Genomic DNA, 54,352 nt, shown 5'->3' on the forward strand with positions numbered 1-54,352 from the left:
GCCGGACTGCGTGGAGACGCTGGCGCCCGGCTGCCCGCGCACGTTCGTCACCTGGGCGTCGAGCGGGGCGCGCAGGCCGAGCACGCGCAGGCGCTGGCCCAGCTCGACCTGCGCGCCTACCAGCGCCAGCTGCGCCGGCGCGGTGTCCAGCTGCGCCAGCGGCTGGCCGCGCTTGACGTGCTCGCCCTCGCGCACGTCGAGTCGCGCCAGCGTGCCGTCGCGCGGCGCGGCGAGGTTGAGCAGGCCGCCTTCGACGTCGATGCGGCCGCGCGCCACCGCGGCATAGCCGGCCGCGGGCGCCGCCGCCGGCGCCTGGGCCTGCGCAGGCTTGCCGTGCGAGCAGCCGGCGAGCAGCAGCGGCCCCAGCAGCATGCCCGCGGCGAGCGGAAGGAAACGGCGCGGACGTGCGGTCATGGCGAGGGTTCCTCGGCCGTGGCGCCGGCCGGTGTGTTGCGTTGATCGTCGAGGATACGACCGTCCTCCATGCGCAGCACGCGGTCGGCGTGGTGGATCACGCGCGGGTCGTGGCTGACGCAGAGCACGGTGGTGCCGTGGCTGCGGGCGATGCGGTGCAGGATGTCGATCACGGTCTGGCCGTTGGCGGCATCGAGCGCACTGGTCGGCTCGTCGGCGAACAGCAGGTCCGGCTGCTTGGCCAGCGCGCGGGCGATCGCCACGCGCTGTTTTTCGCCGCCGGAGAGTTCGGCCGGGCGCAGGTGCATGCGCGGGGCCAGCCCCACTTCTTCCAGCGACTGCACGGCGCGCTCGCGCACCTGGGTCTTGGAAAGGCCGAGGTAGTGCAGCGGCAGCTCCACCTGCTCGCGCGCGGTGAGCGCGGGGAACAGGTTGAAGCCCTGGAACACGAAGCCGGTGTGGTGCAGGCGAAAGCGCTCCAGCGCGCGGGCGTCGAGCTGGCCGAGGTCGTGGCCGAGCGCGAGCACGCGGCCGCTGTCCACGCCCAGCAGCCCGCTCAGGATCGCCAGCAGCGTACTCTTGCCGCAGCCGGAGGGGCCGGCGATCAGGGTGAGCTCGCCCGGCTCCACCGCGATCGACAGGTCGTCCAGTATCCGGCTGCGCAGCTTGCCGGACACGAAGGCCTTGCCGATCGACTCGGCGCGCAGCGTGGGCGGGGGCGGGCTGTGGTGCATCGGCGCGTTCATCGCAGCAGGGTCGCGGGGTCGGCACGGCGCAGCCCGCGCACGGCGGCCACGCCGGAGACCGCGGCCAGGCCCAGGGTGAGCGCCGCGCAGGCCAGCGCCACCGGCGGGTTGAGCATCGCGGGCACGTCCTGGTTGCGCGCCAGCGCCAGCAGCGCGGCACCCAGCACGGCGGCGCCGAGCAGGCCCACGCCGCCCACCCACAGCGCCTGCTCCAGCACTACCCAGCGCAGGTCGGCCACGCTCACGCCGAGCGCGTTGAGAGTGGCGTATTCGCGCAGCGAGCCGGCCACCGCGGCCACCAGGGTCTGGCTGGTGATCACCGCGCCGACCAGGAACACGATGGCGGCGAGGAACAGCACGCCGGCGCCGGCGCCGGTGTCGAGGATCCAGTACAGCATCGAGCGGCGCGCGAAGGCCCTGGCCGTCCATACCTCATACGGGCCGAAGGCGGCGTCGGCGCGCAGGCGCCCGGCGGCGGCCTCGACGGCGGCGCGGGCGTGGTCGTGCAGCTGGGCGACCAGGTAGGTGGGGCGGCCGCCGTCGGCGGGGTCGTTGTCCAGCTGCCGCGCGGTGTCCAGCGAGGCCACCACGTTGACGCCGCCGAGCGCGCGCAGGCCGCTGGCGACGCCGGCCACGCGCACGCGGCGGCCGTTGATGGTGGCGCTGTCGCCGATGCCGACGCCGAGCTGGCCGAGGTCGGCGCGGTCCACCACCACCGCGTCCGGCTCGTTCAGCAGCGCACGCAGGGCGGGCGGCAGCGCGCGGGCGAACAGCATGCCGTCGGCGCGCGGGTCGATGCCGGAGACGAACACCGACACGCCGCCGGTGCCGCCGCCGCTGTGCCAGTCCGCGTCCAGCCAGATGAATGGCTCCACCCGGGCCACCGCAGGGTCCATCAGCAGGCGCGCCTCCACGTTGGGGTCGATCGGCCGGCCGAGGTTCACGCTCTGCGTGCCGGGGTAGCCCACCCACAGATCCGCCGAGGAGCCGGTGATGTACACGCTGGCGCTGCCGAAGATGCCCAGCACCAGCGCCGCCTGCAGCAGCTGCAGCAGGCCAGCGAAGCCGACCGCCAGCACCGCCGGCAGGAAGCGCCGCCATTCGTGCACCAGGGTCTTGCGGGCGAGGGCGACCATCGCTCAGCGCCTCGCTTCGTCGGTGTTCGGCAGCGGCGCGCCGCCGAGCGCCTTGAACAGCGCCACGTAGTCCAGGTCGCGCGCGGTGTCCGCCGCGAGGCGGGCGGCGTCGGCCTGGGCGCAGGCGAGCAGGCTGTCCTGGCGGTCGAGCGGGCTGGCCAGGCGCAGCGCCACGCGCTGCGCCACGGCCTCGTCGGCGCGCCGCAGCGCCGCGGCGGCCAGGCCGGCCTGCTGCTGGACTTCGCGCTGGCGCTCCAGCCGGCCCAGCGCGGTCTCCACCTCGGCCACGCCTTCCAGCACCGCCTGCCGGTAGGCGTAGACGGCGGCCTGCAGCTCGTGCTGCTTGGCGTGGGATTGGGACACGCGCAGGCCCCAGTCGAACAGCGGGATGTCGATCAGCGGGCCGAACGAGGGGATGGCGTTGGTATGCGTGCGGCGGTGGCTGGCGATGTTGTTGGACCACATGATCGAACCGCCGAGCGCGAGGCTGGGGTAGAGCGCCGCGTGGGCCAGCCCGGCCTCGCCGGCGGCGCGCAGCACCCTGGCCTCGGCCTGGGCGATCTCGGGGCGGGTGCGCAGCAGGTCGGCCGGGGTCGTGGTGAGCCGCCAGTCGCCCAGTGCCGGCGGCGGGCCGGGTTGCAGCCAGGCCGGGTCCGGCGCGTTGCGGCCGAGCAGCACGGCCAGCCGCTCGGCGGCGCCGTCGATCGCCTGCTGCGGTTCGGCCAGCGCCGCCGTGGCGTCGGCCAGCGCGGCCTGCGCGCGCGCCACCGCGTCGGCGGGCGCCAGCTGCAGGCGTTGGCGGGTTTCGAGCAGGTCGAGCTGCCGCTGCCTCGCCTCGCGCACCTGCGTCAGCAGTTGCACCTGCTGCTGCGCCGACCGCAGCGTGATCCATTGCCGCACGACCTCGCCGGTCAGCGATACCCGCACCGCGGCGAGGTCGGCCGCGGCGCCGTCCAGTTCGCCCCGGGCCAGGCGCTCGCTGGAGTCGGCCCGGCCGAACAGGCCGAGCTCCCACACCGAATCGAAACCGATCAGGAAGAACGAGGCACTGGCGTCCGGCGCGATCGCCTGGTCGGTGCGCACCCGCAGGCGCGGCAGGTAGTTGGCGCCCACATGCGAATGCAGCGCGCGGGCGGCCAGCAGGTGCTCGCGCGCCTGGGCCACATCGAGGTTGCCGGCCAGGGCGCGGTCCACCAGCGCATCCAGCTGCGGATCGTTGAAGGCGTGCCACCAGCCGCGCAGGTCGGGCGCCGCGGCGCCGTCGCCGCCGGGATGCCGCCAGGCGGCCGGCGCCGGCGGATCGAGCCGCGGCAGGTCGGCGGCGCAGCCGGCGAGCAGCGCCGCGGCGGCGAGCACGGCCGTACCCGCCAGCCGGCACATCGCCGCCGCACCGGGCATGCGGAGCAGCCAGGGCATCAGGCGTGGTGCGGCAGGCGGACGGGGGCGGTGGGGAACCGCGGCGAAGAGAACCGGAAGCGGCATGGCCGTAGTCTCGTGCGGCTCGGTTTCATGAAGTTTTCGGCGGCGCAGGAAATTTCAGCGCCACCCGCAGCCCGCCTTCGCTGCCGCGCCCGTAGTGCACCTCGGCGCCGTGCCCGGCAGCGATCTCGTGCACGATGGCGAGGCCGAGCCCGGTGCCGTCCTCGCGGTTGCCCGGCGCGCGGAAGAAGCGCTCGCCCAGCCGCGACAGCAGTTCCTCGGGCACGCCCGGCCCGTTGTCCTCCACGTATAGCTCCACGCCGTCCTCGGCGGCCACCAGGCCCACGGTGACGGTGCTGCCGCGGCCGGCGTAGCGCAGCGCGTTGTCGATCAGGTTGTCCAGCAGCTCCTGCAGGGCCGCCGCATCGCCCATCACGTGCAGCGGCTGCTCGGGCCCGATGTAGCCGAGGTCGATGCCGGCGCGCAGCGCCTCGTGCACGCGCAGGCCCACCGCCTCGGGCACCAGCCGGCTCAGCTCCAGCGGGACGTGGTTGTCCGGCGTCTTGTGCGGCGACTGCGCCCGCGTCAGCGCCAGCAGCTGGGTGGACGTGCGGGTGACGCGCTGGGTGAGCTGGCGGATGTAGTCCAGCGCTTCCTTCTGGGTGTCGGCGTCCTTGGCGGCCAGCGCGCGCTCGGTGTGCAGGCGCAGCCCGGCGAGCGGCGTGCGCAGCTGGTGCGCGGCGTCGGCGATGAAGCGCTCCTGCAGCGTGAGCACGCCGCGCAGGCGGGCGAACAGCGCGTCGATGGTGCGGGTCAGCGGCAGGATCTCGCGCGGCACGTCGGCGGCGGTGATCGGGGCAAGCTCATGCTCGCGCGCGGCCAGGCGGCGGGTGAGCGGCCGCAGCACCAGCAGGCCGTGGTTGACGCCGAACCACACCAGCGCCAGCACGCTCAGGATCAGCAGGGTCTGCAGCGGAACGGTCAGCAGCAGGATCTCGCGGGCGCGCTGGTGGCGGTCCTGCAGCGTTTCGGCGACGGTCACGGTGATGGTGTCGCCGGGCTCGCGCGGCGAGTCGAAGCTGACCGTGGCGGCACGCACGGGGCGGCGGCCGTGGAAGGTGTCGTAGAGCACCGGCGGCGCGTTCGGCGCCAGCGTGGACAGCCCGCGCAGCCTGGAGTGCCCGCTGAGCAGGCCATGCATGCGGCTGACGATGGCGAAGTAGTTGGGCCCGTCGGGATCGTATTCGAGCAGGAAGCGTGCCTGGGCGCTGAGCGGGCCGCCGGGGTCGGTGCGCAGCATCTCCGCCAGGGTCTGGGCGTCGTCGCTGAGGTCGTTGTCGTGCACCCGGTTGGAATAGCTGAGCGCCACGCCGTAGGTGAGCAGCGCGTCGAGCAGCAGCAGCGCCAGCATCGGCACCAGCAGGAAGATCAGCAGGCGCCGGCGCAGGCTCGGGTGGCGTTCGCCGGCGATGGGCGCGGGCTCACTCACCGTCGCCGCCTTCTTCCTGCAGCGTGTAGCCGAGCCCGCGGATGGTGCGGATGCCGGCGCCGCTGCCGCGCAGCTTGCGGCGCAGGCGATGGATGGCGATGTCCAGGCCGTTGTCGGTCAGCTCCTCGTCCCAGCTGCACAGCGCTTCCACCAGCTGGGCGCGGCTGGTGACGCGGTCGGGCCGTACCGCCAGCGCGGCGAGCAGGCCGAACTCGCGGGCGGTGAGTTCCAGCGCGGCGTCGTCGGCCCAGGCGCGGTGGCCGGTGAGGTCCAGCCGCAGGCGGCCGAGCTTGAGCTCCGGCGTGCCGTTGCTCGTCGCCCGGCGCAGGATGGCGCGCACGCGGGCCTCGAACTCGGCCAGGGCGAAGGGCTTGATCAGGATGTCGTCGGCGCCGAGGTCGAGCACGCGCACGCGCTCGTTGAGCCCTTCGCGCGCGGTGACCACCAGCACCGGCATGCCTTCGCCGCGCCGGCGCAGGCGGTTCAGCACCTCGCTGCCGTCCAGCGCGGGCAGGCCGAGGTCGAGCACGAGCAGGTCGTAGGGCGTGTCGCGCACGGCGGTGTCGGCGCTCACGCCGTCGGTGACGTGGTCCACCGCATGGCCCTGCTGGCGCAGGGCGGCGCGGATGCCGGCCGCGATGGCCGGATCGTCTTCGGCGATCAGAATGCGCATGGGTGGTTCCTCCTTGTTGGTATTGGCAGGCCTTCGATGGCCGGCTCGGAGTTGGTAATGATTCTCATTTTATGCCATGCTCCCGAGGCCTTCGTCCAGGCAGTCCGTGTCCTTATGTCGCCGGCTGCCGACTGCACGGACAACCCGGTGGCCCGGCAAGTTCATGGCAGATGCCGACGCGGCGATGGCAGGCCTCACGTGGAACCGGGTATTGGCAATGGTGGAAAAAAACGGGGGGCCGGATCGCGCATTCTGGCTCAAGCAACTGCATCGCTGGCACTGGATCAGCTCCGCGCTGTGCCTGGTGGGCATGCTGCTGTTCGCTTTCACCGGCCTCACTCTCAACCACGCCGGCCGCATCGAGGCCAAGCCGCAGACACAGCATCGCACGGCCGCGCTGCCGGCGCCGCTGCGGCACGCGCTGGCCACAGCCGCGCCGCGCAAGGACGCCCCGCTGCCCGCCGCGGTCAGCGACTGGCTCGGCGACGCGCTGAAGGTGGACCTCGCCGGCCGCGGCGCCGACTGGTCCGACGACGAGGTGCTGGTGTCGATGCCGCGCCCCGGCGGCGACGCCTGGGTCAGCATCGACCGCGAAACCGGCGCGGTCGAATACGAGCGCACCGACCGCGGCTGGATCGCCTGGCTCAACGACCTGCACAAGGGGCGCCACGCCGGCCCGGCCTGGGGCTGGTTCATCGACCTGTTCGCGCTGTCCTGCCTGGTGTTTGCGCTGAGCGGGCTGCTGCTGCTCAAGATGCACGCCGCGCAGCGCGGCGCCACCTGGCCGCTGGTGGCCTTCGGCGTGCTGCTGCCGCTGCTGTTGATCGTGTTGTTCGTCCACTGACCGTCATCCCTTAAGGAGCACCCATGCGACGCCTGCTGTTCTCCACCCCCGCGCTGCTGCTCGCCACGCCTGCGCTGGCGGCCGATCTCGACGTGACCGTGCAGATCCCCCAGCTGGACGTGGCCGAATACCACCGCCCCTACACCGCCGTGTGGATCGAGCGCGAAGACCACGGCGTCGCCGCCCAGCTGGCGCTGTGGTACGCGCAGAAGGAGTCGAAGGAGGGCGCCGGCACCAAGTGGCTGCCGGAGCTGCGCCAGTGGTGGCGGCGCGGCGGCCGCGACCTGCAGCTGCCGGTGGACGGGGTCTCCGGTGCGACCCGCCCGGCCGGCGAGCAGCACCTGAAGTTCGTCCAGGGCAAGGCGCCGCTGGGCGCGCTCGCGCCCGGCAAGTACACGCTGGTGGTGGAGGCCGCGCGCGAGGCCGGCGGCCGCGAGGTGGTGCGCGTGCCCTTCGAGTGGCCGACCACCGCCCACCGCGAACTCGCCGCCCAGGGCAGCACCGAACTGGGCGCGGTCAAGCTCGACCTCGCGCCCTGATCCCATTCCCGCCACGGAGCACGACATGATCCTGCGTACCCTGACTCGCGGCGCCTTCGCGCTGGTCCTGGCGTTGCCGCTGGCCGCGCCGGCGCACAAGCTGTGGATGCTGCCCTCGGCCACCAACGTCGCCGGCCCCGACCCGTGGGTGACGGTGGACGCGGCCGCCTCCGACGGCCTGTTCTACCCCGACCACGTGCCGGCCCGCCTCGACTGGCTGACCGTCACCGCGCCGGACGGCCAGACGGCCAAACCGGAGAACGCGCTCACCGGCAAATACCGCAGCACCTTCGACCTGCACCTCACCCAGCCGGGCACCTACAAGCTGGCGCTGGTCAACCAGGGCGTGTTCGCCGGCTACGAATGGAACGGCGAGAAGAAGCGCTGGCGCGGCGACGCCGCGGCGCTGGCCGGGGCGATTCCAGCCGGGGCGCAGCACGTGGAGGTCAGCGAGATGCTCAACCGCGTGGAGACCTTCGTCACCAACGGCAAGCCCAGCGACGGCGCGTTCAAGCCCAGCGGCAAGGGGCTCGAGCTGGTGCCGGTGACGCGGCCGACCGACCTGGTCGCCGGCGAGGCGGCCAGCTTCCGGCTGCTGCTCGACGGCAAGCCGGCGGCCGGGCTCAAGGTCATCGCCATCGCCGGCGCCACGCGCTACCGCAACGCGCCGGAGCAGCAGGAGGCCACCACCGGCGCGGACGGCCAGTTCAGCCTCACCTGGGCGCACCCTGGCATGTACTGGATCAGCGCCAGCACCCAGGACGGCAAGACCAGCGTGAAGCAGGCCAGGCAGCGCCGCCTGTCCTACGCCGCCACGCTGGAAGTGCTGCCGGAATGAGCGTGCCGCGGAGCGCTCGCTGATGGAGACGCCCGCCATGCCGCCGGCCGCGCCGCCGGTGCTGCGCAACCTGCACGGCCTGACCATGGGCACCACCTGGTCGGTGCGCCTGGTCGCGCCGCCGGCGCTGTCGATGGAGGCGGCGCAGCGCGGCGTGCAGGTGGAACTCGACCTGGTCGACGGGCAGATGAGCACCTACAAGCCGGCCTCGGCGCTGTCGCAGTACAACACCGCGCCGGCGGGAACCTGGCAGAGCCTGCCGGCGGAACTGTTCGCAGTGTTCGAGCGCGCGCTGGCACTGGCGCGCGACACCGGCGGCGCCTACGACCCGACGGTGGGGCCGCTGGTCGAGCTGTGGGGCTTCGGCCCGGGCGGAGCCCGGCGCGAGCCGCCGCCGCCCGCGGCGATCGCCGCCGCGCGATCGCGCGCCGGCTGGTGGCGCATCGGCCTCGACGCGGCCACGCGCCTGGCCTACCAGCCGGGCGGGATCTATGTGGACCTGTCTTCCATCGCCAAGGGCTACGCCGTGGACCGCGTCGGGCGCTGGCTCGATGCGGCGGGCGCCACCGCGTGGCTGGTGGAGGTGGGCGGGGAGCTCAAGGCGCGCGGCGCGAAGCCGGACGGCACGCCGTGGCGGGTCGGCATCGAGCGGCCGGACGCCGCGGCCGGCGAGGTCGAGCGCGCCGACCAGCTCACCCGCGTGGTGACCCTGCGCGATCGCGCCATCGCCACCTCGGGCGACTACCGGCGCCGCTTCACCGACGGCGGGCAGGCCTACGCGCACCACATCGACCCGCGCAGCGGCCATCCGGTGCCGCACGCGGTGGCCTCGGTGAGCGTGCTGGCCGGGGAGGCGATCCAGGCCGACCCGCTCGGCACCACCCTGACCGTGCTCGGCCCCGAGCGCGGCCTGGCCTATGCGGAAGAGCACGGCCTCGCCGTGCTGTTCCTGCTGCGCGGCGATCGCGGCTTCGAGGAACGCATGTCGTCGGCCTTCGCGGCGGCCCTGGAACCATGAAGCCGCGCACGCTGACGATGACGCCGACGCTGCTCGGCAACGCACTGCTGTTGGCGGTGCTGGCCGCGATGGCAGCCTGGCTGGCCACGCAGCAGGCCGGCGCCTGGGCGTGGCGCGCGCCATCGCCCGCGCAAGGGCTGGGTGCCGGCGCGGCGGTGCTCGCCTGGCTGCTGCTCGCGTTCGGCATCACCGGCCAGCGGCGGCGCCCGCGCCTCGCCGCCACCGACGATGCATCCACCGGCGAGGGTGCCTGGGGAAGCGAGGCCTTCCTCGTCGCCTACGCCAGCCAGACCGGCACCGCCGAGCGCCTCGCGCGGCAGACCGTGCAGAGCCTGGCGTCGACGGGGCAGGGCGCGAAGGCGCTGCCGCTCGGCGAGCTCGACCTGGCCGCCGTGCCCGCCGCCACGCGCGTGCTGTTCGTGGTCAGCACGACCGGCGAGGGCGATGCGCCGGACGCCGCGGCGGCGTTCTGCCGGCAGTGGATGCGCGCGCCGCTGGCGCTGCCCGGGTTCGGCTACGGCCTGCTGGCGCTGGGCGACCGCGACTATGCGAATTTCTGCGGCTTCGGCCGCCGCCTGCGGCAGTGGTTGCAGGCGAGCGGCGCGCAGCCGCTGTTCGATCCGGTGGAGGTCGACAACGGCGAAGCGGGCGCGCTGCGCCACTGGCAGCACCACCTCGCACTGCTGGCCGGCGCGAGCGAGCTGCCGGACTGGCAGCGCCCGCAGTACGGGCGCTGGACCCTGGCCGAGCGGCGCCTGCTCAATCCCGGCAGCCTGGGCGAGGCCTGTTTCCATCTCGCGCTGCGCCCGTGCGACGGCGCGCTCGACTGGCAGGCCGGCGACGTGGCCGAGGTCGGCCCGCGGCATGGGGCGGACGAGGTGGCCGCGTGGTTGGCGCAGAGCGGCTTCGACGGCGAGGAGACCGTCGCGGCGGACGGCCGCCGCCAGGCGCTGGCCGTGCTGCTGGCCGGCAGCCACCTGCCGGAGCCGGCCTCGGTGCAGGGCCGGCCGGTAGCGTCATGGGCGGCCGCCCTGGCGCCGCTGCCGCATCGCGAATACTCGATCGCCTCGCTGCCCGCGGATGGCGCGCTGCACCTGCTGGTGCGCCAGATGCGCCGCGCGGATGGCCGCCTCGGCCTCGGTTCGGGCTGGCTCACCCAGGCGGCGCCGGTGGGCGCGCAGATCGCCCTGCGCGTGCGCCGCAACGCCAACTTCCACGCGCCGCCGGACGGGCGCCCGCTGGTGCTGATCGGCAACGGCACCGGCCTGGCCGGGCTGCGCGCCCTGCTCAAGGCGCGCATCGCCGCCGGGCACGCGGGCAACTGGTTGCTGTTCGGCGAGCGCCAGGCCGCCTGCGATTTCCATTACCGCGACGAGATCGAAGCCTGGCGGCGCGAGGGCTGGCTGGCGCGGCTCGACCTGGCCTGGTCGCGCGAGGGCGATCGCGCCTACGTGCAGCAGCGCCTGCTCGACGCGGCCGGGACGCTGCGCCAGTGGGTGGACGAAGGCGCCGCGATCTACGTCTGCGGCAGCCTGGCCGGCATGGCGCCCGGCGTGGACGCGGCGCTGCGCGAGGTGCTCGGCGAGGCCACGCTCGATGCCTTGCGCAGCGGGGAGCGCTACCGGCGCGACGTGTATTGAGCGGCGCTTGCCGCAGCCCGCTTTCCCGGGCTGCGGACCGGGCAAGTTCGAGTTTCCGGAGGGCCCGCTGCGCATGCTGTCCGGCAGCGCCACGCTATTCAAACCCGGAATGGCCCCGATTCCATTTATTCATTTGTGCCATAACCCACCCCTTCCTAGGATGGCGCGCAGCAGGTCGCTCGCGGCAACGCCAGGGCACCCCGCAGCGTGAAGCAGACGGCAGTCGCCGCGGTGGTGGCTGGAGTTTCCCTCGAGCGTTGGATCATGGACATGGTCGAAGCAGAAACATCGGGCCGCGGGCTGGCGCTGCGCGACCTGTTCCGGGTACTTCTCGCGCTGCTCGTCCTGATCGTCGCCCTGGCCCTGGCCGTCGGCGGCTTCGCGCTGCTCAGGCTCGGCGGGTCGGCCTATTACTTCGTCGCCGGGCTGGCCTATGCAGTGCTGGCGGTGCTGGTCTTCCGCCGGCATCGCCGTGCGGCGGTGGCCTCCGTCGCGATCTTCCTCGCGACCTGTGTCTGGGCGCTGTTCGACGCGCCGCGGTTCGGCTACTGGGAGCTGCTGCCGCGGCTGGTGGTGCCGGCGCTCATCCTGATGCTCAGCCTGTGGCTGTGCGCGGGCTTTCCCGGCGTGCGCCCGGGTGCGCGGCGCCGGCGCAACGCCGGCGCGCTCGCCGTCTTCCTCGCCCTGCTGGCGACGCTGGTGGCGGCCTTTTTCCCGCACGGTGCCATCGTCGATCCCGCGGCGCCCGCCCACGATGGCGGCGCAGCCCGGGCCGGCCCGGACAATCCGGACGACTGGGCGTTCTACGGCCGCAACGCCGCCGGCACGCGCTTCGCGCCGTACGGGCAGATCACGCCGGCGAACGTCGGCCGGCTGCAGGTCGCCTGGACCTACCGCACCGGCCGCCGCACGACGGGCGCCGGGGCCGGCGTCGACGAGAACACGCCGCTGCAGATCGGCGCCACGCTGTATTCGTGCACGCCCGAGAACCGGGTGGCCGCGATCGACGGCGACACCGGCAAGCCGGTCTGGACGTTCGACCCCGGGGCGCACACCGCCGAGCACGTCAGCTGCCGCGGCGTCGGCTACTACGACATCGACCGGGATGCCAGCCTCGATGCCGCGCAGAAGGCCGCCTACACGGCGCAGGCCTGCCGCCAGCGCATCCTGGTGTCGAGCGTGGATGCGCGCCTGTTCGCGCTCGACGCCCACACCGGCGCGCTGTGCCCGGGCTTCGGCGAGAACGGCTATGTGGATCTCAAGCCGCACATGGGGCCGACCGAGCAGAGCAAGCGCTACCACCCGACCTCGCTGCCGGTGGTGATGGGGCACCTGGCGGTGATCGGCGGCTGGGTGCGCGACATCGTCGACGGTGAGCCTTCCGGTGTGGTGCGCGCCTTCGACGTGCGCGACGGCTCGCTCGCCTGGGCCTGGGACGTGGGCAAGCCGGAGGGCCTCGCGCAGCCCGGCGAGGATTTCACGCTGGCCACGCCCAACGTGTGGACCATCCCCACTTACGACCACGAGCTCAACCTGGTCTACCTGCCGACCGGCAACGGCCCGCCGGACTACTGGGGCGGCGACCGCAGCGCGGCCAAGGAGAAATACGGCTCGGCCGTGGTCGCGCTGGACGCCGCCACGGGCAAGCTGCGCTGGGCGTACCAGACGGTGCACCACGATGTGTGGGACTACGACCTGCCGTCGCAGCCGGTGCTCTACGACATCGCCAACGCGCAGGGCGAGAAGATCCCCGCGCTGATCCAGACCACCAAGACCGGCAACATCTTCGTGCTCGACCGCCGCACCGGCCAGCCCGTGACCGCGGTCGAGGAGCGGCCGGTGCCGACCGTGCCGGCGGCGCAGGGCGAGCGCCTGTCGCCGACGCAGCCGTTCTCGGTGGGCATGCCGGTCATCGGCGCCGAGCCGCTGAGCGAGCGCGCGATGTGGGGCATCACGCCCTTCGATCAGCTCTACTGCCGCATCAAGTTCAAGGACTCCCACTACCAGGGCGCCTTCACGCCGCCCACCGAGCGGCCCTACATCGAGTGGCCCAGCCTGCTCGGCGGCATGAACTGGGGCGGCGTTTCCATCGACGAGTCGCGCGGCCTGATGTTCGTCAACGACATGCGCATGGCGCTGCGGATGTCGCTGGTGACGCGCGAGGAGGCCAAGCGGTTCAAGGTTTCCACCGACGAGGTACCCGGCTTCATGGGCACTCTCCGGCCGCAGCTCGCCGGCCCCTACGGCGGCGTGAGGATCGACATCCTGCAGTCGCCGCTCGGCGTGCCCTGCGTCACGCCGCCGTTCGGCACCATGAGCGCGATCGACCTGAAGACCAGGAAGCTGGTCTGGCAGGTGCCGCTGGGCACGGTGCAGGACACCGGCCCGCTCGGCATCAAGACCCACCTGCCGCTGCCCATCGGCATGCCAACGCTCGGCGGGCCGACCTCCACCGCCTCCGGCCTGGTGTTCTTCGCCGGCACGCAGGACTACTACCTGCGCGCACTGGACGCGGCCACCGGGCGGGAAGTGTGGAAGGCCCGGCTGCCGGTCGGCGCGGTGGCCGCGCCGCTGGTCTACCGCTCGCCGAAGACCGGCAAGGAATACGTGGTGATCTCGGCGGGCGGCACCAGCCATTCGCCGGACGTGGGCGATTACGTGATTGCCTACGCGCTGCCCGACGGTGCGGGCCGATAGCGGGCGGGCTTCCGGGCCTGGGGCGCCGCTCCGGGGGGAAGGCGGCCGGGGGCGGCGCTCGGCCTTCCCAATCCGCTGGGTCTGTCGCGGCGCCGGCGCGGCCTCGCGCTCCGCGACGTTTTTTGCAATCCATGGATGCCCGTTCGCGCCGCGCCGGCGCGGCAGGTAGTCATGGCGCGAAAAGCTTCACCAGTACGAGCTCGCCGCCGCCGTCGACAAGCAGGCGCTGGCCCGGCCGGGGATCGAGCCACAGGCTCTCGTCCGGTTGCAAGGCGCGGGTTTCTCCGTCGGCGTGCACCTCGGCGTGGCCGGCCAGCAGGTGCACGAACCAGCGCCAGCCCGGCGTGGCCGGCAGCAGCATGAGGCCGTGCAGCGGGCGGGCGATCAGCTCGCCCTGCGCGGCGCCGCGCAACATGAGGTTGACGACGCGGGTGGGGCCTTCGGGCAGCCCGGCCTGCGGGGCGTCGGCGCCATCGAAGGCGAACGTGGCGAGGCGCGGCAGCCGGTGTTCGCGCCCGCCGGCGAAGGCGAGCGTGAGCGGCGCATCGAGCGGCGCCAGCAGGCGGCGCGTATCGGGGTAGGGCGAGAATGGGCCGTCCGCGTCGACCTGCGCCACGCTGAGGCGCCAGCGCCAGTCCTCGCCGGCGGAATCGCGGTCCAGTTCCAGTGTGCTGCCCCGACCGTTCGCCCAGCGTTGCGCGCGGCGCGCGCCGGGGGCGAGCGGGCGCAGGACGCTCATGCCCAGGCGCGGCGCGGCTCGCGTTGCGGCGGGTAGTAGGCGAACACGTGGTTCTGCGTGCCGTAGAAGGTCATGTCGTCGATGTGCTCGCCGCCCAGGCGGTCGGCGACGCGGTCGGAGGCCTCGTTGCCGATGCGCACCAGGCTGATCACGCGCGGAGCGTGCAGCCGGCTCCAGGCGAAGTCGAGGGCGGCCTGGCCGGCCTCGGTGGCGTAGCCGTGGTGGCGGTGCTGGGGCTTGAGCATCCAGCCGAGCTCCAGGTCGGGCCAGCCTTCCGGGTTCATCAGGCCGGCGCGGCCCACGAACTCGCCGGTGCTCTTCAGTTCCAGCGCCCACATGCCGCAGCCGCGCAGTTGCCAATGGCCGAGCAGGAAGGCCAGCGAACGCCAGGCGGCGGCGCGGTCCAGCGGTTCGCCGTCGCCGATCCAGCGGGTGCTTTCGGGGTCGGCCAGCATGGCGGCGTAGTCGTCGAAGTGGCGTCCGGCGAGGGTGGTCAGGCGCAGGCGCGCCGTCTCGATGGTGGGAATCTCGAACATTTACGGCTCGGCGAGTCGGAAACCACGACCCAGCAATCGGCCCAGTTCCCGGGTACTTGAGGCAAGGCTTTCGGCCCAGTCGAAGCCGATGATCTTCTCACCAGTGGCCGTGTCGATAAAGTCCTCGGCCTGGCCGGGCGGCAGCAGGTGGCGGTAGTCGACGGTCAGCTCGGTGCCGCTGGGCAGGTCGTGGCGGGCGAACACGAAGCCCAGGTGCCACAGCCCGGTGGGCTCGAAGCTGTGGTTGATGTAGCACTCGTCCGGCCAGTCGGGCGAGAGGGTGTAGCGGTCCTCGAACCAGCGCGCGCTGGCGTAGGCGAGGTCCGGCCGGGCCTGCACTTCGTCCAGGCGGTAGGTTTCGCCGATCGCGTCGGGGGCGGTCAGCACGCTGCCGGCGCGCACCGCCTGGTCGAGGAACAAGCCTTGCCCGGCACCCCCGATGGTGGATGCGGCAATGCGGTAACGCGGAAGGATCATGGCGATAGGGCGTCGACCTCGAGCGCCGCGAGTGTAAGCGCAAGCGGCGCGGCCCGCCATGGGCCGCGCCGTCCGGCGAACGGTGGCGCTCGATGGCGCCTCAGCCGCCCGCGTCGGCCGCCGGCTTGGCTTTGCCGTGGCGCGAGCCCTTGGCCGAGGCCTTGGCGGGCGCGGCCGCGGAGGCCGGGGCCGCGCCGGCGTCGGCCAGCAGGATGGCGTCGCGGTTGCGCTCCAGCGTGGACTGGCCGATGCCCTTGACCTGGCCGAGCTCGTCCACGCTCTTGAACGGCCCGTGCTCCTGCCGGTAGGCCACGATGGCTTCGGCCTTGGCCTGGCCGATGCCGTCCAGGGCATCGGCGATGGCGGCGGCGTCGGCCTTGTTGACGTTGACCGGGGTGGCGGCGAAGGCGGGCAGGGCGAGTGCCAGCGCGAAGGCGGCGGCGGTGGCGAATCTGGCGAGCATGGCGGTTTCTCCTTGGGGTTCGGGTAGCGCGGCGTTCCGTGGGCCGCGGCGGCACTTTGGCCCGCCGGGCCCGGCGGGCGCAGTCGGTGCGCGGCCTGCCGACGCGGCGCGCGCGACGCGCGGCGATGTCGGTGGGGGATGAGCGCCCTGTCGGCCGCGGTCGGGCGGGGCTGTACAATTCGCGCCTTTCCCGATGTTTCCCCAAGGAAGTGCCATGGATACCTCCCGCCTCGCCGGCTTCGTCAGCGGGCTCTGGGACGATGAGATCGTGCCCCAGCTGGTCGAGTACATCCGCATTCCCAACAAGTCGCCGATGTTCGACAGGGACTGGACCGCGCACGGCCACATGGACCGCGCGGTGGCGCTGATGGCGGACTGGGCGCGCGGCAAGCTCGCCGCCTGGCCGGGCGCCACGCTGGAGGTGGTGCGGCTGGAAGGGCGCACGCCGCTGATCTACCTCGAGATCCCCGCCCAGGGCACGGACAGCGACGACGCCGTGCTGCTCTACGGCCACCTCGACAAGCAGCCGGAGATGACCGGCTGGGCCGAGGGCCTGGGCCCGTGGACGCCGGTGCTCAAGGGCGACAAGCTCTACGGCCGTGGCGGCGCCGACGACGGCTACGCCATCTTCGGCTCGCTGGCCGCGCTGCTGGCGCTGCACGAGCAGGGCGTGCCGCATGCGCGTTGCGTGATCCTGATCGAGGCCTGCGAGGAGTCGGGCAGCTACGACCTGCCGTACTACGTGGACCACCTGGCCCCGCGCATCGGCCAGCCCTCGCTGGTGGTGTGCCTGGATTCGGGCTGCGGCAACTACGACCAGCTGTGGCTCACCACTTCGCTGCGCGGCATGACCGGCGGCGAGCTGACCGTGCAGGTGCTGGAGGAGGGCGTGCATTCGGGCGACGCCTCCGGCGTGGTGCCTTCCAGCTTCCGCATCCTGCGCGAGCTGCTGTCGCGGTTGGAGGACCCCGGGACCGGCGCGATCAAGCCGCCGGAGCTGTACGCGGAAATCCCGCCGCAGCGCATCGAGCAGGCCCGCAAGTCGGCCGAGGTGCTGGGCACGGCGCTGTACGACAAGTTCCCCTTCGTCGAGGGCATGCAGCCGGTGACCGGGGACCTCACCGAGCTGGTGCTCAACCGCACCTGGCGCCCGCAGCTGGCGGTGACCGGCGCCGAGGGCCTGCCGCCGCTGGAGAGCGCCGGCAACGTGCTGCGCCCGAAGACCGCGGTGAAGCTCAGCCTGCGCGTGCCGCCCACGCTGAGCGGTGCCAAGGCCGGCCAGTTCGTCAAGGCGCTGCTGGAGCAGGACCCGCCCTACGGCGCCAAGGTCAGCTTCAAGCTGGAGAAGGACGGCAGCGGCTGGAACGCGCCGCCGCTCTCGCCGTGGCTGGAGCAGGCGGTGGCGGAGGCGTCGGAGCATTATTTCGGCAAGCCGGCGGCGTACATGGGCGAGGGCGGCTCGATCCCGTTCATGGGTATGCTGGGCGAGAAGTTCCCGCAGGCGCAGTTCCTCATCACCGGCGTGCTGGGGCCGCACTCCAACGCGCACGGCCCCAACGAGTTCCTGCACATCCCCACCGGCAAGAAGGTGTCGATGGTGGTGGCCGAGGTGGTGGCGCGGCATCACGCGCAGGCGGTCGGCGGCTGAGACCTGCCGCCGGCTCGAAGCACGGCGCCCATTGATGACGAGTCACCGCGAACCATGTCCACGCCTTCCGACGATCACAGCTACCTCGCCGCCAACTGGGCGGCGGCCCGCGCGCGGGTGGACGAGGCCTGCCGCGCGGCCGGGCGCGATCCGGCCGGGGTGGCGATCCTGCCGGTGAGCAAGACCTTCGGGCCCGAGCTGGTCCGCGCCGCGGCGGCGCTCGGCCTGCGCCGCTTCGGCGAGAACAAGGTGCAGGAGCTGCGCGAGAAGGCCGGCGCGCTGGCCGACCTTGGCCTCGAATGGGTGGTGATCGGCCACCTGCAGACCAACAAGGCCAAGGACGTGGCGCGGCTGGCCAGTGAAGTGCAGTCGCTGGACCGGCTGGAACTGGCCGAGGCGTTGCAGCGCCGGCTGGAGGTCGAGGGCCGCGCGCTGGACGTGCTGGTGCAGGTGAAGACCTCGCCGGAGGAGAGCAAGCACGGCCTGGCGCCGGAGGCGCTGCCGGCGCTGCTGGACCGGCTGCGCGAGTGGCCCGCGCTGCGCGTGCGCGGCTTGATGACGGTGGCGGTGAACAGCGAGGACCCAGCGGCGGTGCGTGCCTGCTTCCGCCGTCTGCGCGAGCTGCGCGAGGAAAACGTGGCGCGCGGCCACGCGCTGCCGCGGCTGTCGATGGGCATGAGCGGGGATTTCCCGCTCGCCATCGCCGAGGGCGCCACCGAGGTGCGCCTGGGCACCGCGATCTTCGGCCGGCGGAGCTATCCGGCGGCGCCGTGATCGGCTGATTGCCCGCCAAGCACTCGGCTCGCCTGTAAGGAGCGCGCCTTGCGCGCGACCGCGGAGCCACGATGCCCCCGCTGCGTAGGCTTGTCGCGCGCGAGCGCGCTCCTACAATTGCCGGGGCACCGCCGGGGTCGACGGGTATTCCCGCTGCAACACCGCCAGGTAATCGCGATAGGCCGTTGCGTAGGCGTCCACCTGTTCCGCCCGCGGGCGCGTCACCGTGTCGGCATGCAGGTCGACGGCCTCGGCGCACAGTTCGGACAGGGGGCGTCCTTCGCCCTGCAGGTGGCTTTCGCACCAGGCCGCCTGCAACGCCGCGCCCAGTGCGGCCGCCTCACCGACCTGCGGGCAGGCCAGTTCGGCGTTCATCACGTCGGCCACGATCTGCCGCCAGACCGGGCTCTTCGCGCCGCCGCCGGTGAGGCGGATGCCGCGCGGGACGATGCCGAGCCCGCCCAGCAGGTCCAGCCCGTAGCGCAGGCCGAAGGTGGCGCCCTCGACCACGGCCCGGCACAGGTTCTCCGGGCGCAGGTTGTGGCCGTCCAGGCCGTGGAAGCTGCCGCGGGCCTCCGGCAGCGCGGGCACGCGCTCGCCGCTGAAGAAGGGCAGCGCCACGACGCCGCCCGCGCCGACCGGCGCGCGTGCCACGGCCTCGTTGAACGCGGCCACGTCCAGGCCGAACAGCTGCCGCACCTGGGTGGTGGCCGAGGTCACGTTCATGGTGCACACCAGCGGCAGCCAGCCGCCGTGGCTGGCGCAGAAATTGGCCACCAGCCCGTTGCCGGAGACGGCCGGCCGGTCGGTGCAGGCGTACAGCGTGCCGGAGGTGCCCAGGCTCAGCGTGAGCGTGCCCGGCTCGATGTTGCCGGTGCCGATGGCGCCCATCATGTTGTCGCCGCCGCCGGCGGCCACCACCACGTCGGGCCCCAACCCGAGCCGTGCGGCGACCTCGGCGCGCACGCGGCCGACGGGTTCGTGCGGGGCGATAAGGCGGGGCAGCACGCGGGCCGGGTCGAGTTCCGGCGCGACCAGCGCGAACACGTCCTCGCGCCAGGCCCGGCGGCGGGTGTCGAAATAGCCGGTGCCGGAGGCGTCGCCCGCTTCGGCGCAGCGTTCGCCGGTGAGATGGAAGTTCAGGTAATCGTGCGGCAGCAGGATGGTGGCGATGCGTGCGTAGGCCTCGCGATGGTGCTTGCGCAGCCATGCCACCTTGGAGGCGGTGTAGCCGGGCTGCAACAGCAGGCCGAGCTTGTCGAGGCAGCCGGCGGGGCCGCCCAGGGCCTCGATCAGGGCCGTGTTTTCCGCCGCCGATTCGGTGTCGTTCCAGAGCTTGCCCGGGTACACCGGCACGCCCTGCGCATCGAGCGCCACCATGCCGTGCTGCTGGCCGGAGACGCCGATGGCGCGGATCGCGCCGGCGGCGATGCCGGCCTGCGCCACCGCTGCGGCGAAAGCCTGTTCGAAGGCGTCGATCCACCACTGCGGCGGCTGCTCGCGACGCCCGTGCGGGCCGCTGATCAGTTCATGGGCGCTGCTCGCTTCGCCGACGATGCGCAGCCGCTCGTCGACGACCACGACCTTGGTGCTCTGCGTGCCGCAATCCACGCCTACGTACATGCCTCATGCTCCTGTTGCGTAGGGATGCCGGGAGTCGTCGCCATCGCCGAGAGCCTACCCGGTATTTTCATCCGCGATGGTCCTGTAGGAGCGCGCCTTGCGCGCGACAAGCCTACGCAGCGGTGACGCCGCAACTCTGCGGTCGCGCGCAAGGCGCGCTCCTACAGGCGGATGGGGACGCTCGCGATTGTGCTTCAGCGCAGGGCTTCGAGCGTGGCGCGGGCGCCGCGCTCGTGCAGCGAGGCGAGCGTGTGCGTGTAGGCCTCGACGAAGCGGGGGTTGTCCACCAGGTCGCCGAAGATGTCCCGGTCCTCGACGAAGGCCAGCGGCTGCGCGCGGTTCCTGCGGGCGGCGGCCTGCAGCTTCTCCTTCAAGCGGTCGACCACGAGGATCGGCTGGCCCTGCTCGTCCACGCCCTCGGCGTAGCGCGCCCAGCTCGCCACCACCGCCACCGCGCGCCGGATCTCGCCGCCGCGTTCGAGCTGCTCGCGGATCACCGGCAGCAGCCATTTCGGGATGCGGTCGCTGCTCTCCGCGCACAGCCGCGCCAGCGTGTCGCGGATCTGCGGGTTGGCGAAGCGGCGGATCAGCGTGTGCTTGTAGTCGGTGAGGTCCACACCCGGCACCGGCGCCAGGGTCGGCGTGGCCTCCTCGTTCATGTAGCCCAGCAGGAACCCGACGAACAGCGGGTCCTGGCAGACCTCGTGCGCGTAGCGGTAGCCGGCCAGGTAGCCGAAGTAGGTCAGTGCCTGGTGGCTGGCGTTGAGCAGGCGCAGCTTCATCAGCTCGTAGGGGCGCACGTCCTCGACCAGCTGCACGCCGACCTCCTCGAACGGCGGCCGGCCCTGGTCGAAGTGATCCTCCAGCACCCACTGCACGAACGGCTCGCACACTACCGGCCAGCGGTCGTCCAGGCCGAAGCGCTCGCGCACTGCCTCGCGGTCGGCGTCGGTGGTGACCGGCGTGATGCGGTCCACCATGGCGTTGGGGAAGGGGACGTGCTCGTCCATCCAGGCGCCCAGCTCGGGGCTCTTGCGGCGGGCGAAGGCGGTGAACATGCGCCGCGCCACGTCTCCGTTGCCCTCGATGTTGTCGCACGACATCAGGGTGAACGGCGGCACGCCCTGCCGGCGCCGGCGCGCCAGCGCCTCGGTGATCAGGCCGAAGGTGGTGCGGGGCACGGCGCCGTCCGCCAGGTCGTGGATCACGTCGGGGTTGCCGAAGTCGAACTCGCCGGTGACGTGGTGGAAGTTGTAGCCGCCCTCGGTCACGGTGAGCGAGACGATGCGCACCGCCGGGTCGGCCATCAGCGCGATCACCGCCTCCGGGTCGTCGGGCGCGTAGCGGTAGTCGAGTAGGCTGCCGATCACGCGCGGCTCCCACTGGCCGTCGGCGTGCTTGATCACCAGCGTGTACAGGCCGTCCTGGGCCTTGAGCGCCTGCTCCATCAGGCGGTCTTCCGGCATCACGCCGACGCCGCAGACGCCCCAGTCCAGCGCCTTGCCCGCGTTCATCAGCCGGTCCAGGTACATGGCCTGGTGCGAGCGGTGGAAGCCGCCCACGCCGAAATGCACGATGCCGACGCGCAGCTGCGAACGGTCGTAGGCGGGGATGGCCACCGCATCGGGCAGCTGTGCGAGCGTGGCCGCGTTGAGCGGGAACATGGCTTGGGTTTCTCCTGGCATGCCGGCGAGCCCTGGGTGGCGGATGGGGGAATGGATGGCGCGCGTCAGGCTTGCGCCGGCAGGCCCAGTGCCTGCCCGGTCTGCGCGTCGAACAGGTGCAGCACGTCGGCGGCGCAGGTGAGCGCGATCGGCTGGCCCATCTCGACGGCGATCGCGCTGTCCAGCTGGGCGGTGATGCGCTGGCCGCCCACGTCCACCTGCACCATGGTGGTGGAACCCAGCGGCTCGACCACGTCGACCTTGCCGGCGAGGTGGTTGGCCGCCTGCGCGTCGCCGCTCCCGCACCACTTGAGGTGCTCCGGGCGCACGCCCACCAGCACCGTCGCGCCGGCCTTGCCGGCCAGGCCGGCCGCGCGCGCGTCGCCGGCGCGGAAGCGGTAACCCTCGCCCTGCAGCGAGCGCGCATCGTCGCCGACCGTGGCGGGCAGGAAGTTCATCGACGGCGTGCCGATGAAGCCGGCCACGAAGGTGTTCACCGGCTGCGCGTACAGCTCGTGCGGCGTGGCGATCTGCTGCACGTTGCCGTCCAGCATCACCACGATGCGCTGGCCCATGGTCATCGCCTCGACCTGGTCGTGGGTGACGTAGAAGGTGGTGACGCCGAGCGAGCGGTGCAGCTTGATGATCTGCGCGCGCGTCTCCACGCGCAGCTTGGCGTCCAGGTTGGACAGCGGCTCGTCCATCAGGAATACCTGCGGCTGGCGCACGATGGCGCGGCCCAGCGCCACGCGCTGGCGCTGGCCACCGGAGAGCGCGCGGGGCTTGCGCTCGAGCAGGTGCTCGATGTCCAGCATCCTCGCCGCCTCACGCACGCGCTTCTCGATCTCCGCCTGGGGCAGCTTCTTCAGGCGCAGCGCGAAGGCCATGTTGCCGAACACGGTCATGTGCGGGTACAGCGCGTAGCTCTGGAACACCATGGCGATGTCGCGGTCGCGCGGGGCCACGTCGCTGACGTCGCGCCCGCCGATGCGGATGCTGCCGGCGGAGAGATCCTCCAGGCCCGCGATCATGCGCATGGTGGTGGTCTTGCCGCAGCCGGAGGGGCCCACCAGCACCACGAACTCGCCGTCGCGGGTGGTGAGGTTGAAATCGTCCACCGCGTTGGGGCCCTGGGCCTTCCTGCCTCCGTAGTTCTTGACGACGTTCTTCAGTTCAACGATGGCCATGGTCCGGTTTCCTGCGAGGTGGATTCGGCGGCGTCACTTCACGGCGCCGAAGGTGAGGCCGCGCACCATCTGCCGCTGGGCGAACCAGCCGAGCACGACGATGGGCGTCACGGTCAGCACGGAGGCGGCGGACATCTTGGCCCAGAACAACCCTTCCGCACTCTTGAACGAGGCGATGTAGACGGCCAGCGTGGCCGCCTTGTGGTCGGTCATGGTGAGGCTCCAGAACGACTCGTTCCAGGCCAGGATCAGCGCCAGCAGGCCGGCCGAGGCGAGCCCGGGCAGGGCCAGCGGCAGCACCACCCGCCACATGGTCTGCACGGTGGCGGCGCCGTCGATGGCCGAGGCCTCCACGATGTCGCGCGGGATGTCCTTGAAGTAGGAGTAGGCCATCCACACCAGCAGCGGCAGGTTCATGGCGGTGAACAGCGCCGTCAGCCCCCACAGGTTGTCGAGCAGGCGCAGGTTCTTGTAGACGAGGAAGATCGGGATCAGCACCCCCACCGCGGGGATGAACTTGGTCGAGACCATCCACACCAGGGTGAAGTCGGTGCGCCGGCTGGGGTAGAAGGCCATCGCGTAGGCCGCCGGCACCGCCAGCAGCAGCCCCGCCAGGGTGGACACCACGGCCGAGAACAGCGAGTTGAAGGCGTAGTGCCAGTAGCCGCTGCCTTGCTCCAGCGCCGTGCGGAAGCTCTCCAGCGTGGGCGCGAAGGCCAGCTGCGGGGTGATCGAGAAGGCGTCCTGCTCGGTCTTGAAGGCGGTCAGCAGCATCCACAGGATCGGGAAGAACATCACCAGCGCCACCGCGTAGGCGAGCAGCGACAGCAGGACGTGGCTCGTGCGCCGGGTCTTCATCGTGCGCTCCCCGCGTTGAGGTTGCCGGCCACGAAGCGGATCAGGAAGAACGAGAACACGTTGGCCAGCACCACCGCGCCCACCGCCGCGGCCGAGGACAGGCCGATGTCGTACTGGAAGAAGGCGTTCTGGTAGATGTAGTAGGGCAGGTTGGTGGTCGCCGTGCCCGGGCCGCCGCTGGTGGTGGCGTAGATCTCGGCGAACGAGGTGAGGAAGAAGATGCTCTCCAGCATCACCACCACGTACAGCACCTGCCCCAGGTGCGGCACCACGATGTGGCGGAACTCCTGCCAGCGGCCGGCGCCGTCCAGCCGCGCCGCCTCGATCTGGTCCTCCGGCAGCGACTGCAGGCCGGTCAGCAGGATCAGCAGGGCGAACGGCGTCCATTCCCAGGCGATCATGATCACGATCGACAGCATCGGCTGCTGCGCCAGCCAATCGAACGGCGCCAGCCCCAGTTCGCGGGCGAGCCAGGCGAGCAGGCCGTAGACCGGGTGGAACAGCATGTTCTTCCAGATCAGGCCGGTGACCACCGGCATCACGAAGAACGGCGAGATCGCCAGCGTGCGCGCCACGCCGCGGCCGGGGAAGGTGCGGTTGAACAGCAGCGCCAGGCCCAGCCCCAGCGCCACCGTGATCGCCAGGCAGGCCATCACCAGCACCAGGGTGTTGACCAGCGAGTGCCAGAAGGTGGGGTCGGTGAGCAGCAGCTTGTAGTTGGTGGCGCCGACGAAGTTGCGCAGCTCCGGCATCATCAGGTTGTAGTGCCGCACCGAGTAGTACAGCGTCATCGCCAGCGGCACGATCATCCACGCCAGCAGGAAGAGCGTCGCCGGCGCCATCAGCCGGCGGGTGGGCGGGCCGCTGCGGGCGCGCCGTCGCGGCGGGGCGGGCGGCGCGGTCTTGGCCAGGGCGGCCGTGGCGATGGGGCTCATGACGGGAGGCTCCGGTCGGGGAGGGCGGTGCGTGGCGGCTGCCGGGCGCGGCGGTGGACTCGTCCGGCCGCCGCGCGCCGGTCACGGCATGCCGATCACTGCATGCCGGTCACTGCATGGCCGGTCACTTCATGCGACCCGACTGCATCATCAGGCGGTTGGTGAAGTCCTGGCCCTGCTTGAGCCCGTCCTCCACGCTGGTCTGGTTGGCGAGGATGCCGGCCATGATCTGGCCCACGCGGGTGCCGATGGCCTGGAACTCCGGGATGCTCACCATCTGGATGCCGGTGTAGGGCACCGGCTCGGCGGTCGGGTGGGCCGGGTCGGCCGCGGCGATCGCCTTCTCCACCAGGCCGGAGAACGGCGCCGCCTTCTGGTATTGCGCGTTGGCGTAGGTGGACTTGCGCGTGCCCGGCGGCACCGCCAGCCAGCCCTGGCTGGCGCCGATCGCGTCGATGTAGCCCTTGGAGGTGGCCCAGCCGACGAAGGCCTTGGCGGCGTCCTGGTGCTCGGACGACTTGGGCACCGCGAGCGCCCAGGTGTAGAGCCAGCTGGCGCCGCGGGTGGTGGTCTCGTGCGGGGCCTGGGCGAAGCCGACCGAGGCGGCCACCTTGGAGGTCTTGGGGTCGGAGACGTAGCCGGCGGCGACGGTGGCGTCCACCCACATCGCGCACTGGCCGCGGGCGAACAGCGTCTCCGACTCGGTGAAGCCGTTGGAGGTCACGCCGGGCGGGCCGTACTTCTGCAGCAGGGTCTTGTAGGCGGTGGCGGCCTTGTTCCAGGCCGGGGAGGTCAGCTGCGGCTTCCAGTCCAGGTCGAACCAGCGTCCGCCGTAGGCGTTCACCATGGTGCCGAACAGCGCCATGTTCTCGCCCCAGCCGGGCAGGCCGCGCAGGCAGATGCCGTAGGTGCCCTCGGCCGGCTTGTGCAGCTTCTGGGCGAAGCCTTCCACCTGGGTCCAGGTCGGGTTCTCCGGCATGGTCAGGCCGGCCTTCTGGAACAGGTCCTTGCGGTAGTAGGTCATGGAGGATTCGGCGTAGAACGGCAGCGCGTAGAGCTTGCCGCCGCTGGAGAGGCCCTCGCGCACCGAGCCGACGAGGTCGTCCACGCCGTAGCTGGCGGGCAGGCCGTCCATCGGCAGCAGCCAGCCGTTCTTGGCCCAGATCGGCGTCTCGTAGTTGCTCACCGTGATCACGTCGTACTGGCCGGCGCCGCTGGCGATGTCGGTGGTGATCTTCTGCCGCAGCTCGTTCTCCGGCAGCGTCACGAAGTGCACCTTGACGTCCGGGTGCGCCTTCTCGAACTGCGCGGTCATCTTCTGCATCGTCACCATGTCGGGGTTGTTCACCGTCGCCACCGTGATCTCGGTCTGCGCGGCGGCGGCCGATGCGACGCTCATGCCTGCTGCCAATAGAAGCCATTTCATCGTGGTTCTCCTGGTTGTGCGGCAGGCGAGTGCATCGCCCGCGACGGGGTGCGGCGAGTGGTCGGCGCGGCCTTGCGCGAGTGCCCGGTTCCGCCCGCGGCGGTCGCGCCTGCCGCGGGCCGGCGCGATGGCGTCCGGGCGGCCCGTCACGCCGCCGTCCAAGATCGAGAACGCGGTCGATGGCCTTTCGCGGGGGCATTGCCACTGGGGCCATTTGGACGGGGAATCATGACCGCGCTCCATAACCAAAGCATTACTTTTGATCAATTGAGATCATTTGATCAGAGTGCGCGGCGATGGTATCGGCGGGTTTTTCGAGGTGTCAACGCTATTTTTGGTGAAAGTTGGCGGCAACTCATTGTTGCAAGGCAACATTTTTTGGGGGTCGGGTGTGGTTATTTTAGTGATGCATGGGATTTTGTTTCCATGCTGCAACTGTGCAAAAGAGCACTAAAGATCAAATGATCGACTTTCGATAGGATAGGGGCGCCTCGCCATGGCCCGGGAATGACGGAAATTCGAGAGGGGTGGCGCACCGCCCAGCCACGGCGCGTACCGGCCCCTGCCATGCCTGACCGACTCGCCACTGGACCGCCTATGTCCCCCGACGAACTGACCTTGCTGGCCAAGCTCTACTACATCGACGGACTGACCCAGGAGGACCTGGCCAGGCGCTTCCACGTCTCGCGCGCCAAGGTCGGGCGGCTGCTGCGGCATGCCCAGGACGAGGGCATCGTGGAGATCCGCGTGCGCCACCATCCGGGTGCGACCCAGGCGCTGGAGCAGGCCCTGATCGGCCGTTTCGGCATCCAGCAGGCGATCATCTCGGTCGACCACGCGGACCCGGACCGGCAGCGCGAGCTGCTGGCCGGGCTGGTGGCCAGCCACCTGGACCGCATCCTGACCGACCGCGGCATCGTGGCCGTGGGGGTGGGGCGCAACATCAGCGCCGTCTCCCATCACGCGGTCTCCGGCACGCGCCGCGCTTGCTCGTTCGTCTGCGCCATCGGCGGCTCCTACCGGGGCGGCGAGGCGATGAACGCCGACCACATCAGCCGCCGCCTCGCGGCGCGCTTCGGCGGCGACAGCGAAACCCTCTATGCGCCGGCCCTGGTGGACGATGCCGCCCAGCGCGCCAGCCTGCTGGCCAACGACACGGTGCACCAGTCGCTGGCGCGGGCGCAGCGCGCGGACATCGCGCTGATCGGCATCGGCGACCTGCTCAACGACGGCAACATCGAGCGCCTCGGCTGGTTCTCGCCGGAGGAGATCGCCGAGGCCAAGCGCGCGGGCGCCGTGGCGGACGTGATGGGTTACAACTTCATCGACATCCACGGCCGCCCGATCACCGAGGAAAGCGAGCGCCATGCCATCGGGCTGTCCATCGAAGACCTGCGGCGCATCCCCAACGTGATCGCCGTGGCCAGCGAGCCGACCAAGATCACCGGCATCCTCGGCGCGCTGCGCAGCGGCGTGGTCAATACGCTGGCGGTCACCCAGGCGGTGGCGCAGACAGTGCTCAGCCTGGCTGCGGCGGCCAGCGGCCCGGCCCCGCCGCAGGCATCGGCGCCTGCGGCATGAGCGCGCAGGTCCGGACGGCAAGGGCCACCCTGGCGACCGGGCAGGCCGGGGGGCGATGGCCTTGCCCGGGTGGGGACCTAATTCTGGAACGACAGAGTTCAGTTAACCCGAATACAACAAACGGCCTATATCGCTTTGCTAAGTTCACGACTCCATCACGTCGGGCGCCTGGGGGCGTGCGGCTAATCCCGTGAACGGCAAGGGGAATTTTCCCGCATGACCATCAAGCGATCGATCCTTGTTGCCGCCCTGATTGCCGCCACGTTCGCCGCCGGATCGCTCCAGGCCAAGACCGCTCCCAGTTCCAGCCCCTCCCGTTCCACCCCCAGCTCCACCCCCGCCGGCTCCAGCAACACCCTCGCCAGCAACGCCGCCGCCGCTTCGGCCGCCGCCTTCTCCCCCTCCGCGATGAACCAGCTGCCGGCTTTCAATCCGGCGCCGATGCTTGCCCAGTCCACGGTTCCTGCGGACCTCGAGTCGCTGCTGGCGGCCTTCGAGGGGGCGGGCGGCTCCGCCGCCGGCGAGCAGGTCGGCGGGCTGCGCCAGTCGCTGATCAAGCTGGCGATGAGGCTGCGCGACATCCGCTACGTGCGCGGCGGCCACGATCCGTCCACCGGCTTCGATTGCAGCGGCTTCGTGCGCTACGTGTTCGCGCATGCGGTCGGGCTGGAGCTGCCGTCCAACTCGGCCAGCCAGTTCCTGGCGGGCCTGAAGGTGCGGCGCAGCCAGATGCAGGCGGGCGACCTGGTGTTCTTCCGCACCGCCGGCCGCCACGGCAACGGGCGCGTCTCGCATGTGGGCATCTACCTCGACAACGGCCGCTTCATCCACTCGCCCTCGCACGGCAAGAGCGTGGAAGTGTCCAGCCTCGACGAGACCTATTGGGCGCAGCGCTTCGCCGGCGCCCGCCGCCCGGGTGGCATCGCCCAGAACGGCTGACACGAAGCCCAAAGGATTCCGACGAAGAGCCGCCGCAAGGCGGCTCGTTTTTTTTCGTGGGCCGGCGCCGCGCTTGCCATGGGCCGCGCCGGCTCCATATCGTTTGACGATTGCAACAGGAGCGCTCATGTCACTCGCCAAGCTACTCGAACTCCCCGGCGTCACTGCCCAGCCGGAGGCCGCCACCCAGGGCTACGTGTTCAACCACACGATGATCCGCGTGAAGGACGTGGCCAAGTCGCTGGATTTCTACACCCGCGTGCTGGGTTTCGTGCCGGTCTACGAGATGGATTTCCCCGAGGCGGAGTTCACCAACTACTACCTGGTGCTGCGCGCCGACCGCGCGGCCATTCCGGAGGACGACGCGGCGCGCCTGGCGTGGGCGCTGGCCCAGCCGGGCGTGCTGGAGCTGACCTACAACTACGGCACCGAGCAGGACCCGGCGTTCCACTACCACCATGGCAACGGCGAGCCGCGCGGCTTCGGCCACCTGTGCGTGTCGGTGCCGGACGTGAAGGCCGCCTGCGAGCGCTTCGAGCAGTTGGGCGTGCCGTTCCAGAAGCGCCTGACGGACGGGCGCATGAAGCACATCGCCTTCATCAAGGATCCGGACGGCTACTGGATCGAGATCCTGCAGCCGACGCCATTCGCCGCCTGAGTCCACGCCTGGGAAGGCCGGCGCGCGGCGATGCGCGCCGGCCTTGCCGCCTTCGAGACCCCTCATGCCATTCCAGCTGCCGCCGGTCACCCGCTATCTGCTGATCGCCAACGTCGCAGTCTTCCTGCTGCAGCAGCTGGCGCCGCAGGCGCTGGCCTATTTCGCGCTGTGGCCGCTGGACAGCGGCCTCTTCGGCGTCTGGCAGATCGTCACCAACGCCTTCATGCACGGCAGCGTGCCCCATCTGCTGTTCAACATGCTGGCGCTGTACATGTTCGGCGGGCCGATCGAGCGGCTGTTCGGCGGGCGGCCTTTCGCCGTGTATTACTTCGTCTGCCTGATCGTGGCCTCGGTGCTGCAGCTCCTGGTGCTGCGCTACTTCCTGCACGACGCGGTGACGCCCACGGTGGGGGCGTCCGGCGCGATCTTCGGCCTGCTGCTGGCCTTCGGCATGATGTATCCGCAGGAGAAGGTGTACCTGATGTTCCTGCCGATCCCGATGCCGGCGTGGCTGTTCGTGACCGGCTATGCGCTGGTCGAGCTGGTGTCTGGCGTCACCGGCTGGATGCCCGGCGTGGCGCATTTCGCCCACCTGGGCGGCATGCTCGGCGGCTGGGTGTTGATCCAGTACTGGCGCGGGCGCCTGCCGCTCAAGCCGCGCCGCCGCCTGATGCGCTGAGGCGCGCTTTCCCTTTCCCCGACGGCTGCCCCGACGGCGTGCGTGCGCCGCCGGGGCAGCCGTGCGTCTTGCGCGCGACCGTTGCGGCCGGCTAGCATTGAATACTCCCCCCTAGTATATAAACCAGAGTCAGGGCCATGCCGTATTCCCCGCAGGAAAAGAAGCGCGCCCTGGTGCGCGTGCGCCGCATTGGCGGCCAGCTCGAATCGCTGGCCGGTGCGCTGGAGCAGGAGGCCGACTGCGGTGCGGTGCTGCAGCAGATCGCGGCCATCCGCGGCGCGGTGAACGGCCTGATGGCCGACGTGCTGGAAAGCCACCTGCGCGCGGTGCTCGACCCGCCGGACGGTGCCCGGCCCGACGGCCTGCACGTGGAGCAGACCGTCGCTCTGGTTCGCTCGTACCTCAAGTAGCCCGGGGCCGTCCGCCGGCCCATTCGTTTTCGTTTTTTCCGTTCAAGCAGGAGCCCCGCATGAAGTCACGCGCCGCCGTTGCGTTCGCCCCCGGCAAGCCGCTCGAGATCGTCGAGCTGGACGTTGCCCCGCCGAAGAAGGGCGAGGTGCTGGTGAAGATCACCCACACCGGCGTCTGCCACACCGACGCCTTCACCCTGTCTGGCGACGATCCGGAAGGGATCTTCCCGGCGGTGCTTGGCCACGAGGGGGCGGGCGTGGTGGTCGAGGTCGGCGAAGGCGTCACCAGCGTCAAGCCGGGCGACCACGTGATCCCGCTGTACACCGCCGAGTGCGGCGAGTGCCTGTTCTGCAAGTCCGGCAAGACCAACCTGTGCGTGGCGGTGCGCGCCACCCAGGGCAAGGGCGTGATGCCGGACGGCACCACGCGCTTCTCCTACAACGGCGAGCCGGTCTACCACTACATGGGTTGCTCCACCTTCAGCGAGTACACCGTGGTGGCCGAGGTGTCGCTGGCCAAGATCAACGCCGCCGCCGACCACGAGCAGGTGTGCCTGCTCGGCTGCGGCGTCACCACCGGCATCGGCGCGGTGCACAACACGGCCAAGGTGCAGGAGGGCGATTCCGTGGCCGTGTTCGGCCTGGGCGGCATTGGCCTGGCGGTGATCCAGGGCGCGCGCCAGGCCAAGGCGGGGCGCATCATCGCGGTCGACACCAACCCGGGCAAGTTCGAACTGGCGCGCTCGATGGGCGCCACCGACTGCGTGAACCCGAAGGACCACGACAAGCCGATCCAGCAGGTGATCGTGGAGATGACCGGCTGGGGCGTGGACCATTCCTTCGAGTGCATCGGCAACGTCAACGTGATGCGCGCGGCGCTGGAATGTGCGCACCGCGGCTGGGGCCAGTCGGTGGTGATCGGCGTGGCCGGCGCGGGGCAGGAGATCTCCACGCGTCCGTTCCAGCTGGTGACCGGCCGCACCTGGAAGGGCACCGCCTTCGGCGGCGTGAAGGGCCGCAGCCAGCTGCCGGGCATGGTGGAGCAGGCGATGGCGGGCGAGATCCAGCTCGCGCCCTTCGTCACCCACACGCTGGGACTGGAGGACATCAACCTGGCCTTCGAGCTGATGCACGAGGGCAAGTCCATCCGCACCGTCATCCACTTCTGACGATGTGGGGGCGCAGCTTGTGCGCGGGCAGCCTGCGCAGCGGCAAGGCCGTCGCGCCGCGGTCGCGCGCAAGGCGCGCTCCTACTGGAGACGCAATATGAGCGATCTCGAACGCCTCGAACACCGCGCTTGCTTCGGCGGCTGGCAGGACGTGTACCGGCACGCTTCCTCCGCGCTCGGCTGCGCGATGAACCTCGCCGTCTACCTGCCGCCGCAGGCGCAGCACCGCCGGCTGCCGGTGCTGTACTGGCTCTCGGGCCTGACCTGCACCGAGCAGAACTTCATCACCAAGGCCGGCGCGCAGCGCTACGCGGCCGAGCACGGGCTGATCCTGGTCGCGCCGGACACCAGCCCGCGCGGCGCCGAGGTGGCGGACGATGCCGGCTACGACCTGGGCCAGGGCGCGGGCTTCTACGTCGATGCCACGCAGGCGCCGTGGGCCGCGCACTACCGCATGCACGAATACGTGGTGCACGAACTGCCGGCCTTGATCGAGGCCGCCTTCCCGGCCAGCGCCGCGCGCGCGGTCAGCGGTCACTCGATGGGCGGCCACGGCGCGCTGGTGGCGGCGCTGCGCCATCCTGGGCGCTACCGCAGCGTGTCGGCGTTCTCGCCGATCGTGGCGCCGAGCCGGGTGCCCTGGGGCGAGAAGGCCTTCGGCGCCTACCTGGGGGCCGACCGCGAGGCGTGGAAGGCGTGGGACGCCTGCGAGCTGGTGGCCTCGGCCAGGGAGAAGCTGCCGCTGCTGGTCGACCAGGGCGACGCCGACGAATTCCTCGCCGGCCAGCTCAAGCCCGAACTGCTCGCTGCCGCCTGCCACGCCGCCGGCCATCCGTTCGCATGGCGCAAGCAGCCGGGCTACGACCACAGCTATTACTTCGTGGCGAGCTTCATCGGCGAGCACATCGCGCACCATGCCGAGGCCTTGCGGGGCTGACGGCTTCGCGCGGAGCGCGGTTGGCCCGAGGGGCCGGTCGAAGGAAGGCGCACCGACCTGCGGCTGCCGGGCCAGCTGCGCGCTGCAATCGCCTGCCCCTGTTCGCAGGGGGAGGCCAGGAGGGGATGAACACTTGCCTTGAGGCATCGAATGCCAAGGCAAGTGCCCGCCCCGCCCTAGTCCTCCCTGCAAGCAGGGGAGGGAAACAGGGCAGGCCGGGCGCTCAGCGCAGCGCGAGGAAGTCTGCGCTCACCACGAAGCGCACTGCATCCAGCCGCAGCCGTGAAGAAGGCAGGGCATCGAGCAGGGCGGTGCGCTCGGCGGCGACGGCGGCGATCTCCGGCTCGCCGATCGCCGGGTTGACCTTGCCGAGCGCGATCAGTCGGGCCAGTTCCGCATCCAACTCGTCCGTGGCCTGCCGCACCGCCTCGGCGATGCGCACCTCGGCCTGCTCGCGGCCCAGCGCCTCGGCCTTCTCCAGCATCGGCGGCACCAGCTTGGCGAGGAACTTGCGGTAGCGGGCCACCTCGATGGTGCGGTCGCCGGCCTTGCGCAGGGCGATCTCGCTGGGCTCGAAATCGCGGCGCTCGGCCAGGCGCGTATCCACCGTGACGAGCAGCGGCACGGCCGGCAGGAAGCGCTCGGCGTCCAGCTGCCGGTCGGCCACGCATTCGAGCACGAACACGGCCTGCAACAGCGCACTGCGCGGCGGCAGCAGGTCGTCGACCATGAAGGCGGCGTTGCCCTGTTCGCCCGACAGCACCAGGTCGAGCGCGCCGGCCACGATGGGGTGGTCCAGCCGCAGCAGCGGCAGTTCCTCGCGCGTCAGCGCCACCTCGCGCGAGAAGGTCGCCGACAGCGGGCCCTCGGCGAAGCCGGGCAGGGCATCGGTGGAGAGGTATTGCGGGTCGAGCAGCAGCACGTTGCCGCCCAACTCTTCCGCGTGGATGCCGAACTGTTCCAGCAGGCGTTGCGCGAAGCCGTCGCGGCCGGAGTCGTGGTCTTCGGCGGCGAAGGCGCGGGCCAGCTCGTCGGCGTGCAGGTCGCGGCGGGCGGCCAGTTCCAGCAGGTGGTCGCGGCCGGCGCGGATCAGCTCGGCCAGCTCCTCGTGACCGGCGCGCGTCTCGGCGACCAGCACGTCCAGTTCCTGGTCGCGACCGTCGTCGCCGCGCGCGTGCTCGCCGGCGAGGCGGGCCAGCGCGTCGCCGTAGCGGCGCAGCAGCTCGCGGCCGTCGGCGGGGCTGTGGCGGAAGGCGTCCAGGCCCTCGTCGTACCAGCGCGCCAGCATGTGCTGGGCGCTGTTCTCCACTGCGAGCAGGTGGATGGTGATGTCGTGCGCCTGGCCGATGCGGTCGAGGCGGCCAATGCGCTGCTCGAGCAGGTCCGGGTCCAGCGGCAGGTCCCACAGCACGAGCCGGTGCGCGAACTGGAAGTTGCGGCCCTCCGAGCCGATCTCCGAGCACAGCAGCAGGCGCGCGCCGCCGGGCTGGGCGAAGAAGGCCGCGTTGCGGTCGCGCTGCACGATGCCCAGGCCCTCGTGGAAGCGCGCCACGCCGACGCCGCTCTTGGTGCGCAGCGCTTCTTCCAGCGCCAGCACCTTGGCCTGGCTGCGGCAGATCAGCAGGAACTTGTCCTGCGGATGGGCATCGAGCAGGGCCACCAGCGTGTCGACGCGCGGGTCGTCCGCATAGTCGAATTCGAGCGTGGGCGGCGGCTGCTGGATATCGGCATGGAACTCGGCCAGCAGCGCCTGGCGGCGCTCGTCGCCGACGCCGTCGGCATCGACCAGCTCGAACGACGGTACCCGCTGCGGGAAACCGCCGATGCCGGCGCGGCGGTTGCGGAACATCACGCGGCCGGTGCCGTGGCGGTCGATCAGCGCATCGACCAGGGCCTGCGCGTTGGCGGGCTCCCCGGGTGCGGCGAGGTAGGCGTCGAGCGCGGCGTCGCCGTGCACGCGGGCGGCGAGCAGGGCGCGCTGCGCCTCCTCGAGCGCGCGGCCGGAAAGCAGTGAGTCGGCGATCTGCGACAGCGCCTGGTATTCGCCCGCTTCGGCGAGGTAGGCGTCGAGGTCGTGGTAGCGCTGCGGGTCGAGCAGGCGCAGGCGGGCGAAGTGGCCGCTGCGGCCGAGCTGCTCGGGCGTGGCGGTGAGCAGGATCACGCCGGGCGTGGCGGCGGCGAGCTGCTCCACCAGCGCGTAGCGCGGGCTTGCCGCCTCCGGCGTCCAGGCCAGGTGGTGCGCCTCGTCCACCACCAGCAGATCCCACTGCGCGTCGAGCAATTGCTGCGCGCGCTTGGGCGCGTGCTCGAGGAAACCGAAGTCGGCGATCACCAACTGGTCGTCCTCGAACGGGTTGCTGCCGCCAGATTGCTCCAGCGCCTCGCAGCGCTCCTCGTCGTAGATGGCGAAGTTGAGGTTGAAGCGCCGCAGCAGCTCCACGAACCACTGGTAGACCAGCGTCTCGGGCACCAGCACCAGCGCACGCTGGGCGCGGCCGGCGGCGAGCTGGCGGGCGAGGATCATGCTCGCCTCGATGGTCTTGCCCAGGCCCACCTCGTCGGCCAGCAGCACGCGCGGCGGACGGCGCGCGGCGGCGATGCCGGCCACGCGCAGCTGGTGTGGCACCAGGCCGATGCGCGCGGCGCCCAGGCCCCAGGCCGGCGAGCGGCGGGCGTCGGCGCGGCGGCGCAGGGCGTCCAGGCGCAGCTCGAACTGCGCCACCGGATCGGTGCGCCCGCCCACCAGGCGATCGTCCGCCTGGCTCACGCTCTGCTCGTCGTCGAGCTGGCCCTCGTGCAGCTCGCGGCCTTCGCCGCGGTAGATCAGGAGATCTTCGCGCACCTCCACCTGCTCGACCAGGAAGGCGATCCCCTTGCCGGCCACGCGCTGGCCGGCGCGGAACTCGGCGCGAACCAGCGGTGCGGAATCCACCGCATAGGGACGCAGCACGCCGGCCTTGGCGAACAGCACCTGCACGCCGCGTCCTTCGACGCGCAGCACGGTGCCGAGACCGAGCTCCGGCTCGGCAGTGGAGATCCAGCGTTGACCAGGTACGTACATCGGGAACTTCGTGGCGGCGAGGACTTGCGCGGGGCGCCGATTATCCGTCGCCACCCGCAGCATGCCTAGCCTGCATCGCAAGAATCGGCGCGGACACGAGCGCGCGGCGATGCCGGACGCAGGCCGCTGCGCGCAGTCTCTGGCGGGCGTTCGAGGGATGCCGCGGGCAGCGGCGTGGTGCGTTGCCGCTTGAGCGGGTTGCGTACGCAAACGTATGTTTCGCGCTTCGACGACGCGGAGCCTGGCGATGCAGTGGTCCTCACCCGTGCTGGCGATGTGGCGGCGCCTGCGGCGCTGGCCGTGCGGCGGCTGGCTGTTCACGCGGGCGGTGTGCCTCAAGGCGCCGTACTTCGCCAGTATCGCGCCGCGCATCCTGCAACTGGAGCCGGCGCTGTGCGTGGGCACGATCCGCCGGCACCGGCGCATCACCAATCACCTGGGCACCATCCACGCCATCGCCCTGTGCAACCTCGCCGAGCTGGTCGGTGGCCTGATGACCGACGTGAGCATTCCGCCGGACATGCGCTGGATCCCGCGCGGCATGCAGGTGCGCTACTTGAAAAAGGCGCTGGGCACGCTGACGGCGACGGCGAAGCCCGCCCAGCCGTTCCGTTCGGCCGATGCGGGCTACGAGGCCGCGGTGGCGGTGACCGTGGTCGATGCGCGGGGCGAGGCGGTGTTCGACACCGTCATCGCCATGTGGGTGAGCCCGCGCCCGCGCGCGTAGGCCGGGCGTTCAACGCGCGCGGTCGATGCCACCGGCCGGCACGGCGAAGGTGCTGCGCAGGAAGTCGACGAAGGCGTGGATCGCCAGCGACGACTGCCGGTGCTGCGGGTACACGGCGTAGATGGCGGCCACCGGCGGGCGGTAGTCGTCGAGCACGGTCGCCAGCTGGCCGGCGCGCAGCGCCTCGCCCACGATGAAGGTCGGCAGGTGCACCAGGCCGAGCCCGGCGATGGCGGCGTCGCGCACCACCTCGCCGTTGTTGGCGAGCAGGCGCCCCGTTACCGGGAAGGCCTGCGTCTTGCCGTGCACGGTGAAGGGCCATTCGACGCTCTTGCCGTGGCCGTACAGCAGGCAGTCGTACTGGCGCAGTGCCTCCGGTGTGCGCGGCGCGCCCCGCCGCGCGAGGTAGTCGGGGCTGGCGCAGGTCACCACTTCCACCGGCGCGATGTTGCGCGCGATCAGCGAGGAGTCGGCCAGCGTGCCGATGCGCACCGCCATGTCGTAGCCCTCGCCGACCAGGTCCACGGTGCGGTCGTTGAGGTCCAGCTCGATGGCAACCTCCGTGTGCGCGGCCAGGAAGCGCGGGATCGCCGGGCTCAGGTGCATGGTGCCGAAGGACATCGGCGCGGACAGCCGCAGCGTGCCGCGCGGCGCCGCGTTCTGCCGGGCGATGGTCTGCTCGGCGTCTTCCACCGCCTCCAGGATCTGCCGTGCGCGCTCGTAGTAGGCGAGCCCGAGTTCGGTGGCGCGCAGCTTGCGCGTGGTGCGGTTGAGCAGCCGCACGCCGAGGCGATCCTCCAGCGCCATCACCCGCTTGCTGACGAATTGCTTGGACAGCCCCAGCCGCTCGGCGGCCGCAGTGAAGCTGGCGGCATCCAGGGTTTCCACGAACAGGCGCATGTCTTCGAGTTGGCTCATTGTCGCCTCATGGTGGACGGTGTTGCGCTTCTCAGGTGATTTTTCACTTCGAAAGGCGACATTAGCATGTGCTCCAACGGTGATCGACACGACGACCGCCGCCCTTCCCACATCGAATCAAAAGGTGCCGCCATGCAAACCCAGAACGCCTCCTCCCTCTTCGCCACCGCCGGCCGCGTGCTGCTCGCTTCGCTGTTCCTGATCAGCGGCTTCGGCAAGCTCGCCGCCCCGGGCGCCACCATCGCCTATATCGCCTCCACCGGCGCGCCGTTCCCCGCGCTGGCCTACGCCGCCGCCGTGTTCGTGGAAGTGGGCCTGAGCATCGCCCTCCTGGTCGGCTTCCGCGCCCGCATCGTGGCTGCGGCGATGGCCCTCTTCACGGTGGCCACGGCCTTCCTGTTCCACGCCCACTTCGGCGACCAGAACCAGGCCATCAACTTCTGGAAGAACATCTCCATCGCGGGCGGCCTGTTGCAGGTCGTGGCCTTCGGCGCCGGCGCCTTCAGCCTGGACGGCCGCCGCGTGAAGACCAAGACCGCGACCGCCTCGTTCGCCTGATCCGATCCCCAGCGATGCCGGCCGCCCAGGCGGCCGGCGCCCTCCCTCTCCCTCCATCGAGGAATACGCCATGTTCGACATGATCAAGGCCAATGCCCGTGGTACCGCCAATCACGGCTGGCTCTCTTCCCGCCACACCTTCTCGTTCGGCCAGTACTACAACCCGCGGCAGATCGGCTTCTCCGACCTGCGCGTGATCAACGACGACCGCGTCGCCCCCGCCCAGGGCTTCGGCCGCCACCCGCACAGCAACATGGAGATCTTCTCCTACGTGCTGGAAGGCGCGCTGGAGCACAAGGACAGCATGGGCACCGGCTCGGTGATCCGCCCCGGCGACGTGCAGATCATGAGCGCGGGCACCGGCGTCACGCACAGCGAGTTCAACCATTCGCAGAGCGATCCGGTGCACTTCCTGCAGATCTGGATCGTGCCCGGTGTGGCCGGCGCCGCGCCGCGCTACCAGCAGCACCACTTCGCGCCGGAGGAGAAGCGCGGCCGGCTGCGGCTGATCCTCTCCCCCGACGGCCAGGACGGCTCGCTGGAGATCCGCCAGGACGCGCGCGTCTACGCCGGGCTGTTCGACGGCGAGGAAAGCGCCTCGCTGACCCTGCCGGCCGGCCGCTACGCCTACGTGCACGTGGCCCGCGGCAAGGTCGAGCTCAACGGCCAGACGCTGGGCGAGGGCGACGGTGTACGCATCCGCGACGCCGACACCCTGAACTTCGCCAACGGGCAGGACGCCGAGGTGCTGGTGTTCGACCTGCGTCCGTTCGAGCTGCCGCAGATGCCGTAAAGCCGTAATGAAAACGCCGCCCGCGATCATCCGGTCGCGGGCGGCGTTCTTTTGCGTGAAGGTCGTGCTGTGCCGCTCAGGTCTCCGCCCAGCGCCGCAGCAGGTTGTGGTACACGCCCGTCAGCTGCAGCAGGGCGTCGGCATCGGCGCCCTGCGCGGTCAGGCGCTGGATCGAGGCGTCCAGCTCGAACAGCAGGCGGCGCTGGGCATCGTCGCGCACCAGGCTCTGCACCCAGAAGAACGCGGCGATGCGCGCGCCCCGCGTCACCGGCTGCACCTGGTGCAGGCTGCTGGACGGATACACGATGGCATCGCCCGCCGGCAGCTTCACCGCGTGCTCGCCGTAGAGGTCGCTGACGATCAACTCGCCGCCGTCGTAGTCCTCCGGCTCGCTCAGGAACAGCGTGCAGGACACGTCGCTGCGCAGCTGCCCGCCGCCGGCAAGCGCCATCACCGAGCCGTCGACGTGGAAGCCGTAGCGCCCGCCGCCTTCGTAGCGGTTGAAGCGCGGCGGCAGCGTATGCCGCGGCAGCACCGCCGCGTGGTAGAGCGGATGCCGGGCGAGGGCGGCCAGCACCGCCTCGCCCAACTGCTGGCGCAGGGGCGAGGCGTCGGGCAATTGCAGGTTGCGCTTCACCTTGGCGCCCTGCGGGCCCACCGTCTCGCGACCGTCGGTCCAGGTGGCGCCGTCCAGTGCCTGCCGGAACCGGGCGACCTCGTCGCGGGTCAGGACGCCGGGGATGTGCAGCAGCATGGCGCGGTTTCCGTGGGTGGTGCCGCTCTCAGAAGCGGATGTTGGCGGTGAGCATCGCCGTGCGCGGCGCGCCCGGCGTGTAGCGGTAGCCGCTCTTGTTGATGGCGGCGACGTAATCCTTGTCGAACAGGTTGTACACGTTCAACTGCAGGTCCACGTGCGGGTTGAGCGGGTAGCTGGCCATGGCGTCGAACACCCAGTAGCTCTGGACGCGGTCCGGGGTGCCGACGGCGCCGTCGGTGCCGCGCTTCATCGGGCCGTTGTAGCGGGCGCCGCCGGCCACGGTGAGCTTGAACGGCAGGCGGTAGCTGGTCCAGGCGGTGAAGGCGCGCCTGGGCGTGTAGGGCAGGTCGCCGGAGCGGTCGTTGGAAACGGCTGCGCCGTGGCTCACCGTGGCGTCCATGGTGGTGAAGCCGGCGCTGACGGCCCAGTTGTCGGTGAGCTTGCCGGCGGCGGTCAGCTCCACGCCTTTCACCTGCTGCTTGCCGACCTGGTAGTACTGCAGGTCCACCGGGTCCTGTGTCACCAGGTTGGTCACCGTGGTGCGGTACAGCGCGGCGGTGAGCAGCAGGCGTTGGTCGAACAGCTCCCACTTGGTGCCCAGCTCGGCGGTGCGCGCCTTCTGCGGCTCCAGCGCGGGGTTGTCCACGCTGTTGGCCGCGCTGCTCAGGGCCAGCGTGTTGCCGCCCGGCGGCTGCTTGGACACGGCGAAGTTCGCGTACACGCTGCCGTTCGGCGCCGGTTTGTACAGCACGCCCAGCTTCCAGTTGAAGAGGTTGTCGGAAGTGCGCGCGTCGAGTCCGCGCACCGCCGTGCCGGCGGGCCGCGTGCCGCAGGCGGGCGCGCCGCGGCCGCCGCAGACCACCATGCTGCTGAAGTCGCTGGTGTAGTGGTCCAGGCGCACGCCGGCGTTCACCTGCCAGCGCTGGCCGAACTTCAGCGTATCGAACGCATAGGCCGCCGCCGTATTGGTCTTGGCATGGCTGTAGGCACCGTTGCGGCCGTAGCTCAGTCCGGTCACATGGGAGTAGGGCGCATACAGGCTGGCGTCCGGCCAGGTGCTGCCGTTCTGGGCGGCGAGGCCGATGGTGTCGGCCGTCTCCTGCGTCAGCTCGATGCCCGAACTCAGGTTGTGCACCACCGCGCCGGTGGCGAAGTCGGCGGTGAGGTTGGTCTGGTTGGTGAGGATGCGGTTGTTCTGGTGCTTGAAGGTCGGCAGGCTGCGCGCGAGGGTCCAGGTGGACGGGTCGCCCGGGTTCGGCGTCTTCAGGTTCGCCGGGTTGGCCATGAACGCGGTCAGCAGGTAGTCCTGCCGCGTGCGGCCCCAGCGGGTGGTGTTGTGCAGGGCCAGCTTGTCGTTGAAGTCGTGCTGCACGATCACCGTCAGCATGTCCTGCGTGGCGCGGTCGTGGTCGGCCCCGGTGCCGTAGAAGTTGGTGGAATCGACCTTGCGCGCATCCGACAGCCACGGCCGAGCGGGGTCGGGGCTCCGGTAGCCGGGCAGGCCGATGGTGGGTACGCCGCCGTCGGGCACGTTGTTCTGCTTGACGTGCAGGTAGTCCACGAACACCCGCGTCGGCGTGCCCAGGCCGAAGGCCAGCGAGGGCGCGATGCCCCAGCGGTTGTTCTGCACCTTGTCGCGGCCGGGCACGCCGCTGTCCTGGCCCATCACGTTGAGGCGGAAGGCGGCGGTGTCGTCGAGCCGCTGGTTCCAGTCCGCGGTGGCGCGCTTCTGGCCGTAGCTGCCGTAGGAGAGAGAGGCCGTGCCGAAGCGGGACAGCAGCGGCTGCTTGGTCACCAGGTTGATCGCGCCGGTCGGCGCGGTGCGGCCGTACTCGGTGCCGTCCGGGCCCTTGGTCACCTCGATCTGGTCGATGTTGAAGATGTCGCGCGAGACGGTGCCCAGGTCGCGCACGCCGTCCACGAAGATGCTGCCCGAGGTGTCGAAGCCGCGCATGTAGATGCCGTCGCCGGTGGTCGTGGAGCCGTTCTCGCCGACGAAGAAGGTGCCCACGCCGGGGCTGTTGCGCAGCGCCTCGGTGAGGGTGGTGGCGCGCTGCTGGTCGATCAGGTCGCGGGTGATCACGCTGATGGTCTGCGTGGTGTCCAGCAGCGGCTGGGTGAACTTGGGCGAGGACACCTTGTCGACCCGGAAGTCGGTGCCGCGGTTGGCCTCCACCTTCACGCCGTCCAGGGTCTTGGCGTTGCTGACCTGCGGGCCAGGCCCGTCGGCGGCGCCGGCGAGGGCGGGCAGGGCCAGGGCAAGGCCGGTCAGCAGGCCGGCGGCGCGAGGGGTGGGGTGTTTGCGGCTGGTTATGAACGACATGGGATTTCCAGTGATGAGCGGGCAGGGTGGGTCAGGCCTCGGGGTCTGGCTGATGCATCCGCACGGCTCGACGGGAGGTGTTTCTTCGGTCCAAAGGGGCGCCGGTCCGCCGCTTCGGGCGACGGCCGGGAGGCCGTCGCAAGAAAGCGCGGGCGACCGTTCCGAATGTTATTTTTAATGAGAATGATTTGCAATATTGATCGATGGCGAGGAAGTCCAGCCGCCGCGGGCCGCCCCAAGGCGCGCAAAAAGAAAGCCCCGCGGCATGCGCGGGGCCTTGAAGGGTGGCGGGCTTGCGCCCGCCGGTCATGGGTGCCGAAGGGTTACCAGATCTTCACCTGCTTCTCGCCGGAGCGGACCATCGGGTCGGCCGGCTTGCACTGGAACGCGGCGGCGAAGGCTTCCATGTTCGACGGCGCGCCGATCGCGCGCAGCGAGGCCGGCGCGTGCGGGTCCACGTTGAGGTAGAGGATCGCCTGCTTCTCGCGCACGCTGCCGCGCCACACGCGGGCCCAGTTGAGGAAGAAGCGCTGGTCCTGGGTGTAGCCGCCGATCTTCTCGGACGCCTCGGCCGGGTTCTTCTTCAGTGCGGCCTGCAGCGCGTCGTAGGCCACGTTGAGGCCGCCGAGGTCGGCGATGTTCTCGCCCAGGGTCAGCTGGCCGTTGACGTGCAGGTCCGGCTTGTCCTTGATCGGGGCGTAGTCGTTGAACTGCTGCACCAGCTTGGCGGTGCGCGCCTCGAACTTGGTCTTGTCATCCTTCGTCCACCAGTCGACGTTGTTGCCCGCGCCGTCGAACTGGCTGCCTTCGTCGTCGAAGCCGTGGCTGGCCTCGTGGCCGATCACCGCGCCGATGCCGCCGTAGTTGATCGCATCGTCGCCGTCGGCGTAGAAGAACGGCGGCTGCAGGATCGCGGCCGGGAAGTTGATCGTGTTGTCGGTCGGGTTGTAGTACGCATTGACCGTCTGCGGGGTCATGCCCCACTCGAGGCGGTCGGTGGGCTTGCCGATCTTGGCGATGGTGTAGTGGTAGTTGAACTTGGAGGCGGCCTCGAGGTTGCCGTAGAAGCCGTCGGGCTTGATCGCGAGGCCCGACCAGTCGCGCCACTTGTCGGGGTAGCCGATCTTGGGCAGGAAGGTCTCCCACTTGGCGATCGCCTTGGCCTTGGTCGCCTCGCTCATCCAGTCGAGGTTCTGGATGCGCGCCTTGAGCGCGTTGCGCACGTTGTCCACCAGTTCCTGCGCGCGCTGCTTGGCCTCGGGCTTGAACACCTTGGCCACGTACAGCTCGCCCAGCGCCTCGCCCATCGAGCCGTTGACCGCGCCCAGCACGCGCTTCCAGCGCGGGCGCTGCTCGGGCTGGCCGGCGAGGGTCTTGCCGTAGAAGTCGAACTTGCTGTCCTGGAAGGCCTTGCTGAGGTACGGCGAGGCGCTGTCGATGGCGTGGAAGCGCAGGTAGGCCCGCCAGGTGGCGATCGGCGCGCTTGCCAGGAGCTTGTCGAACTCGGTGAAGAACTTCGGCTGCGACAGCGAGAAGCCCTTGTCCACCCTCACGCCCTGGACGGCGAAGAACTTCTCCCAGTTGAAGTGCGGCGTGACCTTGTCGGCCTCCTTCACCGTCACGTAGTGGTACTGGTTCTCCGGCTTGCGCAGGTCCACGCGCGAGAGCGAGGCCTTGGCCAGCTGGGTCTCGAAGTCGAGCACCGCGGCGGCCTGCTTCTTGGCGTCGGCCTCGGACAGCCCCACCAGCTGCAGCGTCTTGCCGACGTAGGCGAGGTAGGCGTCGCGCTCTTCCTTGTGCTTGGGATCGGTGTAGTACTCATTGGTCGGCAGGCCCAGGCCGCTCTGGCTGGCGTAGCCGATCTGCACCTTGGCGTCCTTGAAGTCCGGCTCGGCGTCGAAGTCGAACACGTAGGCGTCGCCCTCGTTGTAGCTCTGGGCGATGAAGCCGGCAACGTCGGCGCCGCTCTTGAGCGCGTCGATCTTGGCCAGCGCGGGCTTGATCGGGTCGAAGCCGGCCTTCTCGATGGCGTCTTCGTTCATGCCGGAGGCGTACAGCCAGCCGATCTTCTGCTCGATCGAACCGGGCTTGGCGCCGGCGGCGTCCTTGGCGGCCGCCTCGGCGAGATCGTGCTGGGTGTTGAGGCTGTTCTCGGCCAGTTGGTCGAAGGCGCCCCAGCGGGTGCGGTCGTTCGGGATCGGGTTGGCGGCGACCCACTTGGCGTTGACGAACTGGTCGAAGTCCTGGCAAGCCTCGGTCGACGCGCCCAGCTCGCCGACGTCGAACACGCTCTTGCCGGCGGCGGCCGTGGTGGCGGCCGCGGCGGGGGCGCTGCCGGCGGAGGCCGGCGCGGCCGGTTCGGCGGCCTGCTCCTGCTTGCCGCAGGCGGCGACCGCGAGCGTCATGCTCGCCGCAAGGGCAAGGGGCTTCAGGTAAGGCTTGCTCATGGACATCCCTCTGTTTTTGGTGGCCCTGGCGGGCGGGGTCGATCGGGTTCGCTGGACCGGCCCGCCTGGCGGGCGGGCACGGCCATAACGTATCAACGTAGGCCACAGGTCATGGGCCAGGCAGTGTCAGAAGTCAGGGGTGCCGGCCGGCGGCCAGGGCCAGCCAGGCCTGCGCCGCGGGCGACAGCCCGGCGTCGCGGCGCCAGGCCAGCACCATCCGCCAGCGCAGCTCGCGCCCGCTGAGCGGCAGCACCTGTACGCCGCTCAGCGAGCGGTCCTGCACGGTGAGCCGCGGCAGCAAGGCCACGCCGCCGCCGGCGGAGACCAGGGCGAGGATGAAATCCACCTGGGCGCTGCGCACCGTCTCGCGCGGGACGATGCCGCGCCGCGCGCAGGCCTCGCGGATCAGCCGGTTCAGCGCGAAGCCTTCCTCGAACAGGATCAGCGGCATGTCGGCCAGCCATTCGAGGCGGAAGGATTTGGCGCCGGGATGGGCGTGCGACTGTGGCAGCAGGGCCACCATCGGCTCGTCGCGCACGGGTTGGAAGGCGAGGCCTTCGCCGACCGGCTGCAAGGTGGCGGCCACTTCCAGTTCGCCGGCCAGCACGGCCTGCTCCAGGCGGCGACCGCCGTGCTCGACCAGCTGGATGTCGATCTGCGGATGCAGCTCGCGGTAGCGCGCGAGCAGCGGCGCGAACAGCACGCTGCTGCCCAGCGGCGGCAGGCCCAGGCGCAGCTCGCCGCGCTGGAGGCCGCGCAGCGCGTCCAGCTCCACCTTGAGCCGCCCGGCCTCCGCCTGCATCGCCAGGGCGCGGCGGTGCACGATCTCGCCTGCGGCGGTGAGCCGCACTCCGCGTGGGCCGCGTTCGAGCAGGCGTGTGCCAAGCTCTTCCTCGAGCTGGGCGATGGCCTTGCTCAGCGTGGGCTGGCTGGCGTGCGCATGTTCCGCGGCGCGGGCGAAGCCGCCGTGGCGCACCACTTCGACCAGGAAGCCCAGCGTGCGAAGGTCCATCGTGCTATGCCCATATGGAATGGATGGGATGAAAACAATTCATTTCCATCATACGACCCACGGCCCTAGTCTGTCCGCCATGAGAACTCTCCATGCCCGGATGCGCCTGCTGGCCCACCGCCGGCCCCAGGCCGCGCTGGTGCTGCAGGTGCTTCTGCTGACCCTGTTCTGGTACGCCTGCGACGCGGCGGCGCGCCGCCTGCACCTGCCGCTGCCCGGCAGCGTGCTGGCGCTTGGCCTGCTGCTGGTGCTGCTGGCCGCCCGCGTGGTGCCGGCCACCAGCCTGCGCCGCGGCGCCGACTGGCTGCTGGCCGAGATGCTGCTGTTCTTCATTCCCGCGGTGATGGCGGTGTGGCAGCACCTGGACCTGGTGCGTGCGGAGGGGCCGCGCATCCTCGCGGTGATCCTGGTCGGCACGCTGATCGTGATGGTCAGCACCGCGGTGATGGTGGACCTGGTCTGGCGCTGGCAGCGGCTGCGCCGCGAGGGGCGCACGCATGCCCGCTGAACTCGTCTCGCTGCTGTGGCTGGCCGTCACGCTGGCCGGCTACTACGCGCTCAAGCCGGTGTACCGCCGCCACCCGCGCTGGTGGACCTCGCCGCTGCTGCTGGTACCGCTGCTGCTGGTGGTGCTGGGCGTGATCTTCGGCCTCAACTACCCGGACTACATCCGCGACACGCATTGGCTGGTGCTGATGCTGGGCCCGGCCACGGTGGCCTTCGCGCTGCCGATCTGGCGCCACCGCCGGCTGATCCGCGAGAACTGGCTGCCGCTGCTGGTCGGCGTGGTCGGCGGCAGCGCGGTGGCGATGCTCAGCTGCTGGGGGCTGGCGAGCCTGGCGGGGCTGGACGAGGACGTGCGGCGCAGCCTGCTGCCGCGCTCGATCACCACGCCGCTGGCGATGCTGGTGTCGGGCGAGGTGGGCGGGGAGCCGGACCTCACCGCGCTGTTCGTGGTGATCACCGGCGTGGCCGGCATCGCGCTGGGCGAGCTGACCCTGCGCTTCCTGCCGCTGCGCTCGGCGCTGGCGCGCGGTGCGCTGTTCGGCGTGGGCGCGCACGGCGCGGGCACCGCCAAGGCCTACAGCGTGGGCAACGAGGAGGGCACCGTCTCCAGCCTGGCGATGGTGCTGGCCGGCCTGCTCAACGTGCTGCTGGCGCCGCTGCTGGCGCGCCTGCTGCACTGAGCGCGCCGCGCTCACTGGCCGTCCAGCGCATGCAGGGCGGCGGCGTCGAGCCGCAGCACGGGATAGGCGCCCACGTTCTGTGCGGCGTACCACGGCGAGCGCTCGAAGAAGAACATCAGCCGCGCCTGCGGGCTCGCCGCGAAGACTGGGTCGTCGTGCAGCTTGCGGTCGAACTCGGCCTGGAGTGCCGGGTTCCTGGCGAGCATGTCGCGCGCCAGCAGCTCCAGCACGCGCGGCTCGCCGTATTCCTTGGGCTCGAACACGGCGTCGAAATAGCCCCAGCGCAGCAGCGAATCGGGTGCCTGCGGTTCGAGCAGTTCGATCGCCACGTTGGCGGCGCGCTGGGCCAGCGGCACGATGGCCGAGCCGGCCGGCAGCGTGACCTCGCGCGTCACCGCGTGCGGGTCGAAGCGGCGCAGCATCAGGTGGCCCTCGAACGGCTGGCCGGCCCAGTGTGGGGCGTCGAGCTGGTAACCCCCGGCCGTGAGCTTCATCGGCCGGGCGAGGCGGTGGTAGGCGATGCCGTGGGCGTCGAGCCGCGCGATGGCTTCGGTCCACGGCGCCGGCACCGCGTAGGCGGCGGGCGGGGCGACCGATATGTCCGGCAGCAGGCCGTTCCAGTTGGGGATGGTGTAGGTCTGCGGATGGCGCGCGTCGTAGCGGATCCAGTCGCTGTTGGAAATGTCGCTGTGGCTGACGGTGAACGCATAGCCCTTCAAGGCATACGGCGTCGAGGCAGGATCGGCCTTGAAGGTGAGCGGCACCTGTGCGCCCGTCGACGAAGCGCGGGCCACCACGTCATCGTCCGCCTTGCGCGTGGCGGCGAGCAGCGCGGTGGGATCGCGGCCGATGTCGCCGAGCATCGCCGCCACGATGTCGTAGCTGGCCCGCACGCGCACGGCGTAGGGCTTGAGCATGTGCGTCTCGACCAAGAGCGCCGGACGGTTCTGCAAGGCCGCGTAGCCGGTGGAGAAGCGCGGGCCGGAGCCGAAGTTGGCGATGCCTTTGCGCGGGTCGCGGCCGTCCTTGAAGTCGAGGTAGATCGAGGCGAGGTGGCCGCGCCGCTCGTAGGCCGGGATCACGCGGGCCATGGTCGCCCGTTGCCACGCGGCCACCGCGGGATCGAGCTTGTGCGGGTCTTCGGTGTACCAGGTGAGGTCGTACTGGTAGTCGGCGCCGTCGGTGGTGTGGATGTCGATCAGCAGGTCCGGCAGCCAGCGCTGCCAGAGCCTGAGCCAGTCGCGCATCTCCGGCGCCTCGGCCTTCACGTAGTCGCGGTTCAAGTTGAGGTACTGCGACTGGCCGCGGAAACCCTGCGCGGCAGGGCCGTCCTGGTTGATGCGGTGGTAGGGCGAGGTGTTCTCGTGGCCGTCCACGCTGAACACCGGGATGAAGACCAGCACCGCGTGGTCGAGCAGGTGCGGCAGCCTGCCGGCGACGGCGAAGTCGCGCAGCAGCATCAGGCCCGCGTCCTTGCCCTCGATCTCGCCGGGGTGGATGCCCGCCTGCAGCAGCACCACCGGCTTGCCGGCGGCGCGCGCGGCCTCGGGGGTGAGGGTGCCGTCGGCGCTGGCGACCACCACGGTCAGTGGGCGTCCCTCGGGCGAGGTGCCGAAGGTTTCCACATGCAGCTTGCCGGGCGCCGCGGCGGCGAGGCGCTTCAGGTAGTCCAGCGTGGCGGCGAGGTCGGGCGTGGTGTGGAAGCCCGCGGCCTCGGCCGGCGTGGTCCAGTCGGCGGCGTGGGCGGTGGTCGAGGCGAGGGCGAGCAGGAGCGGCGGCAGCAGGCGGCGCGGCCTCATGCGGAGGTGTCCGTGTCGCCCGGCAGCGGGCGCGGCGAGGCGGGCAGGGTGTCGGGCGCCACCGCACCGCCGGAGATGATGAAGGCCATCGCCTGGTCCATCGTCCAGTCGGTGGGCGTCAACTCATCGACCGGCACCACCTCGAGGTAGCCACCGGTGGGGTTGGGCGTGGTGGGGATGTACACCGCCGCCATCTCGCGGCCGCTGCCTTCCTCCACCATCGTGCGGGTGACGAAGCCCACCACCTTCATGCCGCGGCGGGGGAAATCCACCAGCACCACGCGCTGCAGGCCGGAGGGTTTCTGCTGCAGCACCGACATCAGCTTCTTGGTGCCGCCGTAGATGGTCTGCACCAGCGGGATGCGCGCCAGCAGCGCGTCGAAGGTCTCCAGCAGGCGCTGGCCGATCACCCGGTTGGCGAGCCAGCCGAGGAAATACAGGCCGAACAGGGTGATGACCAGTGCGAGCAGCGCGATCAGCCAGCCGTTGCCCAGCGCCGCCGCGGCCTGCGGCGAGGCCAGGCCGAGCACCCCCCGCAACGCCGCCGCCATCGGCGCGCCGATGCCGGCCAGCAGGCCGAGCACGAACTTGAACACCAGCCAGGTGATCCACAGCGGGATGAAGGTGAACAGGCCGGTGATCAGATAGCGTTGGACGCGCAGGGAAGCCATGGCGGGAGAGGGATTCGGAGGGGAACCGACATTGTAGGGGAGGCGGCGCGCGGTGCAGGCGGCTGTGGCGTTGTGATGTTTTTTGCGGCGCTGCGAATCATGGGGGAAAGGCGGACGAGACGATGACCGATACCCCACTCCAGCAACGGTTCGAGGCGCGGCTGCGCGAGCACCGCGGGATCATCCTCAAGGTGGCGAGCGTGTACGCCGCAGGCGCGGAGGATCGCCGCGACCTGGCGCAGGAAATCAGCCTGCAGCTGTGGCGTGCGTTCCCCGGCTATGACGCGGCGAAGGCCAAGTTTTCCACCTGGCTGTATCGCATCGCGCTCAACGTGGCGATTTCGCAGCGGCGGCGCGAGAGCGCTTCGCCTGCTGCATGCCTGGAGTCGCTTGCACCGCATCATCTGGACACTATCGGCGGCGGCCAGGGCATCGCCGAGCCGGACGAGCGGCTGGCGGCGCTGTACCGCTTCATCGGGGAGCTGGATGCGCTGAACCGCGCCCTGGTGCTGCTCTACCTCGAAGACAAGCGCTACGCCGAGATCGCCGAGGTGCTCGGCATCAGCGAAACCAACGTCGCCACCAAGCTCGGGCGCATCAAGCAGACCTTGCGCGGGCGGATGGCCGGCGCGACCTCCACCACCGGAGCATGACCATGGAACTCGACGAACTGAAGGCCGCGTGGCGCGACCTGGACCGCCGTCTCGAGCGTAGCGAGAGCGTGCAGTCGGACTGGCGGCGGGAGCTTGCGCTGGACCGGACGCGCACCGCGCTGCGGCGCTGGCTGTGGCTGCCGGGCAGCGAGCTGGCGGTTTCCGTGCTGGCGGCATGGTTCGCGGGTGGCTATCTCGCCGGCCATGCCGGCGCGGCCCTGGCCTCGCCGCCGGGCGCGTTGCCGGCGCTGGTGCTGTGGGGGTTGGGCGTCGCGGGCATCGTTGCCGGCGTGCGCCAGATCGTGGCGGTCGCCTCCATCGACTATGCGGCGCCGGTGCTGGCGATCCAGCGGCGGTTGATCGAGGCGCGCCGCCTGCGCCTGCGCTCGGCGCGGGCGTCCCTGCTGGCGTGGTTGCCGCTGTGGCCGGTGTGCGCGGTGCTCGCCGTGCAGTGGGCTTTCGGCTTCGGCAGCTACCGGCAGTTCGCCCCTGCCTGGCTGGTGGCCAATGTCGCCACCGGCGTGGTGCTGGATCTGGTGCTGGTGTGGTTGGCCCGCCGCTACGGCCAGGCGCTGGCGCGCGGGCGCGTGCTGCGCCGGCTGTCGGACAGCATCGCCGGGCACGGGCTGGTGGCGACGACGGCGCAGCTGGATGAGCTGGCCCGTTTCGGGCGCGAGTGAATGTTTGCCGGTCATTCCGGCGCGGGCCGCAGACGCTTCTGAATCGTGCGAAGCACGCAAGGTCTGTTTTCGTGTGCTTTGCACGCATACCCCACCGGATTCCGGCCTGCGCCGGAATCCGGCAGGCGGGCGGAGTCGAGGCGAGGCGCGCCGTCGTGCGTGGCGCGCTCAGCGTGCCCTGGGCTTGAGCCGCACGTAGAGCTGCTTGCGGACGCGGGCGACCACTTCGCCGGAGGCGGTCTTCACGTCGGTCTCGAACCAGCGCAGCACCTTCTCGCCGCCGGCCGCGGCGGCGCGCAGTGCTTCGACCGTGGCGTCGTCGAGACGGAAATGCGCGTGGACGTCCTCCCGCCCCGGCGCCACGAAGTCGATCGCGCCGGCCTTGTCCCACACGTAGTAGTCGGGGCCCAGGCGGTGCATCGCCAGCAGCATCCAGATCGGGTCGGTCATGGCGAACAGGTTGCCGCCGAACTGGCTGCGCACGTAGTTGCGGTTCCACGGCCGCAGCCGTAGCACCACCTCGGCCTCGCGCCAGTCGTCGCTGAGCTGCCGCACGCGGATGCTGTTGCAGAGAAAGGGCGGCCACAGGTTCATCAGCCGGCGGAAGGTGGAGGCGCGCATGGTCCGGGCGGGGCGGCAGGAGACAGGGCGAGCACCCTAGCATACGCATGGGTATGGGGTGGCGGCCGGGCCGCGGCGGCTGATTCGACGGCGTTTGCGACGATGCCGCGCTGGCGGAGCGGGCGGTGGTGGCCCGCCGCGCGGTGTGCGGTGGCGTGGCTGGCGCAGGTCGACGTGTTCCGCCTGGAGCACACGCAGGCCGGCGGATCTGCTGATGCGGGCGGCCGGTGGCTTGGCCTGGCGGCGGGAGCGCGACCGGCCGCGCTGGCTGGGGGCTTGCCGCCGCGCATCGGCCATGGCGCGGCGGCGAGGTATTCAGGCGATCAGAACAGCAGCGAAGCCATCCGCCGGCGGTAGTGGCCGACCAGTTCGGCGTCGTCCAGCGTGGCGAAGGCGGCGATCAGGCGCTTCTTGGCGGCGCCGTCGTTCCAGTCGCGGGCGTGTTCGAGGAGGTGCAGGAACTGCTCCAGGCCCGCGGCCGGGTCGTTCTCGAGCAGCAGGCGCACGCCGAGCAGGTCGCGCGCGGCCCAGTCGGCGCCGTCGGTGTCCACGCGCTGGCGCAGCTCGCCCAGCGAGGGCGCGCCCTGCAGCGAGCGGGCGAGGTCGAGCTGGCTGCGCAGGCGCACGGCGCGGGCGTCGGTGGCGAGGTTGACGGGCAGGGCGTCCAGCTCGGCCTGGGCCGCGTCGGCCTGGCCGGCGCGCAGCAGGGCGAGGGCGAGGTCGAGCTTGAGCTCGCTGCGCTCGGGCTCGGCCGCGATGGCCTGCTGCAGGCGGTTGATGGCCTGCTCGGGCGATTCTTCCACGGCGGCCGGTGCCGCCTCCTCGTCGTTGTCGGCCGCCTCGCCAGGCAGCACCTGATGCTGGGCGAGGAACTCGCGCAGCTGGCCTTCCGGCAGCGCGCCGGCGAAGCCGTCGACGATCTGGCCGTCCTTCACCAGCATCACGGTGGGAATGCTGCGGATGCCGAACATCGCCGCCAGCTGCTGGTTCTTGTCCACGTCCACCTTGGCCAGGCGGAAGCCGCCGGCGTATTCGTCGGCGAGCTTCTCCAGCATCGGGCCCAGCGTCTTGCACGGGCCGCACCAGGTGGCCCAGAAGTCGACCAGCACCGGCGCGGTCAGCGAGGCCTGCAGCACCTCGGCCTCGAAGTTGGCCTCGTCGATGTCGATGGCATGGGCCTGCACGGTGGTCACGGCATTACTCCACAAAAGGATCGCCCTGAGATCGGGGCAGGGGCGAGCATATCAAGGGATGACGGGCCCCGCGGCCGGTCGCCACGGGTTCAGCGGGCGGCGGGCAGATTTGCGACAATTCCGCTAATGCGCACCATGAACAGCGGTCATCCGCCCATGACCATCACCGCTTCGCCGATGCTGATTTGCGAGCACTGCGACACCGTGCACCGGCGGCGCCCGCTGGCGCGGGGCGAGGTGGCGCGCTGCCTGCGCTGCGGCGCGGTGCTGGAGCGGCACCAGCGCTTCGGCGTGGACGGGCTGCTGGCGCTGGTGCTGGCGGCGATGATCGTGTTCGTGCTGGCCAACGCCTGGCCGATCGTCACGCTCGGCCTCAACGGCCAGCAGGTGGCGGCCCGCCTGTGGGGCGTGATCCTCACCATGTGGCACGACCATTCGCAGGTGGTGGCGGTGCTGGCCGCGGCCACGCTGTTCTTCTTCCCGATCTGCAAGCTGCTACTGCTGGGCTGGGTGCTGCTGTGCATCCGGCTGGGGCGGATCGGGGAGGGCTTCCGCCGGGCGATGGTGCTGCTGCACTACGTGGCGCCGTGGACGATGAGCGAGGTGTTCGTGCTGGGCGCCCTGGTGTCCATCGTCAAGGCGCACCTGTATTTCGACGTCACGGCCGAGCCGGGCATCTATGCCTACGCGGCGCTGATGGTGTTCATCACGCTGTTCTCCGGCGTGGACCTGCACCAGCTGTGGGACCGCGCCGCGGAGCGCGCCGCATGAGCGCGCCGCCGCGCGCCGCGGAGCTGGGGCTGATCGGCTGCCACGTCTGCGGCCAGGTCTCCCGCGACCCGCGCCGGGCGGGCATGGCCTGCCCGCGTTGCGGCGCGCCGCTGCACCGGCGCAAGACGGGCAGCATCGCGCGCAGCTGGGCGCTGCTGATCGCCGCCCTGATCCTCTACCTGCCCGCCAACCTGCTGCCGATCATGCGCACGGTGAGCCTGGGCGACGTGGACGACAACACCATCCTGAGCGGCGTGGTGGAGCTGTGGGTGAAGGGCTCGCCGGGGCTGGCGGTGATCGTGTTCAGCGCCAGCATCGTGGTGCCGATGATGAAGTTCCTGGTGCTGGGCACGCTGCTGCTCTCCGTGCAGCGCGGCAGCGCCTGGGCCCGGCAGCCGCGCGCCAGGCTCTACCGGCTGGTGGAGTTCATTGGCTACTGGTCGATGCTGGACGTGTTCGTGGTGGCGCTGCTCACCGCGCTGGTGCAGTTCGGCTTCTTCAGCCTGGTGGAGCCGCTGCCGGGCGTGGTGTTCTTCGGCCTCACGGTGGTGCTCACCATGCTGGCCTCGATGAGTTTCGATCCAAGACTGATATGGGACGGCAGGACAGACGATGAGTGACGAACGCAAGCCGGGCGGTACCGAGGATCTCCCCGAGCCGGTGGTGCGGCGCTCGCGCGTGGGCATCTCGCTGATCTGGCTGGTGCCGGTGCTGGCCGCGGTGGTCGGCCTGTCGCTGGTGATCAACAGCTGGATGCAGGCCGGGCCCACCATCACCATCACCTTCCAGACCGCCTCGGGCATCGACCCGGGCAAGACGCAGGTGAAATACAAGAGCGTGGTGATCGGCCGGGTCGAGAGGGTGACGCTGGCGCCGGACCGCAGCCACGTGGAAGTGGAGGTGGCGCTGGACAAGCGCGCCAAGGGCTTCGCCGCCGCCGACACGCGCTTCTGGGTGGTGCGCCCGCGCATCGGCCTGGGCGGCGTGTCCGGCGTGGACACGCTGCTCTCGGGCGCCTTCATCGGCGCCGACGTGGGCGACTCCACCGAATACCGCGACGAGTTCCAGGGCCTGGAGATGCCGCCCTCGGTGCCGCACGGCGCGCCGGGCAAGAGCTTCGTGCTGCACAGCGGGGACTTGGGCTCGCTGGACATCGGCTCGCCGGTGTACTACCGGCGCATCCAGGTCGGCCGCGTAGCCTCCTACCAGCTCGACCCGGACGGCAAGGGCGTGTCGCTGCAGATCTTCGTGGACGGGCCCAACGACAAGTTCGTCACCCAGTCCGCGCGCTTCTGGAACGCCAGCGGCGTGGACGTCTCGCTCGGCGCCAACGGCCTCAAGCTCAACACGCAGTCGCTGGCCACCGTGCTGGCCGGCGGCGTGGCCTTCCAGGATCCGCCGGGGCCGCACGACAGCACGCCGGCGCCGGAGCAGGCCAGCTTCACCCTGTTCGGCGACCAGGTGGCCGCGATGGCGCCGCCGGACGGGCCGCCGCGCTACATCCGCATGCGCTTCGAGCAGTCGCTGCGCGGGCTCACGGTGGACGCGCCGGTGGAGTTCCTCGGCGTCAACATCGGCCGCGTGGTGTCGATCAACCTCGACTACGACGACAAGCGCCAGCGCTTCCCGGTGCTGGTTGGCGCGGTGGTGTACCCGCAGCGCCTGGGCCGCGCCTACGACAAGCTCGCCGCGCTGGCCAAGGCCAACGGCGACGACGACCTGTCGCAGATGATGGGCCGCCTGATCGAGCACGGCCTGCGCGCGCAGGCGCGCACCGGCAACCTGCTCACCGGCCAGCTCTACATCGCGCTCGACTTCCTGCCGAACGTGCCGAAGGTGGCGTTCGACGCCAAGGCCAGGCCGCTGGAGATCCCCACCGCGCCGGGCAGCTTCGACAAGCTGCAGGAGCAGATGGCCGAGATCATCAACAAGATCCAGAAGGTGCCCTTCGACAGCATCGGCCAGCACCTCGACCAGACCCTGGCCGAGCTGGGCGGCACGCTCAAGCAGGTCAACGCCGAGACG

Annotated in this window: 51 protein-coding genes and 1 pseudogene (1 of these 52 cut by a window edge); 26 read left to right on the top strand and 26 right to left on the bottom strand. The window is 71.1% G+C overall.

From position 1 onward, the window contains the following. The 6 genes and pseudogenes from ACH65_RS13875 to ACH65_RS13900 form a co-directional block, all read right to left on the bottom strand. Positions 1–414: pseudogene (locus ACH65_RS13875) on the bottom strand (HlyD family secretion protein); the annotation flags it as partial. Continuing rightward, complete coding sequence (locus ACH65_RS13880) at positions 411–1,148, bottom strand: ABC transporter ATP-binding protein (RefSeq protein WP_049623205.1); 738 nt, start codon at positions 1,146–1,148, stop codon at positions 411–413. The pseudogene ACH65_RS13875 and the gene ACH65_RS13880, both read right to left, overlap by 4 nt. A gap of 8 nt (positions 1,149–1,156) precedes the next feature. Next, a complete protein-coding gene (locus ACH65_RS13885) occupies positions 1,157–2,296 on the bottom strand; it encodes an ABC transporter permease (protein WP_049623206.1) in 1,140 nt (379 codons plus the stop codon). Between the two features lie 3 nt (positions 2,297–2,299). Next, positions 2,300–3,712, bottom strand: coding sequence for a TolC family protein (locus ACH65_RS13890; protein WP_082190334.1), 1,413 nt, complete (start codon positions 3,710–3,712; stop codon positions 2,300–2,302). Positions 3,713–3,803: 91 nt separating this feature from the next. Next, positions 3,804–5,126, bottom strand: coding sequence for a sensor histidine kinase (locus tag ACH65_RS13895; RefSeq protein ID WP_082190336.1), 1,323 nt, complete (start codon positions 5,124–5,126; stop codon positions 3,804–3,806). A 70-nt stretch (positions 5,127–5,196) separates the two neighbouring features. Then, positions 5,197–5,877 carry a response regulator gene (locus ACH65_RS13900; protein WP_049623207.1) on the bottom strand — a complete coding sequence of 227 codons (681 nt, stop codon included), beginning with the start codon at positions 5,875–5,877 and terminating at the stop codon, positions 5,197–5,199. Between the two features lie 217 nt (positions 5,878–6,094). Here ACH65_RS13900 and ACH65_RS13905 point away from each other — a divergent pair, with 217 nt between their 5' ends. The 6 genes from ACH65_RS13905 to ACH65_RS13930 all read left to right on the top strand — a co-directional run bounded on the left by ACH65_RS13905 (position 6,095) and on the right by ACH65_RS13930 (position 13,453). Next, positions 6,095–6,721, top strand: a complete 627-nt coding sequence (locus ACH65_RS13905) for a PepSY-associated TM helix domain-containing protein (protein ID WP_049623208.1) — start codon at positions 6,095–6,097, stop codon at positions 6,719–6,721. Between the two features lie 23 nt (positions 6,722–6,744). Beyond that, the gene (locus ACH65_RS13910) at positions 6,745–7,260 is read left to right on the top strand and encodes a DUF2271 domain-containing protein (RefSeq protein WP_049623209.1); all 516 of its coding nucleotides are present in this window, start codon (positions 6,745–6,747) and stop codon (positions 7,258–7,260) included. A 25-nt stretch (positions 7,261–7,285) separates the two neighbouring features. Continuing rightward, positions 7,286–8,098, top strand: a complete 813-nt coding sequence (locus ACH65_RS13915; protein WP_049623210.1) for a DUF4198 domain-containing protein — start codon at positions 7,286–7,288, stop codon at positions 8,096–8,098. A gap of 22 nt (positions 8,099–8,120) precedes the next feature. Continuing rightward, a complete protein-coding gene (locus tag ACH65_RS13920; protein ID WP_049623211.1) occupies positions 8,121–9,116 on the top strand; it encodes an FAD:protein FMN transferase in 996 nt (331 codons plus the stop codon). Beyond that, positions 9,113–10,756: a sulfite reductase subunit alpha gene (locus tag ACH65_RS13925; RefSeq protein ID WP_049623212.1), complete on the top strand. Its 1,644-nt coding sequence runs from the start codon at positions 9,113–9,115 to the stop codon at positions 10,754–10,756. Before ACH65_RS13920 ends, ACH65_RS13925 begins: the two co-directional genes overlap by 4 nt. Positions 10,757–10,963: 207 nt before the next feature. Further along, positions 10,964–13,453, top strand: coding sequence for a membrane-bound PQQ-dependent dehydrogenase, glucose/quinate/shikimate family (locus ACH65_RS13930; RefSeq protein ID WP_237561528.1), 2,490 nt, complete (start codon positions 10,964–10,966; stop codon positions 13,451–13,453). Between the two features lie 169 nt (positions 13,454–13,622). Here ACH65_RS13930 and ACH65_RS13935 read toward each other — a convergent pair whose 3' ends face one another. From ACH65_RS13935 to ACH65_RS13950, 4 genes are all read right to left on the bottom strand, one after another. After that, positions 13,623–14,192, bottom strand: coding sequence for a HutD/Ves family protein (locus ACH65_RS13935; protein WP_049623213.1), 570 nt, complete (start codon positions 14,190–14,192; stop codon positions 13,623–13,625). Further along, positions 14,189–14,728: a GNAT family N-acetyltransferase gene (locus ACH65_RS13940; RefSeq protein WP_049623214.1), complete on the bottom strand. Its 540-nt coding sequence runs from the start codon at positions 14,726–14,728 to the stop codon at positions 14,189–14,191. Before ACH65_RS13940 ends, ACH65_RS13935 begins: the two co-directional genes overlap by 4 nt. Beyond that, the gene (locus tag ACH65_RS13945) at positions 14,729–15,205 is read right to left on the bottom strand and encodes an SET domain-containing protein (protein ID WP_049623215.1); all 477 of its coding nucleotides are present in this window, start codon (positions 15,203–15,205) and stop codon (positions 14,729–14,731) included. 100 nt (positions 15,206–15,305) lie between these two features. Continuing rightward, positions 15,306–15,668: a ComEA family DNA-binding protein gene (locus ACH65_RS13950; RefSeq protein ID WP_049623216.1), complete on the bottom strand. Its 363-nt coding sequence runs from the start codon at positions 15,666–15,668 to the stop codon at positions 15,306–15,308. Positions 15,669–15,882: 214 nt separating this feature from the next. Here ACH65_RS13950 and ACH65_RS13955 point away from each other — a divergent pair, with 214 nt between their 5' ends. Beyond that, a complete protein-coding gene (locus ACH65_RS13955) occupies positions 15,883–17,316 on the top strand; it encodes a M20 family metallopeptidase (protein WP_049623217.1) in 1,434 nt (477 codons plus the stop codon). A gap of 54 nt (positions 17,317–17,370) precedes the next feature. Beyond that, complete coding sequence (locus ACH65_RS13960) at positions 17,371–18,090, top strand: YggS family pyridoxal phosphate-dependent enzyme (RefSeq protein ID WP_049623218.1); 720 nt, start codon at positions 17,371–17,373, stop codon at positions 18,088–18,090. A gap of 111 nt (positions 18,091–18,201) precedes the next feature. Here ACH65_RS13960 and xylB read toward each other — a convergent pair whose 3' ends face one another. The 6 genes from xylB to ACH65_RS13990 all read right to left on the bottom strand — a co-directional run bounded on the left by xylB (position 18,202) and on the right by ACH65_RS13990 (position 25,756). Continuing rightward, positions 18,202–19,713: a xylulokinase gene (gene xylB, locus ACH65_RS13965; RefSeq protein ID WP_049623219.1), complete on the bottom strand. Its 1,512-nt coding sequence runs from the start codon at positions 19,711–19,713 to the stop codon at positions 18,202–18,204. Positions 19,714–19,907: 194 nt separating this feature from the next. Next, on the bottom strand, positions 19,908–21,377 hold the full coding sequence (locus ACH65_RS13970; RefSeq protein WP_049623220.1) for a mannitol dehydrogenase family protein: 1,470 nt from the start codon (positions 21,375–21,377) through the stop codon (positions 19,908–19,910). Positions 21,378–21,442: 65 nt separating this feature from the next. Continuing rightward, on the bottom strand, positions 21,443–22,564 hold the full coding sequence (locus ACH65_RS13975; protein ID WP_049623221.1) for an ABC transporter ATP-binding protein: 1,122 nt from the start codon (positions 22,562–22,564) through the stop codon (positions 21,443–21,445). Between the two features lie 33 nt (positions 22,565–22,597). After that, positions 22,598–23,422, bottom strand: a complete 825-nt coding sequence (locus ACH65_RS13980) for a carbohydrate ABC transporter permease (RefSeq protein ID WP_049623222.1) — start codon at positions 23,420–23,422, stop codon at positions 22,598–22,600. Beyond that, positions 23,419–24,357 carry a carbohydrate ABC transporter permease gene (locus ACH65_RS13985; protein ID WP_049623223.1) on the bottom strand — a complete coding sequence of 313 codons (939 nt, stop codon included), beginning with the start codon at positions 24,355–24,357 and terminating at the stop codon, positions 23,419–23,421. The genes ACH65_RS13980 and ACH65_RS13985 overlap by 4 nt, the downstream gene beginning before the upstream one ends. A gap of 124 nt (positions 24,358–24,481) precedes the next feature. Next, positions 24,482–25,756, bottom strand: a complete 1,275-nt coding sequence (locus ACH65_RS13990; RefSeq protein WP_237561529.1) for an ABC transporter substrate-binding protein — start codon at positions 25,754–25,756, stop codon at positions 24,482–24,484. A gap of 255 nt (positions 25,757–26,011) precedes the next feature. Between ACH65_RS13990 and ACH65_RS19950 the strand changes: the two genes are divergently transcribed. The 8 genes from ACH65_RS19950 to fghA all read left to right on the top strand — a co-directional run bounded on the left by ACH65_RS19950 (position 26,012) and on the right by fghA (position 32,156). Beyond that, positions 26,012–26,248 carry a hypothetical protein gene (locus tag ACH65_RS19950; protein WP_153242613.1) on the top strand — a complete coding sequence of 79 codons (237 nt, stop codon included), beginning with the start codon at positions 26,012–26,014 and terminating at the stop codon, positions 26,246–26,248. Between the two features lie 132 nt (positions 26,249–26,380). After that, positions 26,381–27,364 (top strand): sugar-binding transcriptional regulator, encoded by a 984-nt coding sequence (locus tag ACH65_RS13995; protein WP_049623225.1) that lies wholly within the window; start codon positions 26,381–26,383, stop codon positions 27,362–27,364. A gap of 216 nt (positions 27,365–27,580) precedes the next feature. Further along, positions 27,581–28,303, top strand: a complete 723-nt coding sequence (locus ACH65_RS14000; RefSeq protein WP_049623226.1) for a C40 family peptidase — start codon at positions 27,581–27,583, stop codon at positions 28,301–28,303. 127 nt (positions 28,304–28,430) lie between these two features. Continuing rightward, positions 28,431–28,961: a lactoylglutathione lyase gene (gloA, locus tag ACH65_RS14005; RefSeq protein ID WP_049623227.1), complete on the top strand. Its 531-nt coding sequence runs from the start codon at positions 28,431–28,433 to the stop codon at positions 28,959–28,961. 64 nt (positions 28,962–29,025) lie between these two features. Then, the gene (locus ACH65_RS14010; RefSeq protein ID WP_049623228.1) at positions 29,026–29,640 is read left to right on the top strand and encodes a rhomboid family intramembrane serine protease; all 615 of its coding nucleotides are present in this window, start codon (positions 29,026–29,028) and stop codon (positions 29,638–29,640) included. Between the two features lie 137 nt (positions 29,641–29,777). Continuing rightward, entirely contained in the window at positions 29,778–30,050 is a 273-nt protein-coding gene (locus tag ACH65_RS14015; RefSeq protein ID WP_049623229.1) for a metal-sensing transcriptional repressor, read from the top strand. 59 nt (positions 30,051–30,109) lie between these two features. Then, a complete protein-coding gene (locus ACH65_RS14020) occupies positions 30,110–31,219 on the top strand; it encodes an S-(hydroxymethyl)glutathione dehydrogenase/class III alcohol dehydrogenase (protein WP_049623230.1) in 1,110 nt (369 codons plus the stop codon). 97 nt (positions 31,220–31,316) lie between these two features. After that, the gene (gene fghA, locus ACH65_RS14025) at positions 31,317–32,156 is read left to right on the top strand and encodes an S-formylglutathione hydrolase (RefSeq protein WP_049623231.1); all 840 of its coding nucleotides are present in this window, start codon (positions 31,317–31,319) and stop codon (positions 32,154–32,156) included. 223 nt (positions 32,157–32,379) lie between these two features. Here fghA and rapA read toward each other — a convergent pair whose 3' ends face one another. Then, positions 32,380–35,217: an RNA polymerase-associated protein RapA gene (gene rapA, locus ACH65_RS14030; protein ID WP_049623232.1), complete on the bottom strand. Its 2,838-nt coding sequence runs from the start codon at positions 35,215–35,217 to the stop codon at positions 32,380–32,382. A 247-nt stretch (positions 35,218–35,464) separates the two neighbouring features. Here rapA and ACH65_RS14035 point away from each other — a divergent pair, with 247 nt between their 5' ends. Further along, on the top strand, positions 35,465–35,944 hold the full coding sequence (locus ACH65_RS14035) for a hotdog fold domain-containing protein (RefSeq protein WP_049623233.1): 480 nt from the start codon (positions 35,465–35,467) through the stop codon (positions 35,942–35,944). Positions 35,945–35,953: 9 nt separating this feature from the next. Here ACH65_RS14035 and ACH65_RS14040 read toward each other — a convergent pair whose 3' ends face one another. Next, positions 35,954–36,862, bottom strand: a complete 909-nt coding sequence (locus ACH65_RS14040; RefSeq protein WP_049623234.1) for a LysR family transcriptional regulator — start codon at positions 36,860–36,862, stop codon at positions 35,954–35,956. Between the two features lie 132 nt (positions 36,863–36,994). Between ACH65_RS14040 and ACH65_RS14045 the strand changes: the two genes are divergently transcribed. Both ACH65_RS14045 and ACH65_RS14050 read left to right on the top strand, forming a co-directional pair. Further along, positions 36,995–37,420, top strand: coding sequence for a DoxX family protein (locus ACH65_RS14045; RefSeq protein ID WP_049623235.1), 426 nt, complete (start codon positions 36,995–36,997; stop codon positions 37,418–37,420). 70 nt (positions 37,421–37,490) lie between these two features. Then, on the top strand, positions 37,491–38,213 hold the full coding sequence (locus tag ACH65_RS14050; protein ID WP_049623236.1) for a pirin family protein: 723 nt from the start codon (positions 37,491–37,493) through the stop codon (positions 38,211–38,213). Between the two features lie 76 nt (positions 38,214–38,289). On the opposite strand, the gene ACH65_RS14055 is transcribed toward ACH65_RS14050, so the two are convergent. The 4 genes from ACH65_RS14055 to ACH65_RS14070 form a co-directional block, all read right to left on the bottom strand. Beyond that, positions 38,290–38,967, bottom strand: a complete 678-nt coding sequence (locus ACH65_RS14055; protein ID WP_049623237.1) for a Fe2+-dependent dioxygenase — start codon at positions 38,965–38,967, stop codon at positions 38,290–38,292. A 28-nt stretch (positions 38,968–38,995) separates the two neighbouring features. Further along, the gene (locus ACH65_RS14060) at positions 38,996–41,293 is read right to left on the bottom strand and encodes a catecholate siderophore receptor Fiu (protein ID WP_049623238.1); all 2,298 of its coding nucleotides are present in this window, start codon (positions 41,291–41,293) and stop codon (positions 38,996–38,998) included. A gap of 323 nt (positions 41,294–41,616) precedes the next feature. After that, a complete protein-coding gene (locus ACH65_RS14065) occupies positions 41,617–43,740 on the bottom strand; it encodes a M13 family metallopeptidase (RefSeq protein ID WP_049623239.1) in 2,124 nt (707 codons plus the stop codon). 133 nt (positions 43,741–43,873) lie between these two features. Beyond that, positions 43,874–44,752: a LysR family transcriptional regulator gene (locus ACH65_RS14070; RefSeq protein ID WP_049623240.1), complete on the bottom strand. Its 879-nt coding sequence runs from the start codon at positions 44,750–44,752 to the stop codon at positions 43,874–43,876. A gap of 79 nt (positions 44,753–44,831) precedes the next feature. On the opposite strand from ACH65_RS14070, the gene ACH65_RS14075 reads away from it, so the two are divergent. Next, entirely contained in the window at positions 44,832–45,260 is a 429-nt protein-coding gene (locus tag ACH65_RS14075) for a CidA/LrgA family protein (RefSeq protein WP_202594215.1), read from the top strand. Beyond that, the gene (locus ACH65_RS14080) at positions 45,250–45,939 is read left to right on the top strand and encodes an LrgB family protein (RefSeq protein ID WP_049623242.1); all 690 of its coding nucleotides are present in this window, start codon (positions 45,250–45,252) and stop codon (positions 45,937–45,939) included. The genes ACH65_RS14075 and ACH65_RS14080 overlap by 11 nt, the downstream gene beginning before the upstream one ends. Before the next feature lie 11 nt (positions 45,940–45,950). Here ACH65_RS14080 and ACH65_RS14085 read toward each other — a convergent pair whose 3' ends face one another. Further along, positions 45,951–47,738, bottom strand: a complete 1,788-nt coding sequence (locus ACH65_RS14085; protein ID WP_049623243.1) for a M14 family metallopeptidase — start codon at positions 47,736–47,738, stop codon at positions 45,951–45,953. Next, positions 47,735–48,409, bottom strand: coding sequence for a DUF502 domain-containing protein (locus tag ACH65_RS14090; RefSeq protein ID WP_049623244.1), 675 nt, complete (start codon positions 48,407–48,409; stop codon positions 47,735–47,737). Before ACH65_RS14090 ends, ACH65_RS14085 begins: the two co-directional genes overlap by 4 nt. Before the next feature lie 122 nt (positions 48,410–48,531). Between ACH65_RS14090 and ACH65_RS14095 the strand changes: the two genes are divergently transcribed. Together ACH65_RS14095 and ACH65_RS14100 are read left to right on the top strand one after the other, a co-directional pair. After that, positions 48,532–49,062, top strand: coding sequence for an RNA polymerase sigma factor (locus ACH65_RS14095; RefSeq protein ID WP_049623245.1), 531 nt, complete (start codon positions 48,532–48,534; stop codon positions 49,060–49,062). 2 nt (positions 49,063–49,064) lie between these two features. Next, positions 49,065–49,742, top strand: a complete 678-nt coding sequence (locus tag ACH65_RS14100; RefSeq protein WP_049623246.1) for a hypothetical protein — start codon at positions 49,065–49,067, stop codon at positions 49,740–49,742. A gap of 168 nt (positions 49,743–49,910) precedes the next feature. Here the strand turns inward: ACH65_RS14100 and ACH65_RS14105 are convergent, their stop codons facing one another. Together ACH65_RS14105 and trxA are read right to left on the bottom strand one after the other, a co-directional pair. Further along, entirely contained in the window at positions 49,911–50,363 is a 453-nt protein-coding gene (locus tag ACH65_RS14105; protein WP_049623247.1) for a DUF4442 domain-containing protein, read from the bottom strand. A 323-nt stretch (positions 50,364–50,686) separates the two neighbouring features. Next, positions 50,687–51,556: a thioredoxin gene (trxA, locus tag ACH65_RS14110; protein WP_049623248.1), complete on the bottom strand. Its 870-nt coding sequence runs from the start codon at positions 51,554–51,556 to the stop codon at positions 50,687–50,689. A gap of 156 nt (positions 51,557–51,712) precedes the next feature. On the opposite strand from trxA, the gene ACH65_RS14115 reads away from it, so the two are divergent. The 3 genes in view from ACH65_RS14115 to ACH65_RS14125 are tightly spaced (each overlapping or abutting the next) and all read left to right on the top strand, a layout consistent with a single transcriptional unit that may run on beyond the window. Beyond that, positions 51,713–52,327, top strand: coding sequence for a paraquat-inducible protein A (locus ACH65_RS14115; RefSeq protein WP_049623249.1), 615 nt, complete (start codon positions 51,713–51,715; stop codon positions 52,325–52,327). Continuing rightward, the gene (locus tag ACH65_RS14120) at positions 52,324–52,947 is read left to right on the top strand and encodes a paraquat-inducible protein A (RefSeq protein WP_049623250.1); all 624 of its coding nucleotides are present in this window, start codon (positions 52,324–52,326) and stop codon (positions 52,945–52,947) included. Before ACH65_RS14115 ends, ACH65_RS14120 begins: the two co-directional genes overlap by 4 nt. Continuing rightward, positions 52,940–54,352: the 5' portion of a PqiB family protein gene (locus tag ACH65_RS14125; protein WP_049623251.1), read on the top strand. It continues 261 nt past the right edge of the window; the window shows 1,413 of its 1,674 coding nt (coding positions 1–1,413); the start codon lies at positions 52,940–52,942; its stop codon lies beyond the right edge, outside the window. The genes ACH65_RS14120 and ACH65_RS14125 overlap by 8 nt, the downstream gene beginning before the upstream one ends.

It is taken from the genome of Frateuria defendens, assembly GCF_001182895.1.
In the GTDB taxonomy this organism is placed as follows: domain Bacteria; phylum Pseudomonadota; class Gammaproteobacteria; order Xanthomonadales; family Rhodanobacteraceae; genus Frateuria_B; species Frateuria_B defendens.

Excerpts from the sequence above, each read along its gene's own strand:
- ACH65_RS14020 (WP_049623230.1), top strand. The coding sequence starts at position 30,110 with ATGAAGTCACGCGCCGCCGTTGCGTTCGCCCCCGGCAAGCCGCTCGAG.
- ACH65_RS14120 (WP_049623250.1), top strand. The coding sequence starts at position 52,324 with ATGAGCGCGCCGCCGCGCGCCGCGGAGCTGGGGCTGATCGGCTGCCAC.
- ACH65_RS13910 (WP_049623209.1), top strand. The coding sequence starts at position 6,745 with ATGCGACGCCTGCTGTTCTCCACCCCCGCGCTGCTGCTCGCCACGCCT.
- ACH65_RS14080 (WP_049623242.1), top strand. The coding sequence starts at position 45,250 with ATGCCCGCTGAACTCGTCTCGCTGCTGTGGCTGGCCGTCACGCTGGCC.
- ACH65_RS13915 (WP_049623210.1), top strand. The coding sequence starts at position 7,286 with ATGATCCTGCGTACCCTGACTCGCGGCGCCTTCGCGCTGGTCCTGGCG.
- ACH65_RS13905 (WP_049623208.1), top strand. The coding sequence starts at position 6,095 with ATGGTGGAAAAAAACGGGGGGCCGGATCGCGCATTCTGGCTCAAGCAA.
- ACH65_RS14095 (WP_049623245.1), top strand. The coding sequence starts at position 48,532 with ATGACCGATACCCCACTCCAGCAACGGTTCGAGGCGCGGCTGCGCGAG.
- ACH65_RS13975 (WP_049623221.1), bottom strand. The coding sequence starts at position 22,564 with ATGGCCATCGTTGAACTGAAGAACGTCGTCAAGAACTACGGAGGCAGG.
- ACH65_RS13985 (WP_049623223.1), bottom strand. The coding sequence starts at position 24,357 with ATGAGCCCCATCGCCACGGCCGCCCTGGCCAAGACCGCGCCGCCCGCC.
- ACH65_RS13880 (WP_049623205.1), bottom strand. The coding sequence starts at position 1,148 with ATGCACCACAGCCCGCCCCCGCCCACGCTGCGCGCCGAGTCGATCGGC.
- ACH65_RS13945 (WP_049623215.1), bottom strand. The coding sequence starts at position 15,205 with ATGATCCTTCCGCGTTACCGCATTGCCGCATCCACCATCGGGGGTGCC.
- ACH65_RS13990 (WP_237561529.1), bottom strand. The coding sequence starts at position 25,756 with ATGAGCGTCGCATCGGCCGCCGCCGCGCAGACCGAGATCACGGTGGCG.
- ACH65_RS13900 (WP_049623207.1), bottom strand. The coding sequence starts at position 5,877 with ATGCGCATTCTGATCGCCGAAGACGATCCGGCCATCGCGGCCGGCATC.
- ACH65_RS14075 (WP_202594215.1), top strand. The coding sequence starts at position 44,832 with ATGAGAACTCTCCATGCCCGGATGCGCCTGCTGGCCCACCGCCGGCCC.
- xylB (WP_049623219.1), bottom strand. The coding sequence starts at position 19,713 with ATGTACGTAGGCGTGGATTGCGGCACGCAGAGCACCAAGGTCGTGGTC.
- ACH65_RS14055 (WP_049623237.1), bottom strand. The coding sequence starts at position 38,967 with ATGCTGCTGCACATCCCCGGCGTCCTGACCCGCGACGAGGTCGCCCGG.
- ACH65_RS14010 (WP_049623228.1), top strand. The coding sequence starts at position 29,026 with ATGCCATTCCAGCTGCCGCCGGTCACCCGCTATCTGCTGATCGCCAAC.
- ACH65_RS13950 (WP_049623216.1), bottom strand. The coding sequence starts at position 15,668 with ATGCTCGCCAGATTCGCCACCGCCGCCGCCTTCGCGCTGGCACTCGCC.
- ACH65_RS14090 (WP_049623244.1), bottom strand. The coding sequence starts at position 48,409 with ATGGCTTCCCTGCGCGTCCAACGCTATCTGATCACCGGCCTGTTCACC.
- ACH65_RS13955 (WP_049623217.1), top strand. The coding sequence starts at position 15,883 with ATGGATACCTCCCGCCTCGCCGGCTTCGTCAGCGGGCTCTGGGACGAT.
- ACH65_RS14065 (WP_049623239.1), bottom strand. The coding sequence starts at position 43,740 with ATGAGCAAGCCTTACCTGAAGCCCCTTGCCCTTGCGGCGAGCATGACG.
- ACH65_RS14115 (WP_049623249.1), top strand. The coding sequence starts at position 51,713 with ATGACCATCACCGCTTCGCCGATGCTGATTTGCGAGCACTGCGACACC.
- ACH65_RS13995 (WP_049623225.1), top strand. The coding sequence starts at position 26,381 with ATGTCCCCCGACGAACTGACCTTGCTGGCCAAGCTCTACTACATCGAC.
- ACH65_RS14000 (WP_049623226.1), top strand. The coding sequence starts at position 27,581 with ATGACCATCAAGCGATCGATCCTTGTTGCCGCCCTGATTGCCGCCACG.
- ACH65_RS14045 (WP_049623235.1), top strand. The coding sequence starts at position 36,995 with ATGCAAACCCAGAACGCCTCCTCCCTCTTCGCCACCGCCGGCCGCGTG.
- ACH65_RS13895 (WP_082190336.1), bottom strand. The coding sequence starts at position 5,126 with ATGCTGGCGCTGCTGCTGCTCGACGCGCTGCTCACCTACGGCGTGGCG.
- ACH65_RS14070 (WP_049623240.1), bottom strand. The coding sequence starts at position 44,752 with ATGGACCTTCGCACGCTGGGCTTCCTGGTCGAAGTGGTGCGCCACGGC.
- ACH65_RS14085 (WP_049623243.1), bottom strand. The coding sequence starts at position 47,738 with ATGAGGCCGCGCCGCCTGCTGCCGCCGCTCCTGCTCGCCCTCGCCTCG.
- gloA (WP_049623227.1), top strand. The coding sequence starts at position 28,431 with ATGTCACTCGCCAAGCTACTCGAACTCCCCGGCGTCACTGCCCAGCCG.
- ACH65_RS13935 (WP_049623213.1), bottom strand. The coding sequence starts at position 14,192 with ATGAGCGTCCTGCGCCCGCTCGCCCCCGGCGCGCGCCGCGCGCAACGC.
- ACH65_RS13980 (WP_049623222.1), bottom strand. The coding sequence starts at position 23,422 with ATGAAGACCCGGCGCACGAGCCACGTCCTGCTGTCGCTGCTCGCCTAC.
- ACH65_RS19950 (WP_153242613.1), top strand. The coding sequence starts at position 26,012 with ATGACCGCGCTCCATAACCAAAGCATTACTTTTGATCAATTGAGATCA.
- ACH65_RS13920 (WP_049623211.1), top strand. The coding sequence starts at position 8,121 with ATGGAGACGCCCGCCATGCCGCCGGCCGCGCCGCCGGTGCTGCGCAAC.
- ACH65_RS13970 (WP_049623220.1), bottom strand. The coding sequence starts at position 21,377 with ATGTTCCCGCTCAACGCGGCCACGCTCGCACAGCTGCCCGATGCGGTG.
- ACH65_RS14035 (WP_049623233.1), top strand. The coding sequence starts at position 35,465 with ATGCAGTGGTCCTCACCCGTGCTGGCGATGTGGCGGCGCCTGCGGCGC.
- fghA (WP_049623231.1), top strand. The coding sequence starts at position 31,317 with ATGAGCGATCTCGAACGCCTCGAACACCGCGCTTGCTTCGGCGGCTGG.
- ACH65_RS13940 (WP_049623214.1), bottom strand. The coding sequence starts at position 14,728 with ATGTTCGAGATTCCCACCATCGAGACGGCGCGCCTGCGCCTGACCACC.
- ACH65_RS13885 (WP_049623206.1), bottom strand. The coding sequence starts at position 2,296 with ATGGTCGCCCTCGCCCGCAAGACCCTGGTGCACGAATGGCGGCGCTTC.
- ACH65_RS14060 (WP_049623238.1), bottom strand. The coding sequence starts at position 41,293 with ATGTCGTTCATAACCAGCCGCAAACACCCCACCCCTCGCGCCGCCGGC.
- ACH65_RS14100 (WP_049623246.1), top strand. The coding sequence starts at position 49,065 with ATGGAACTCGACGAACTGAAGGCCGCGTGGCGCGACCTGGACCGCCGT.
- ACH65_RS14015 (WP_049623229.1), top strand. The coding sequence starts at position 29,778 with ATGCCGTATTCCCCGCAGGAAAAGAAGCGCGCCCTGGTGCGCGTGCGC.
- ACH65_RS13960 (WP_049623218.1), top strand. The coding sequence starts at position 17,371 with ATGTCCACGCCTTCCGACGATCACAGCTACCTCGCCGCCAACTGGGCG.
- ACH65_RS14105 (WP_049623247.1), bottom strand. The coding sequence starts at position 50,363 with ATGCGCGCCTCCACCTTCCGCCGGCTGATGAACCTGTGGCCGCCCTTT.
- rapA (WP_049623232.1), bottom strand. The coding sequence starts at position 35,217 with ATGTACGTACCTGGTCAACGCTGGATCTCCACTGCCGAGCCGGAGCTC.
- ACH65_RS14040 (WP_049623234.1), bottom strand. The coding sequence starts at position 36,862 with ATGAGCCAACTCGAAGACATGCGCCTGTTCGTGGAAACCCTGGATGCC.
- ACH65_RS14050 (WP_049623236.1), top strand. The coding sequence starts at position 37,491 with ATGTTCGACATGATCAAGGCCAATGCCCGTGGTACCGCCAATCACGGC.
- ACH65_RS13890 (WP_082190334.1), bottom strand. The coding sequence starts at position 3,712 with ATGCCCTGGCTGCTCCGCATGCCCGGTGCGGCGGCGATGTGCCGGCTG.
- ACH65_RS13925 (WP_049623212.1), top strand. The coding sequence starts at position 9,113 with ATGAAGCCGCGCACGCTGACGATGACGCCGACGCTGCTCGGCAACGCA.